Annotated in this window: 52 protein-coding genes, 3 tRNA genes and 1 other annotated feature (2 of these 56 only partly in view); of the genes, 31 read left to right on the top strand and 24 right to left on the bottom strand. The window is 53.1% G+C overall.

Annotated elements, in window-relative coordinates:
• Nucleotides 1-566: the 3' portion of an efflux RND transporter periplasmic adaptor subunit gene (locus tag ABD035_RS04365; RefSeq protein WP_343867979.1), read on the top strand. Its footprint begins 289 nt before the window's first position; only the last 566 of its 855 coding nucleotides appear in the window; the start codon falls outside the window, past its left edge; the stop codon is at nucleotides 564-566.
• Between the two features lie 2 nt (nucleotides 567-568).
• Nucleotides 569-2608, top strand: a complete 2040-nt coding sequence (locus ABD035_RS04360) for an FUSC family protein (protein ID WP_343867977.1) — start codon at nucleotides 569-571, stop codon at nucleotides 2606-2608.
• Here the strand turns inward: ABD035_RS04360 and ABD035_RS04355 are convergent.
• The gene (locus ABD035_RS04355) at nucleotides 2597-2836 is read right to left on the bottom strand and encodes a DUF1289 domain-containing protein (RefSeq protein ID WP_212712455.1); all 240 of its coding nucleotides are present in this window, start codon (nucleotides 2834-2836) and stop codon (nucleotides 2597-2599) included. The genes ABD035_RS04360 and ABD035_RS04355 overlap by 12 nt on opposite strands.
• Before the next feature lie 268 nt (nucleotides 2837-3104).
• On the opposite strand from ABD035_RS04355, the gene nemA reads away from it, so the two are divergent.
• From nemA to rnt, 3 genes are all read left to right on the top strand, one after another.
• Complete coding sequence (gene nemA, locus ABD035_RS04350; RefSeq protein WP_343867974.1) at nucleotides 3105-4211, top strand: alkene reductase; 1107 nt, start codon at nucleotides 3105-3107, stop codon at nucleotides 4209-4211.
• A gap of 95 nt (nucleotides 4212-4306) precedes the next feature.
• On the top strand, nucleotides 4307-4714 hold the full coding sequence (gene gloA, locus ABD035_RS04345) for a lactoylglutathione lyase (RefSeq protein WP_343867972.1): 408 nt from the start codon (nucleotides 4307-4309) through the stop codon (nucleotides 4712-4714).
• 115 nt (nucleotides 4715-4829) lie between these two features.
• Nucleotides 4830-5501, top strand: coding sequence for a ribonuclease T (gene rnt / locus ABD035_RS04340; protein ID WP_343867970.1), 672 nt, complete (start codon nucleotides 4830-4832; stop codon nucleotides 5499-5501).
• A gap of 86 nt (nucleotides 5502-5587) precedes the next feature.
• Here the strand turns inward: rnt and ABD035_RS04335 are convergent, their stop codons facing one another.
• Nucleotides 5588-5923, bottom strand: coding sequence for a Grx4 family monothiol glutaredoxin (locus ABD035_RS04335; protein ID WP_212712451.1), 336 nt, complete (start codon nucleotides 5921-5923; stop codon nucleotides 5588-5590).
• Nucleotides 5924-6280: 357 nt separating this feature from the next.
• Between ABD035_RS04335 and ABD035_RS04330 the strand changes: the two genes are divergently transcribed.
• Complete coding sequence (locus tag ABD035_RS04330) at nucleotides 6281-7078, top strand: C40 family peptidase (RefSeq protein WP_212712450.1); 798 nt, start codon at nucleotides 6281-6283, stop codon at nucleotides 7076-7078.
• Between the two features lie 118 nt (nucleotides 7079-7196).
• On the opposite strand, the gene cydH is transcribed toward ABD035_RS04330, so the two are convergent.
• Nucleotides 7197-7286, bottom strand: coding sequence for a cytochrome bd-I oxidase subunit CydH (gene cydH, locus ABD035_RS04325; RefSeq protein ID WP_212712449.1), 90 nt, complete (start codon nucleotides 7284-7286; stop codon nucleotides 7197-7199).
• 269 nt (nucleotides 7287-7555) lie between these two features.
• Between cydH and purR the strand changes: the two genes are divergently transcribed.
• Nucleotides 7556-8581, top strand: a complete 1026-nt coding sequence (purR, locus tag ABD035_RS04320) for an HTH-type transcriptional repressor PurR (RefSeq protein ID WP_212712448.1) — start codon at nucleotides 7556-7558, stop codon at nucleotides 8579-8581.
• A gap of 9 nt (nucleotides 8582-8590) precedes the next feature.
• Here purR and punR read toward each other — a convergent pair whose 3' ends face one another.
• Entirely contained in the window at nucleotides 8591-9493 is a 903-nt protein-coding gene (punR, locus tag ABD035_RS04315; RefSeq protein WP_343867965.1) for a DNA-binding transcriptional activator PunR, read from the bottom strand.
• A 105-nt stretch (nucleotides 9494-9598) separates the two neighbouring features.
• On the opposite strand from punR, the gene punC reads away from it, so the two are divergent.
• Together punC and cfa are read left to right on the top strand one after the other, a co-directional pair.
• On the top strand, nucleotides 9599-10762 hold the full coding sequence (gene punC / locus ABD035_RS04310; protein WP_425579703.1) for a purine nucleoside transporter PunC: 1164 nt from the start codon (nucleotides 9599-9601) through the stop codon (nucleotides 10760-10762).
• A gap of 311 nt (nucleotides 10763-11073) precedes the next feature.
• Nucleotides 11074-12222: a cyclopropane fatty acyl phospholipid synthase gene (gene cfa / locus ABD035_RS04305; protein WP_343867961.1), complete on the top strand. Its 1149-nt coding sequence runs from the start codon at nucleotides 11074-11076 to the stop codon at nucleotides 12220-12222.
• Between the two features lie 48 nt (nucleotides 12223-12270).
• Here the strand turns inward: cfa and ABD035_RS04300 are convergent, their stop codons facing one another.
• The gene (locus ABD035_RS04300; RefSeq protein WP_343867959.1) at nucleotides 12271-12909 is read right to left on the bottom strand and encodes a riboflavin synthase subunit alpha; all 639 of its coding nucleotides are present in this window, start codon (nucleotides 12907-12909) and stop codon (nucleotides 12271-12273) included.
• A 184-nt stretch (nucleotides 12910-13093) separates the two neighbouring features.
• Here ABD035_RS04300 and ABD035_RS04295 point away from each other — a divergent pair, with 184 nt between their 5' ends.
• The 11 genes from ABD035_RS04295 (at nucleotide 13094) to ABD035_RS04245 (ending at nucleotide 25004) form a co-directional block, all read left to right on the top strand.
• Nucleotides 13094-14467, top strand: coding sequence for an MATE family efflux transporter (locus tag ABD035_RS04295; RefSeq protein ID WP_212712443.1), 1374 nt, complete (start codon nucleotides 13094-13096; stop codon nucleotides 14465-14467).
• Between the two features lie 158 nt (nucleotides 14468-14625).
• Nucleotides 14626-14702 (top strand) — tRNA-Val (locus ABD035_RS04290).
• 2 nt (nucleotides 14703-14704) lie between these two features.
• A tRNA-Val gene (locus ABD035_RS04285) sits at nucleotides 14705-14781 on the top strand.
• A 22-nt stretch (nucleotides 14782-14803) separates the two neighbouring features.
• A tRNA-Val gene (locus ABD035_RS04280) sits at nucleotides 14804-14880 on the top strand.
• Nucleotides 14881-15021: 141 nt separating this feature from the next.
• Nucleotides 15022-15984, top strand: coding sequence for a trehalose operon repressor TreR (treR, locus tag ABD035_RS04275; protein ID WP_212712442.1), 963 nt, complete (start codon nucleotides 15022-15024; stop codon nucleotides 15982-15984).
• Nucleotides 15985-16121: 137 nt separating this feature from the next.
• On the top strand, nucleotides 16122-17567 hold the full coding sequence (gene treB, locus ABD035_RS04270; protein WP_343867956.1) for a PTS trehalose transporter subunit IIBC: 1446 nt from the start codon (nucleotides 16122-16124) through the stop codon (nucleotides 17565-17567).
• A gap of 24 nt (nucleotides 17568-17591) precedes the next feature.
• Nucleotides 17592-19268: an alpha,alpha-phosphotrehalase gene (locus ABD035_RS04265; RefSeq protein WP_343867954.1), complete on the top strand. Its 1677-nt coding sequence runs from the start codon at nucleotides 17592-17594 to the stop codon at nucleotides 19266-19268.
• Between the two features lie 83 nt (nucleotides 19269-19351).
• Nucleotides 19352-20641: a maltoporin gene (locus ABD035_RS04260; protein ID WP_343867952.1), complete on the top strand. Its 1290-nt coding sequence runs from the start codon at nucleotides 19352-19354 to the stop codon at nucleotides 20639-20641.
• A gap of 500 nt (nucleotides 20642-21141) precedes the next feature.
• Nucleotides 21142-22554: a pyruvate kinase PykF gene (pykF, locus tag ABD035_RS04255; RefSeq protein WP_212712438.1), complete on the top strand. Its 1413-nt coding sequence runs from the start codon at nucleotides 21142-21144 to the stop codon at nucleotides 22552-22554.
• Between the two features lie 292 nt (nucleotides 22555-22846).
• Entirely contained in the window at nucleotides 22847-23083 is a 237-nt protein-coding gene (locus ABD035_RS04250; RefSeq protein ID WP_025901922.1) for a major outer membrane lipoprotein, read from the top strand.
• Nucleotides 23084-24602: 1519 nt separating this feature from the next.
• Nucleotides 24603-25004: a hypothetical protein gene (locus ABD035_RS04245; protein WP_212712437.1), complete on the top strand. Its 402-nt coding sequence runs from the start codon at nucleotides 24603-24605 to the stop codon at nucleotides 25002-25004.
• Nucleotides 25005-25046: 42 nt separating this feature from the next.
• Here the strand turns inward: ABD035_RS04245 and ydiJ are convergent, their stop codons facing one another.
• Complete coding sequence (gene ydiJ, locus ABD035_RS04240; RefSeq protein WP_343867949.1) at nucleotides 25047-28103, bottom strand: D-2-hydroxyglutarate dehydrogenase YdiJ; 3057 nt, start codon at nucleotides 28101-28103, stop codon at nucleotides 25047-25049.
• A gap of 188 nt (nucleotides 28104-28291) precedes the next feature.
• Between ydiJ and ydiK the strand changes: the two genes are divergently transcribed.
• Together ydiK and ABD035_RS04230 are read left to right on the top strand one after the other, a co-directional pair.
• Nucleotides 28292-29446, top strand: a complete 1155-nt coding sequence (ydiK, locus tag ABD035_RS04235; RefSeq protein WP_212712435.1) for an AI-2E family transporter YdiK — start codon at nucleotides 28292-28294, stop codon at nucleotides 29444-29446.
• Between the two features lie 331 nt (nucleotides 29447-29777).
• Nucleotides 29778-30821 (top strand): 3-deoxy-7-phosphoheptulonate synthase, encoded by a 1044-nt coding sequence (locus tag ABD035_RS04230; protein ID WP_343867947.1) that lies wholly within the window; start codon nucleotides 29778-29780, stop codon nucleotides 30819-30821.
• A gap of 13 nt (nucleotides 30822-30834) precedes the next feature.
• Here the strand turns inward: ABD035_RS04230 and ABD035_RS04225 are convergent, their stop codons facing one another.
• The 10 genes from ABD035_RS04225 to thrS form a co-directional block, all read right to left on the bottom strand.
• A complete protein-coding gene (locus ABD035_RS04225; protein ID WP_343867945.1) occupies nucleotides 30835-32274 on the bottom strand; it encodes a protein adenylyltransferase SelO in 1440 nt (479 codons plus the stop codon).
• 152 nt (nucleotides 32275-32426) lie between these two features.
• Complete coding sequence (locus tag ABD035_RS04220) at nucleotides 32427-32888, bottom strand: NlpC/P60 family protein (protein WP_212712432.1); 462 nt, start codon at nucleotides 32886-32888, stop codon at nucleotides 32427-32429.
• A 269-nt stretch (nucleotides 32889-33157) separates the two neighbouring features.
• On the bottom strand, nucleotides 33158-33457 hold the full coding sequence (gene ihfA / locus ABD035_RS04215) for an integration host factor subunit alpha (protein ID WP_025901915.1): 300 nt from the start codon (nucleotides 33455-33457) through the stop codon (nucleotides 33158-33160).
• A 4-nt stretch (nucleotides 33458-33461) separates the two neighbouring features.
• Complete coding sequence (pheT, locus tag ABD035_RS04210; protein WP_343867942.1) at nucleotides 33462-35849, bottom strand: phenylalanine--tRNA ligase subunit beta; 2388 nt, start codon at nucleotides 35847-35849, stop codon at nucleotides 33462-33464.
• 14 nt (nucleotides 35850-35863) lie between these two features.
• Nucleotides 35864-36847 (bottom strand): phenylalanine--tRNA ligase subunit alpha, encoded by a 984-nt coding sequence (gene pheS / locus ABD035_RS04205; protein WP_212712430.1) that lies wholly within the window; start codon nucleotides 36845-36847, stop codon nucleotides 35864-35866.
• A 71-nt stretch (nucleotides 36848-36918) separates the two neighbouring features.
• Nucleotides 36919-37043, bottom strand: a sequence feature (Phe leader region).
• Entirely contained in the window at nucleotides 36994-37038 is a 45-nt protein-coding gene (pheM, locus tag ABD035_RS04200; RefSeq protein ID WP_001386830.1) for a pheST operon leader peptide PheM, read from the bottom strand. Its footprint overlaps the feature before it by 45 nt.
• Nucleotides 37044-37156: 113 nt before the next feature.
• Nucleotides 37157-37513, bottom strand: coding sequence for a 50S ribosomal protein L20 (gene rplT / locus ABD035_RS04195; protein ID WP_025901912.1), 357 nt, complete (start codon nucleotides 37511-37513; stop codon nucleotides 37157-37159).
• 42 nt (nucleotides 37514-37555) lie between these two features.
• Entirely contained in the window at nucleotides 37556-37753 is a 198-nt protein-coding gene (gene rpmI, locus ABD035_RS04190; RefSeq protein WP_004157374.1) for a 50S ribosomal protein L35, read from the bottom strand.
• Nucleotides 37754-37854: 101 nt separating this feature from the next.
• On the bottom strand, nucleotides 37855-38394 hold the full coding sequence (gene infC / locus ABD035_RS04185; RefSeq protein ID WP_212712638.1) for a translation initiation factor IF-3: 540 nt from the start codon (nucleotides 38392-38394) through the stop codon (nucleotides 37855-37857).
• Between the two features lie 3 nt (nucleotides 38395-38397).
• Nucleotides 38398-40326 (bottom strand): threonine--tRNA ligase, encoded by a 1929-nt coding sequence (gene thrS / locus ABD035_RS04180; RefSeq protein ID WP_212712429.1) that lies wholly within the window; start codon nucleotides 40324-40326, stop codon nucleotides 38398-38400.
• 611 nt (nucleotides 40327-40937) lie between these two features.
• Here thrS and ABD035_RS04175 point away from each other — a divergent pair.
• Nucleotides 40938-41165, top strand: coding sequence for a hypothetical protein (locus ABD035_RS04175; protein WP_343867939.1), 228 nt, complete (start codon nucleotides 40938-40940; stop codon nucleotides 41163-41165).
• Nucleotides 41166-42531: 1366 nt separating this feature from the next.
• Here ABD035_RS04175 and ABD035_RS04170 read toward each other — a convergent pair.
• From ABD035_RS04170 to ABD035_RS04160, 3 genes are all read right to left on the bottom strand, one after another.
• On the bottom strand, nucleotides 42532-43869 hold the full coding sequence (locus ABD035_RS04170) for an MFS transporter (protein ID WP_343867937.1): 1338 nt from the start codon (nucleotides 43867-43869) through the stop codon (nucleotides 42532-42534).
• A gap of 101 nt (nucleotides 43870-43970) precedes the next feature.
• The gene (locus tag ABD035_RS04165) at nucleotides 43971-44921 is read right to left on the bottom strand and encodes a 2-hydroxyacid dehydrogenase (protein WP_343867935.1); all 951 of its coding nucleotides are present in this window, start codon (nucleotides 44919-44921) and stop codon (nucleotides 43971-43973) included.
• Nucleotides 44922-45129: 208 nt separating this feature from the next.
• The gene (locus ABD035_RS04160; protein WP_343867933.1) at nucleotides 45130-46122 is read right to left on the bottom strand and encodes a LacI family DNA-binding transcriptional regulator; all 993 of its coding nucleotides are present in this window, start codon (nucleotides 46120-46122) and stop codon (nucleotides 45130-45132) included.
• Between the two features lie 416 nt (nucleotides 46123-46538).
• Between ABD035_RS04160 and ABD035_RS04155 the strand changes: the two genes are divergently transcribed.
• Both ABD035_RS04155 and ABD035_RS04150 read left to right on the top strand, forming a co-directional pair.
• Complete coding sequence (locus ABD035_RS04155) at nucleotides 46539-47042, top strand: gluconokinase (protein ID WP_212712424.1); 504 nt, start codon at nucleotides 46539-46541, stop codon at nucleotides 47040-47042.
• Nucleotides 47043-47071: 29 nt separating this feature from the next.
• Nucleotides 47072-47539 (top strand): NanQ anomerase/TabA/YiaL family protein, encoded by a 468-nt coding sequence (locus tag ABD035_RS04150; protein WP_343867929.1) that lies wholly within the window; start codon nucleotides 47072-47074, stop codon nucleotides 47537-47539.
• Nucleotides 47540-47869: 330 nt separating this feature from the next.
• Here ABD035_RS04150 and ABD035_RS04145 read toward each other — a convergent pair whose 3' ends face one another.
• Complete coding sequence (locus tag ABD035_RS04145) at nucleotides 47870-48631, bottom strand: DUF481 domain-containing protein (RefSeq protein ID WP_212712422.1); 762 nt, start codon at nucleotides 48629-48631, stop codon at nucleotides 47870-47872.
• A 406-nt stretch (nucleotides 48632-49037) separates the two neighbouring features.
• Here ABD035_RS04145 and ABD035_RS04140 point away from each other — a divergent pair, with 406 nt between their 5' ends.
• The gene (locus tag ABD035_RS04140) at nucleotides 49038-49907 is read left to right on the top strand and encodes a fructosamine kinase family protein (RefSeq protein ID WP_343867927.1); all 870 of its coding nucleotides are present in this window, start codon (nucleotides 49038-49040) and stop codon (nucleotides 49905-49907) included.
• Nucleotides 49908-49917: 10 nt separating this feature from the next.
• On the opposite strand, the gene ABD035_RS04135 is transcribed toward ABD035_RS04140, so the two are convergent.
• Entirely contained in the window at nucleotides 49918-50454 is a 537-nt protein-coding gene (locus ABD035_RS04135) for a YniB family protein (protein WP_212712420.1), read from the bottom strand.
• A gap of 169 nt (nucleotides 50455-50623) precedes the next feature.
• Between ABD035_RS04135 and hxpB the strand changes: the two genes are divergently transcribed.
• The 3 genes from hxpB (at nucleotide 50624) to ABD035_RS04120 (ending at nucleotide 53039) form a co-directional block, all read left to right on the top strand.
• On the top strand, nucleotides 50624-51307 hold the full coding sequence (gene hxpB / locus ABD035_RS04130) for a hexitol phosphatase HxpB (RefSeq protein ID WP_212712419.1): 684 nt from the start codon (nucleotides 50624-50626) through the stop codon (nucleotides 51305-51307).
• 579 nt (nucleotides 51308-51886) lie between these two features.
• Complete coding sequence (locus ABD035_RS04125) at nucleotides 51887-52471, top strand: metal-dependent hydrolase (protein ID WP_212712418.1); 585 nt, start codon at nucleotides 51887-51889, stop codon at nucleotides 52469-52471.
• A 169-nt stretch (nucleotides 52472-52640) separates the two neighbouring features.
• A complete protein-coding gene (locus tag ABD035_RS04120) occupies nucleotides 52641-53039 on the top strand; it encodes a DUF6515 family protein (RefSeq protein WP_343867923.1) in 399 nt (132 codons plus the stop codon).
• Between the two features lie 480 nt (nucleotides 53040-53519).
• On the opposite strand, the gene osmE is transcribed toward ABD035_RS04120, so the two are convergent.
• Nucleotides 53520-53861 carry an osmotically-inducible lipoprotein OsmE gene (osmE, locus tag ABD035_RS04115; RefSeq protein ID WP_343867921.1) on the bottom strand — a complete coding sequence of 114 codons (342 nt, stop codon included), beginning with the start codon at nucleotides 53859-53861 and terminating at the stop codon, nucleotides 53520-53522.
• A gap of 245 nt (nucleotides 53862-54106) precedes the next feature.
• Here osmE and ABD035_RS04110 point away from each other — a divergent pair, with 245 nt between their 5' ends.
• Nucleotides 54107-55303 (top strand): multidrug effflux MFS transporter, encoded by a 1197-nt coding sequence (locus ABD035_RS04110; protein ID WP_343867919.1) that lies wholly within the window; start codon nucleotides 54107-54109, stop codon nucleotides 55301-55303.
• A gap of 67 nt (nucleotides 55304-55370) precedes the next feature.
• Nucleotides 55371-56198: an ammonia-dependent NAD(+) synthetase gene (gene nadE / locus ABD035_RS04105; protein ID WP_343867917.1), complete on the top strand. Its 828-nt coding sequence runs from the start codon at nucleotides 55371-55373 to the stop codon at nucleotides 56196-56198.
• Nucleotides 56199-56445: 247 nt separating this feature from the next.
• Here the strand turns inward: nadE and spy are convergent, their stop codons facing one another.
• Together spy and astE are read right to left on the bottom strand one after the other, a co-directional pair.
• The gene (spy, locus tag ABD035_RS04100) at nucleotides 56446-56919 is read right to left on the bottom strand and encodes an ATP-independent periplasmic protein-refolding chaperone Spy (RefSeq protein WP_343867915.1); all 474 of its coding nucleotides are present in this window, start codon (nucleotides 56917-56919) and stop codon (nucleotides 56446-56448) included.
• Nucleotides 56920-57163: 244 nt separating this feature from the next.
• Nucleotides 57164-57671: the 3' portion of a succinylglutamate desuccinylase gene (gene astE / locus ABD035_RS04095; RefSeq protein ID WP_343867913.1), read on the bottom strand. It continues 476 nt past the right edge of the window; 508 of the gene's 984 nt are visible here — the last part of the coding sequence; its start codon lies off the right edge, out of view; the stop codon is at nucleotides 57164-57166.

Genomic DNA, 57671 nt, shown 5'->3' with positions numbered 1-57671 from the left:
ACCTGACGAAAGCGCGACATGAAGCAGAACGCAGGGCCAGCCTGCCGCGGAACATTATTTCCGCCGAGGACCTGGACATTGCCCGGCAGACCGCCGATGCCATGCAGGCCACCGTCAAAGCGGCCGCCGCCTCGCTGGATAAAGCGCGCTGGGATCTGCAACAAACCCGAATCTATGCACCGGCAGATGGCTGGGTCACCAACCTGACCTTACGTAGCGGTAACTATGCCAGTGAAGGCACTCCCCTGTTTGCCATGCTGGATAGCCATTCCTGGTACGTGATGGGGTATTTTGAAGAAACCAAACTCCGGCATATCCGTGCCGGCGCCCCGGCAAAAATCATTCTTTACAGTACCGGGACGACCCTTAAAGGCAGCGTACTGAGTATCGGACGTGCCATTTATGATCAGAACGTAGTGGATGACGGTCTGGTGGCGAATATCAAACCCACCGTTCCCTGGGTCCGGCTGGCACAGCGTGTGCCGGTCAGAATTAAGCTGGATGCTTTGCCGCAGGATCTTCTGCTGGTTGCCGGCACCACCTGTACGATTGTGATCAGTGACTGAAGATGAATCTTAACTGGCTGTCATGGCAGCGGCTGCCGTGGATTTGTGCCACCGGCCCGCAGTGGCGTTACGCCCTGCGTAACAGCCTGGCGATGTGTCTGGCGCTTATCTTTGCTTATACCCTGGATCTGGATCAACCCTACTGGGCGATGACCTCCGCCGCGGTGGTCAGCTTCCCGACCGTCGGCGGTGCAATCAGTAAAAGTCTGGGCCGGATCTGTGGCAGCCTGATCGGTGCCACCGTCGCATTAATGATTGCCGGCCACACCCTGAATGACCCCTGGCTTTTCACCTTTACTATCGCGGCGTGGCTGGCGTTCTGTACCTGGATTTCCAGCCATTATCAGAACAATGTGGCCTATGCGTTCTGCCTGTCCGGCTATACCGCGGCCATTATTGCCTTCAGCACGGTCAATGTCACCGAGGTGAACCAGGTCTGGGACATTGCTCAGGCCAGGGTATGTGAGGTGATCACCGGGATACTCTGTGCCGGTCTGATGATGATGATCCTGCCCAGTACGTCCGATGGCGATAATCTGATGCTGTCGCTGCGCAAAATGCATCAGGACATCTACCTGCATGCGGTGACGCTGCTCTCCCGCAATAGTACAACCCTGGCCCATACTGCGCATGAACAGGTTATTTCACAAATTCTGACCATGAATTTGTTACGGGTACAGGCATTCTGGAGCCATTATCGCTTCCGGCGGCAAAATAATGTACTGAACTATATTCTTCATCAGCAATTACGGATGACCAGTGTGCTGTCGGGGTTACGGCGCATGCTGCTCAACTGGCCGGAGGCGCCCGAAACGCTCTACCGGGGCATACAGGATATTTTAACGGAACTGTCCAGGCCCGGCGGTGATAAATATGCGATAGCCATGATCCTGCGGCGGATGGTCGCCGAAAATCCGGCCGATTTCCGTCAGCGTGCCGTCTGCGAACGGCTGCGCTATTTTTGCTGGTTATATCTGGACATTAACCGCTGGATCCGCCTGATAGAAGTCGCCGACGCCGATACACGCTTTCAGCCCCCGGCGGTCCCTTCTCTGGCACGCGAAAATGACAGTACCGAAGCCGCACTGAGTGCCTTGCGTACCTTTGTGGCAATCATTGCGGGGGGAACCTTCTGGATCAACAGTCACTGGGAGTCCGGTTCAGAGGCGCTGACATTAACGGCCATCGCCTGTGTTCTTTATTCCTCCTCCCCGTCTCCGGGAGGTACCATCTTCGGTTTGCTGAAAACGCTGCTGTTTCTCTGCTGCCTTAGCCTGGTAATGAAATTCGGTCTGATGATCCAGTTGACCGCACTCTGGCAATTTTTGCTGTTTCTTTTCCCGATGCTTATCACCGCTCAGTTACTGAAACTTCAGCAACCGGCCAATGCCGCCTTCTGGGGTCAATCCATCGTTTTTCTGGGGTCGTTTATATCGGTCACCAACCCGCCGGAATGGGACTATGCCGATTTTCTGAATGCCAATGTCGCCAAGGTCTGTGGCGTATTGCTTGCCTGGCTGGCCTTTCAGATCCTGCAGCCCAGCTCCGATGACCGTAAAAGCCGCCGCCATATCCGCGCGCTCAGGCTGGCCTTCCTGGATCAGTTACGCCGCCACCCGACCCTGAAAGAACATGATTTTGAATCCCGGGTTTACCACCTGGTGAGTCAGTTGAAGAGCAGCAAAAATCAGCAGGCGAAACTCTGGTTGTTACGCTGGGGCGTGGTACTACTGAATTGCTCGCACATCGTCTGGTATCTGCGCAGCTGGACGCCGCAGAATCCGGCATTAATGGCCCTGCGGGATAACTCTTTTCAGTCGTTACAACAGGTCATGAGTCTGCGCGGTGTCAGGCATAACGCGCTGGAGACTACCCTGGACGAACTGCAGCACACCCTGCTGGCGCTACAGACGCAGGATAACGAAGAAGCCCGTGAACTGGCCGGTATCCTCTGGCGATTACAGTGTTCACTGGCCCAGCTTCAGCAGGGCGTACCGGAGCCACCATTGTCCGGACCGCCTGCGCAGGGGTCAGAACAGTGATGGTTGCTCCGGGTCTTCCTCTGCCGGGACTGACGGTGCTTTATGCCAGCGCAGACGGCGTTGCTGGCACAAACGGATGACCGTGCGTTTCTGCGTATCGGTGAATGACATCCACCCGAAACGCTCTTCTCTGCTGCGCAGGCAGCCCACACAATAGCCGCGGTTGTCCGCCTGACAGAGGCCGCGGCACGGACTCGGCACAGGGAAAAATTCCAGTTGTTCAGCCATCGGGGTTCTCCCTGACAGGTAACGGGCCTGCAGCCCCATTGTCTGCGGATACCCTAAAGATAAAACAGGGGTGGTTTTTTTGCACTACGCTGATAGCAAGCTTATCAGTGAGTATAGCGGAGGGTTGTCTGTTTGTGCGTTCCTCCGTGAGCGCCCTTGTCAGTCTGCTGAGCGCTATTTACTCTTGCTGAGGTGACTGAAAAATAAACTTTATCTCTTGCCTGCTATGACAGGAAGACGATACCCCACGATCCTCCGGAGATACCTTATGACTGACAGCGTTCTTTTCAAGCCGCTTACCCTTGGCAGCATGACTGTCCCTAACCGGATCTTTATGGCGCCATTAACGCGCTTACGCAGTATCGAACCCGGTGACATTCCGACCCCACTGATGAAGGAATATTATCAGCAACGGGCGACGGCCGGCCTGATCATTACAGAAGCCACTCAGATCTCTTTCCAGTCTAAAGGCTATGCCGGTGCCCCCGGGCTGCATACGCCGGAGCAGATCTCCGCCTGGAGTGAGATCACCCGGGCCGTTCACCAGGCCGGCGGTCATATTGCCGTCCAGCTCTGGCACACCGGGCGTATCTCGCATGCCTCCCTTCAGCCGGGCGGTCAGGCGCCGCTGGCGCCTTCGGCGCTGCCGTCTCATACCCGGACCACACTGAAAGATGCCGCCGGTAACGTTTATCGTGAAGAGACAACCCTGCCCCGGGAGATGACCCAGGCGGAAATCCGGCAGGTGATTGACGATTTCCGCCAGGCGGTCGTGAACTCTGAAACGGTCGGCTTTGACCTGGTAGAAATTCATGGTGCGCATGGTTATCTGCTGCATGAGTTTTTATCACCGGAGTCCAATATCCGTACCGATAAGTACGGTGGCAGCGTCGAAAACCGTGCCCGCTTATTACTGGAAGTGGTCGATGCGGCAATCGCGGTTCGCGGTGCGGAACATATTGCTGTCCGCCTCTCCCCGGTCGGGACTTTCCAGGGGCTGACCAACGGGCCGGATGAAGAAGAAGATGCCCTGACGGTTATCAGAGAACTGGCGGCCAGAAAGATTGCGTACCTGCACTTCTCTGAACCGGACTGGACCGGTGGCGACTCGTACCGTGACGAATTCCGCAAAAAAGTCCGTGAGATCTTCCCGGGCGTTATCATCGGTGCCGGGGGGTATACGAAAGAGAAAGCCGAAGACTTAATCGGCCGTGGCCTGATCGATGCCGTGGCCTTTGGCCGGAATTATATCGCTAACCCGGACTTAGTGCTGCGTCTGGAAACCGACGCGCCGCTGAACCCGCAGCGTCCGGAAAGCTTTTACGGCGGCGGTGCGGAAGGATACACCGATTACCCGTTCCTCGGGCAGAACTGAGATTACCGCCACCCGTTTCCCTGTTACACTGATTACAATGACTGACCGGCCAGCATGATGTCCTGCTGGCCCTTTTTAATTGCTAAGAGGATGATATGCGTTTACTTCATACCATGCTGCGTGTCGGCGATCTGCAACGTTCGCTCGATTTTTATACCCGTATTTTAGGCATGAAACTGCTGCGTCAGAGCGAGAATACGGAATATAAATATTCCCTGGCCTTCGTGGGCTACACCGACGAAAGCGATGGGGCCGTCATCGAACTGACCTATAACTGGGGGGTTGAAAGCTATGACCACGGCAACGCCTATGGTCATATCGCGCTGGGGGTGGATGATGTTGCCGCAACCTGCGAAAGCATTCGTCAGAGCGGTGGCAATGTCACGCGGGAAGCCGGCCCGGTGAAAGGCGGATCCACCGTGATCGCCTTTGTCGAAGACCCGGATGGCTACAAAATTGAGCTGATTGAGAATAAACATGCCGGTCAGGGGCTGGGACACTGATCACCGGCCCGCCTTCTGACGGCGGGCCTTGCTGGCAAAGCCTGTATGCCACTGCTGCATCACAGGCGTTTTTTTGCGATACTAGCCTCTGCAATTTTCGTCCGATGAGATCCTGATGTCCGAAACTTCTTCCCCTAATGCTTTGAACCAACGTTTCCGTGGTTTCTTTCCCGTCGTCATTGATGTGGAAACCGCGGGTTTTAACGCCGATACTGACGCCTTACTGGAAATTGCTGCGATCAGCTTAAAGATGGATGACGATGGCTGGCTGCAACCCGACCAGACACTGCACTTTAATGTTACGCCGTTCGAAGGCGCTATCCTGCATCCTGAGGCGCTGGCCTTTACCGGTATTAATCCGGCGGACCCGGAAAGAAATGCTGTCAGTGAACATGACGCGTTACATGCTATTTTCAAAATGGTTCGCAAAGGTATGAAAGACAGCGACTGTGCCCGGGCCGTGATCGTTGCGCATAATGCCAATTTTGACCACAGCTTTGTGATGGCCGCAGCACAACGCAGTCACCTGAAACGTAACCCTTTCCACCCTTTTGCGACCTTTGATACTGCAGCGCTCAGCGGACTGGTGCTTGGCCAGACCGTACTGGCGAAAGCCTGTAAGGCGGCAGGCATGGAATTTGACAGCCACCAGGCGCATTCAGCCCTGTACGATACACAGCAAACGGCCACCCTGTTCTGTGAACTGGTGAACCGCTGGAAGCGTTTAGGTGGCTGGCCACTGCCTGTCGCCACCGACGGGAATGAGACCGGCGCTGAACCGGTATAAGCGTTATCTTATGCCCTGTCCGGCTATGCCAGGACAAAAAAATGCCCGCAGTCATTGCGGGCATCTGAAACGGGGGAAACGTCAGTTTATTCCGCGGCAGGATATTTTTCTGCCGTTTCTTTGATCAGCTGCTGTAATTCACCACGCTGATACATTTCCATAATAATATCGCAGCCACCGACCAGCTCGCCGTCTACCCATAATTGCGGAAACGTCGGCCAGTTGGCATATTTCGGCAGTTCTGCACGAATGTCCGGGTTCTGCAGTATATCCACGTAAGCAAAACGCTGACCACACGCAGAAAGTGCCTGTACCGCCTGGGCCGAAAAACCACAGCTTGGCAGCTTAGGGGAACCTTTCATGTACAGAAGGATCGGGTTTTCTGAAATCTGAGTCTGAATTTTTTCTAACGTGCTCATCATACTTCCTTTGCAACAAAACGACATGTCTGCCCATTGTAAGCGATAACGGCGGATTAATAAAAACGACATTTTATGACGATAACGTTTACATAGTGACTTAAGCACAAGCCGTTAAATGGCCCTTCTGTGACAGCGGTCACGTCTCAGAGGGGGGATTTACGGTAAAACAGATGCGTTAATTGCCTGTTTGCGCTCAATTTTCCGGCAAAAAACTTCTCGTAACAGATTCCGGAAAAAAGACCTTAACATTTGATAAATACCTGGATTAGAATGCATTTGGGGCTGGCTGAAAGGTCAGATGTTATTTTTTAAATATGTTCTCTCTTTCCGGGACATTTAACCTGTAACCTGACAACTATGCGTTTACTTATCACGCTTTTTATTCTTGCTGTTGCACAGCTGTTTTTTAACGTCGCCGAAGCTGCGCCACGTTCTGCTATTAATGTCTCTCATCATAAAGCGACACGGAAAAATGTTACCGAAGATATGCGAAGAAAGCGCAGACCGGTGAAAGCCACCAGCTCACGGCATAAAACGCGTCAGCCCCTTAGCCACCGTGTAAAAGCCTTAGCCAGCCATCGCAAACTCAGAGAACATCCTGCCCGTGAAGAGCAACACCGCACCGCAGAACATCACCGTATTGAAAAGAAAGTTTACGGACGTCATCGCCCCGTTGCCCGTAAATCGAACGCCCGCCCGTCAGAGAAACTGACCGCTATTCGTATGAGCAGTACGCACCGCATGCGTTATCAGAAAGCCCGTCAAACCGCCATGGTTAAACTGATGGACCAGCTAGGTAAACCCTATCAGTGGGGAGGCTCTTCGCCCCATACCGGTTTCGATTGCAGCGGACTGGTCTATTACGCCTATAAAGATTTGGTGAATTACCGGATCCCGCGTACCGCTAACGAAATGTTCCACCTGCGCGATGCCGCGCCGATCAAACGTAATCAGTTAGAAAAAGGCGACCTGGTGTTCTTCCATATTCATGGCCGTGAAAAGGCCGACCATGTCGGTGTCTACCTGGGTAACGGTAAATTTATTCAGTCCCCGCGTACCGGCAAAGACATACAGATCAGTGCCCTGAGCAACGAATACTGGCAGAGCCACTACATTGGTGCCCGCCGCGTGATGACCCCGACGACGGTACGCTAATTCAGCACCGGTTACCGGTCCTTCCGACAGAGGAAGCATAAAAAAGCCTGAACACTGTTCAGGCTTTTTTATTTACCGTCGCGGGACAGAAATACCCTCCCGGGGCCGGATGCATCCGTTAATGCATAATTGCAGTAAAACTGAATGCACAAATCATCAGTAATGCGACAACCGTGGTGGTCAGTGCCAGTTTAAGATCAGTATCCATTCGCTCCCCCTTATAAGCACAACAATTGTGTGGACATTATTATAATTACCATACTGTTGCGCAAAAATCTCGTTTTATTGGCGTGACCTTGCTAGAATTGCCGCCCTTCGTTGCGCAACGATGATGCGTGCTGAAATTTCGAGCGCGATTATCGTCCCGTCACAGGTCAATCGTCCCCCCTACATTACGAACGATTGCCTGAGTTCGGGCAAACGCAAACGATTAACTCGGCCAGCACAGAATAATGATAAACCCGGAGTAAGTATTGAATGGCAACTATTAAAGATGTGGCGAAACGCGCAGGGGTTTCCACCACTACCGTTTCACATGTCATTAATCAGACCCGCTTTGTTGCGGAAGACACCTGCAAGGCTGTCCGGGAGGCAATTAATGAATTGCATTATTCCCCGAGTGCCGTCGCCAGAAGTCTTAAAGTGAATAACACCCGGACCATAGGACTGCTGTCGACGTCCCTGGAAGCCCCCTATTTTGCAGAGATCATCGAAGTTATCGAGAAAAAATGTTTCGAGAACGGTTATACCCTGATCCTCGGAAATGCCGATAATGATCTGAAAAAACAGCGTGCTTACCTGTCGATGATGGCCCAGAAACGGGTGGATGGTCTGCTGGTGATGTGTGCGGAGTATCCGCAGGACTTACTGGATATGCTGGAACAGAGCCGCAATATTCCGATGGTGGTCATGGACTGGGGCGTTTCCCGCGGGGATTTTACCGATACCATTCTGGACAACGCTTTCCAGGGCGGATATATGGCCGGACGCTATCTGATCGAACGGGGTCACCGTGATATCGGCTGTATCCCGGGGCAGATGGAACGCAACACCGGAGGCGGACGCCTGTCTGGCTTCCTGAAAGCATTACAGGAAGCCGGTATCACCCTGCGTGACGAATGGCTGGTACAGGGCGATTTTGAACCGGAGTCCGGCTATCAGGCCATGCAGCAGCTGCTTGCGCAACCCCAACTGCCGACCGCGGTGTTCTGCGGCGGCGATATTATGGCGATGGGTGCCATCTGTGCTGCCGATGAACAGGGATTACGCGTCCCGCAGGATATATCGATCATCGGCTATGATAACGTGCGCAATTCACGTTACTTCACCCCGGCGCTGACCACTATCCATCAGCCGAAAAGTGAACTGGGTGAAAAGGCACTGGATATGTTGCTGGACCGCATCGTCAATAAACGCGAGGAGCCTCAGACCATTGAGGTCAATCCACGGCTGATTGAGCGCCGTTCGGTGACGGATGGGCCTTTTGTCGATTATCGTCGCTAAGCGCCACGTTTATTCCCTCAGCCACTCCTGATTCAGTGTGTCAGTATCCCCGAGGTAGTCGAGGATCCAGCGTAAGGCCGGTGAGCTACGTTCCCCGGCCCAACTGACGCAACAGGGGCTTTCCGGAAACGGGGCGGGTAACTGTAATTCTCTGGCCTCGCCGTGGGATAACAGCGGCCTGGCCAGATGGCCCGGCACCATGGCGACACACAACCCAGCCCTGACGCAGTCGAGACCGGTTTGCCAGTCCGGCACCGGCATACGTCGCTGATTATCCAGTGACCAGGTGATACGTCGGGGTAAGGCCCTGGACGTATCTTCCAGCATCAGTGAGGGCCAGGCGCGCAATTTCTCTTCTCCCGGCGGCCCCCCTGTCGCCAGAGGGTGATCGGCACTGACAATACAACGCCAGTTCAGGTGCCCCATATCCCGGAAGTCAAACCGCCCGGTCACCGGCACGGCACGGGTTGCACCAATAGCCATATCCACCCTGCCATCGGCCAGCGCATCCCATACACCATTAAACACTTCTTCACTGATGTGCAATTCAATATCCGGAAAATGGCGATAAAAGTCAGTCACCAGTTGCTGCATACGTTGCGGTTTAACAATCCTGTCCACGGCGATACTGACCTGTCCACGCCAGCCGTTCGCCAGTTGCTGACACTGACGACGGGTAGATTGCATTTTTTTGATAACCCCCCGGCTTTCACGGATAAAATGTTCCCCGGCCGGGGTGAGGATCACATCCCGGTGATGGCGCTCAAATAAGGGAACCGCCAGCCATTCCTCAAGCTGCCTCACCGTGTAGCTAATGGCCGACGGCACGCGATGCAGCTCTCTTGCCGCCGCACTGAAGCTACCATTCCTTGATACCGCATCCACCACTTCAAGTGCATATTCAGACCACATAATGACCTTTCAAAATTTTTAAACGTTAATCGCAAATATTACCGATTCACAACAGGCAATGCACCCTTTTACACTTTGCCCGAAATTTTTATTAGAGGAGATGTCATGAGGCATCCGGTGTTATTTTTAATTTATCTGGCATTACTCAGTATGCTGGGCTTTCTGGCCACAGACATGTATTTACCGGCCTTTGGTGCAATGAAACAGGACCTGGGTACCAGTGCCGGGGTGATCAGCGCCAGCCTGAGCCTGTTTCTGGCCGGTTTCGCCTGCGGCCAGTTACTGTGGGGGCCCCTGTCTGATGTGATCGGCCGTAAACCGGTACTGTTGTGCGGACTGGGAATTTTTGCCGCCAGTTGTCTGGCCATGCTATGGGTGACCTCGCCGGTGATGTTACTCGCCCTGCGTTTTATCCAGGCTATCGGCGTCTGTGCCGCGGCTGTCAGCTGGCAATCACTGGTACTGGACCACTATCCGGCCTCACGCAGTCAGAAGATTTTTGCCACCATCATGCCTCTGGTCGCGCTTTCACCGGCACTCGCCCCGTTACTCGGCGCCTGGCTGCTCGCACATTTCCACTGGCGTTCGGTTTTTCTGGTACTGACGATGGTAACCGTTGCAATGATGGCTTCAACGCTGTTTTTGCCGGCAGCCTCACGCGAACCTGACCGTGCTGCGGCAAAAAAGCCAGTGAAAGTCCGCTTTACCGATCTGCTGGCCGATCGCGCCTACCGTGGCAATGTACTGATCTATTCGGCCTGCTCCGCCAGTTTTTTTGCATGGCTGACCGGTTCTCCCTTTATTTTATCGGCACTGGGCCTGACACCGGCCGACATCGGGCTGAGTTATATTCCGCAAACAGTGACATTTCTCATCGGCGGATTCGGCTGCCGGTTACTGATGAACCATTTCAATGCCGCACGCCTGCTTCCCTGGTTGCTGGCGCTGTATGCCGTGAGCATTATTGCGACGATGGCGGCCGCTTATTCCGGACAGGCATCATTACTGACATTACTGTTACCCTTCTGCGGCATGGCGATGGCGAACGGCGCTATTTATCCTGTCGTGGTGTCAGCGGCTCTGCAGCAGTTCCCGTCCGCCAGTGGCAAGGCTGCGGCACTGCAAAACACCTTACAACTGGGCCTTTGTTTTGTGTTCAGCCTGATTGTCTCCGGACATCCTGAGCAACCGCTCATGACCACGGTGACCGCGATGGGGGTGACCGTCATACTGGCCCTGGCCGGTTACTTGCAGCAAAAACGCACCTGATCCCCCGCTCTTCCCCTCCGTGACGGTCTGCTAAGGATAAAATTTATTTCATCCTTAGCAGACTAATCCTGATCATTGAACATTCTGTTCGCACGGCATATAATCACCCAGGTGACAAAATATTAAAATAAGTCACTACATTTATAATAAAATTTAATGTGCTCTCACGGCATATGCGCATTTTTCGATATTTACACTATCCTCTGCTTTGTCTTTAATTATAAATACACGTTTTTGTGAGTTTACTCACGGACCGGTGAAAGTTGGCTATTCTTTCTTCAGGTTCAAACAGAACAGGTGATAATAAGCGTATGAGTTCATCATGTGTAGCAGAAGTGGGCCTCAAGGAAAATCATTGGTATCGTATCGCCACTGAGATGCTGGCGATGGCGGATATCACCATTAACGGCGACCGGCCCTGGGATATCCGGGTAAAAAACCCTGATTTTTTTAAGCGGGTTTTACAGGAAGGTTCTCTCGGGTTGGGCGAAAGCTATATGGATGGATGGTGGGAATGTGAAAGGCTCGACCAGTTCTTCTACCGGGTATTAAAAAACAAACTCGATAAACAATTACCCCACCATTTTAAAGACACCCTGCGCATCGCTACCGCCCGCCTTAAAAATCTGCAGTCTAAAAAACGTGCCTGGATTGTCGGAAAAGAGCACTACGACCTGGGGAATGACTTATTCAGTCTGATGCTCGACCCGTATATGCAGTATTCCTGTGGTTACTGGAAAGAGGCAACCACCCTGGAAGCCGCGCAGGAAGCGAAACTGGATATGATCTGCCGCAAACTGGAACTGAAACCCGGCATGACCCTGCTGGATATCGGTTGTGGCTGGGGCGGGTTGTCTGAGTTTGCCGCCCGCCATTACGGCGTCAGCGTCCACGGAGTGACGATTTCGGCAGAACAGCAGAAAATGGCCCGGGAGCGCTGTAAAGATCTGGACGTGACTATCCTGCTTCAGGATTATCGTGACCTGAACCTTTCTTTTGATCGCATTGTTTCGGTCGGCATGTTTGAACACGTTGGCCCGAAAAATTATGCCACCTATTTCGACGTTGTCGCCCGTAACCTGAAACCGGATGGTATATTCTTATTGCATACCATCGGTTCAAACCATACTGACCTGAACGTTGACCCGTGGATTGATAAGTATATCTTCCCGAACGGTTGCCTGCCTTCGGTGATGCATATTGCACAGACCAGCGAACCGCATTTCGTGATGGAAGACTGGCATAACTTCGGCGTGGATTATGACACCACCCTGATGGCCTGGTACGAACGTTTTCTGGAAAGCTGGCCACAGCTGGAAGGCAATTATGACGAACGTTTCAAACGGATGTTCACCTATTATCTGAATGCCTGTGCCGGTGCTTTCCGCTCACGTGATATTCAGCTATGGCAGGTCGTATTCAGCCGCGGGATCGATGGGGGGTTACGCGTCGCACGTTAATCTGTGTTAGCGTCAAAGAAAAATGCAGCCTGGCAGGCTGCATTTTTTTTAGGTTAATGGCAGAACGTTGTCCGTCAATTCTCTGGCCGCCAGAACCCGCTCGACGGTGTCCACAATGGCCTGAGTATTCGGATCTATTTCAATGTTGACGCGGCTGCCGATCTTCTTCACCCCCAGCAGGGTGCGCTGCAGAGTTTCCGGGATCAGGTGTACACAGAACTTATTACCGACGACATCCCCGAGGGTCAGGCTGCAGCCATCGATACCGATAAACCCTTTGTGTAATACATATTTACTGAGGGAGGCGTCCTGCAGTTTAAACCAGACTTCTTTGTTGTTTTCTGAACTGATAATTTTAACGATCTCCGCGGTCGTCATGATATGACCGGACATCAGATGGCCGCCAATCTCATCAGAAAACTTTGCGGCCCGCTCAATATTGACCAGGCTGCCAACGGTGACGTCATTAAGGTTAGTGACGCGCAGGGTCTCTTTAATCAGATCAAAACTGACCCGCTCTCCGTCAATCGCCGTCACGGTGAGACAGCATCCGTTATGCGCCACCGAAGCCCCCGTTTCCAGACCGTCTAACCATTCCGGCGGAAACCTGAGTGTATGGGTGCGGAACAGAGGTTTCTCTTCGACAGCAACGACTTCAGCCATCCCCTGAACAATACCGGTAAACATATGAGATCTCCCTTAGAATTTTCTTCAGAGTATCACAGAGGTTTGCTGCTGTTTATGGGTAAATGCGGCGTTAGCGTTATCCACGTCCCCCGTTTCTCCGGTTGCTAAGTTTTCATACACCGTTACACTAAGCGTCGAAAAGGATGTTCTCTTCCACTGCTTCAATTCTTTAACAGGTGTATTCGTGCAGAAGTATTTTACAGAAGCGCGCCAGTTGCTGGGGCTCGCGATCCCCGTGATCCTGGCTCAGGTCGCACAAACCGCGATGGGATTTGTCGATACCATCATGGCAGGCTCGGTCAGTGCCACCGATATGGCGGCCGTCGCCATCGGGACGTCCATCTGGCTGCCGGTGATCCTCTTTGGCCAGGGGTTACTGCTGGCACTGACGCCGACGGTTGCTCATCTCAACGGGTCCGGACGACGCAACAAAATTATCTTTCAGGTACATCAGGCTATCTGGCTGGCCGTATTTTTGTCGATTCTGACTATCATTATTCTGTGGAATGCCGGTCTGCTGCTTCGTCACCTGTCGGATATAGACCCGCAACTGGCCGACAAAGCGGCCCGCTATCTGCATGCACTGATGTGGGGTGCACCGGGGTATCTGTTATTTCAGGTATTACGTAATCAGTGTGAAGGACTATCCCGAACCAAACCCGGGATGGTGCTCGGTTTTATCGGGCTGCTGTTTAACATTCCGCTGAACTATATCTTTATCTATGGTCACTTCGGCATGCCGGCACTGGGAGGTGTGGGATGCGGAGTCGCGACGGCCTCGGTCTACTGGGTGATGTTCCTGGTGATGCGCTATTGGGTAAAACGTATGCCTGCCCTGAAGGATGTGAATCATCTCGAGGTTCGCTCTGCCCCGGACCGCAAAATCCTGATGCGTCTGTTCTGGTTAGGGTTACCTGTCGCGCTGGCACTGTTCTTTGAGGTGACATTGTTTGCGGTAGTGGCTTTACTGGTCTCGCCGCTGGGGATCGTCGATGTGGCCGGTCACCAGATAGCCCTGAACTTCAGCTCACTGATGTTTGTACTGCCGATGTCCATGGGGGTCGCGGCGACGATCCGTGTCGGTTACCGGCTGGGCCAGGGTGATGCCGCAGAAGCAAAGGTTGCCGCCTGGACGGCTCAGGGGGTGGGGATCTGTCTGGCCTGTGTCACCGCCTTTTTCACTATTATTTTCCGCCATGACATTGCGCTTTTATATAACGATGACCCACCGGTCGTGTTATTAGCCGCACATCTGATGTTGCTGGCCGGCATCTATCAGTTTTCCGACAGCGTCCAGGTGATCGGCAGCGGTATTCTGCGCGGCTATAAAGACACCCGCGCCATCTTTTTTATTACCCTGGTGGCCTACTGGGTGCTCGGCTTGCCTGGCGGGTATCTGCTTGCACTGACCGATGTGGTGGTCCCGCGCATGGGACCGGCCGGTTTCTGGTGTGGCTTTATTATCGGGCTGACGGCAGCAGCCATCATGATGATCTGGCGGATAACGCGGATCCAGCGTTTACCGGCGTCGGTCATTTTGCATCGCTCGGCTAAATAATCGCTTCCGGGGCTGTATTTTCAGGCCCCGGGTGATTAAAAACAGTCCGTATAGCACAGTTGCTGCACAGTCAGCATGAAAAATCAGTTTTTCCGCTTGCCAGCAACCCCGAGTGCCGCTAATATTCGTCCCCGCTGTCAGGCAGATTGATAGCAAAAGCGTTCTTAGCTCAGTTGGTTAGAGCACCACCTTGACATGGTGGGGGTCGGTGGTTCGAGTCCACTAGAACGCACCAGTGCGTCCGTAGCTCAGTTGGTTAGAGCACCACCTTGACATGGTGGGGGTCGGTGGTTCGAGTCCACTCGGACGCACCATTTCATTTCTGCATTCAGTTGTGCGTCCGTAGCTCAGTTGGTTAGAGCACCACCTTGACATGGTGGGGGTCGGTGGTTCGAGTCCACTCGGACGCACCATACTTTTTCTCCTCTGTTTCTGATTTACATCACTGTAATTCACCGTTATTCCCCCCCGATTGTTCTGCGTTTCAGTTACTATACGTTCTCCTGCATCATGCTCTCTCAGTGTTTACACCGACAGCTTATGGAAACCTCTTTATGCCGAAACGACTGACTATAAAAGATATCGCCCGTCTCAGTGGTACCGGAAAATCCACGGTTTCCAGGGTGTTAAACCAGCAGGGTGACGTCCATCCCGAGACACGTAAGCGTATCGAAGCGGTCATTGAACAATACCAGTTTATTCCGTCACGTCCGGCCCGTTCGATGCGGGTGAAAGAAAGCCGGGTGATTGGCATCATTGTGGCAAGGCTTGATTCCGCCGCAGAAAATCAGGCCGTCAGTGCGATGCTGCCTCTGCTCTATCAACATGGCTATGATGTGCTTATTCTGGAAAGCCGCTTTAGTACCGATAAAGTCGTTGAACATTTAAAGGTACTGACACAGCGTGAAGTGGATGGAGCCATCCTGTTCAGTTTTACCGGGCTGACGGCGGCGATGATCGCCGGTTGGGAAAGCCATATCGTTCTGATGGTCCATCCCTGCGAGGGGTTTTCATCCGTCTGTTATGACGATGCCGGGGCAGTTCAGATGCTCGCCGATCATCTTTTTCAGCAGGGGCACCGCCGGATAAGTTACCTGGGGGTGAATGAAAGCGATAAAACGACCGGTGAAGACCGCTACCGGGCCTATCTCGCGGCCTGCGAACGACTCTCCCTCCCCCCGCTCGCCTCTCTTGGCACACTGGAATACCACAGTGGCTATACCCTGGCCGGTGAGGTGTGCCGCGATGGAACGAGCGCGGTGATCTGTGCCACGGACTCGCTGGCGCTGGGGATTTATAAATATCTCGGTGAACATCCTGAACACAAGATTACCGTCGCCGCTATCGGTAATACGCCGCTGTTAGGGTTCCTTTTTCCGGCGGTGATCACGCTGGAATTTGGCTATGCCAATGCCGGCGAACTGGCGGCCAGACAACTGCTCGCCCACCTCACCCACACTGCCCCTGCCCGCACTTACCTGTTGACTGGTCAGCTGAATACAGATATTGCCGGTTAATTACACATATTTTGTGATCATGACTCCATTTCCGGGAACGTTCCCAACACAGCCACTGACAAATTGATTATGCTCTGCTCCGGGATAAGTTATACCCCCTCACGTGTGACTTTCAGGGACAACCCCAAGGACTTCCCATGAAAAATACAGATAAGCAGGTCATTGATAATCTTATTAAATATTTAGGTGGTCGCGGGAATATTCTTAGCGTGACGCACTGTATTACCCGCCTGAGACTGGTGTTAGGTGATACCCGGTTGGCCAGTGTGACCGACCTGGAAAATCTGCCGATGGTCAAAGGCTGTTTTACCAATGCCGGGCAGTTCCAGGTGGTCATTGGCCCGGAAGTCGGCGATTACTATCAGGCGTTGATCACCACCCTCGGGCGACAGGGAGACGACCGGGAAAGTCAGCGGGAAGCCGCACGTAATAATATGTCTTTTGGCGAAAAAGCCCTTTCTCATATCGCCGATATCTTTTTTCCGCTGTTACCCGCGCTGATAAGCGGCGGACTGATCCTCGGCTTTCGTAATGTCATCGGAGATATTCCTTTTGCTGACGACAGAACGCTGGCCCAGACCTCTGTCGTCTGGCAGACCCTTTATGACCTGCTGTGGCTACCCGGTGAGGCCATTTTTATGTTCTTACCGGTCGCCGTCTGCTGGTCTACGGTGGTCAAAATGGGCGGGACGCCGGTGCTTGGTATCGTGCTCGGGATCACCCTGGTTTCACCGCAACTGATGAACGCTTATCAGCTGGGGCAGCAACTGCCGGAAGTCTGGGATTTTGGCTGGTTTTCCGTGCAAAAGATCGGTTATCAGGCACAGGTCATCCCGTCGGTCCTCGCCGGTATGGCACTGGCATTGATAGAGCGTCAGTTACGTAGAATCGTCCCGGCAGCGTTAAATATGGTGATCATTCCGGTCGTTTCTCTGCTGGTCGCGATCCCTCTGGCCCACGGCCTTATCGGCCCATTCGGCCGTATGCTGGGCGATGGCGTTGCCTGGGCTGTGAGTCTGGTGATGACCGGCAGTTTTGCACCGGTGGGCTCAGCCATTTTCGGCTTCCTGTATGCCCCGCTGGTGATCACCGGGATCCATCAGACCACCCTGGCCATTGATATGCAGATGATCCAGAAACTGGGCGGTACCCCGGTATGGCCACTGATTGCGCTATCCAATATCGCGCAGGCCTCTGCGGTACTGGCCATCATACTGATCCGCCGGACGCCGAAAGAACGGGGTATCGCCATCCCAGCCGCGGTGGCCGCCTATCTCGGTGTCACTGAACCGGCGATGTACGGGGTCAATATCAAATACCGCTATCCGATGCTCTGCGCCATGATTGGCTCTGCGCTGGCCAGTCTGCTGTGTGGCCTGAATCATGTGCTGGCCAACGGGATTGGGGTGGGCGGACTGCCGGGCATTCTCTCTGTGAAGCCTGAGTTCTGGCCGGTCTATTCCGTAGCCATTCTGATAGCCATCGTCGTGCCGCTGGTCCTGACCCTGATCCTGGCACGTTATTTTACCCGTAAAGCTCTCGCTGCCCGCCCCGCTGCTGTCGCGACATCTGTCACTGAATAATATTGATCAACGAAGGTTGCCGGAATGGAACAAACATGGACGCAGGACAAGGTTGTTTATCAGATTTACCCGAAGAGTTTTCAGGACACCACCGGTAACGGTACCGGTGACTTGCAGGGCATCATTTCCCATCTCGATTACCTGCATTTTCTGGGGGTTGATATCCTGTGGCTGACCCCGGTCTACCCTTCCCCGCAGGTAGACAATGGCTATGACGTGGCTGATTATTGTGCTATTGACCCGCGCTACGGCACGATGGCCGATTTTGATCAACTGGTCGCGGAAGCGCATCAGCGTAACCTGAAGGTGATGATGGATATGGTGTTTAACCATACCTCCACGCAACATCCGTGGTTTGTTCAGGCCTGTGACCCGCAAAGCCCTTATCATCCTTACTATATCTGGCGGGATTCCCCGCCGGATGTTCCCCCCACAAACTGGCAGTCGAAATTCGGCGGCCCGGCCTGGCAATGGCAACCGGAATGTGGTCAGCACTATCTGCATTTATTCAGTAAGGAGCAGGCCGACCTTAACTGGGAATATCCGCCGGTCCGGGAAGCCCTGAAAGATGTCTGCCGCTTCTGGGCGGCCAGAGGAGTAGATGCCCTGCGGCTGGATGTGGTGAACCTGATCTCAAAACCGGAACAGTTTGGGGACGACCCGGGCGGCGACGGGCGGCGTTTTTATACCGATGGTCCGCGGGCCCATGAGTTTTTACAGGAAATGAACCGGGAGGTTTTCCGGCCATTAAATCTGATCACCGTCGGTGAGATGTCCTCCACCAGCCTGCAACACTGCCAGCAATATGCCTCCTGTGATAATACTGAGCTTTCGATGGTATTTAATTTCCACCATCTCAAAATCGATTACGCTAACGGTGATAAATGGACGCGGATGGCACCCGATTTTATTGCCCTTAAGCGAATTTTCGCCCACTGGCAATCGGGGATGCATCAGCGTGCTAACGGTGCCCTTTTCTGGTGTAACCATGATCAGCCCCGCGTGGTCTCAAGATTAGGCGATGAGGGCACCTGCCGTGAAGTCTCGGCGAAAATGCTGGCGATGGTGCTGTATGGTATGCAGGGCACGCCCTACCTGTACCAGGGCGAAGAGATAGGGATGACCAATGCCGGTTTCACCGACCTGCGACAGTACCGTGATGTGGAAAGCCTGAATATCGCCGGGATACTCCGTCGTCAGGGCCACAGTCAGGAAGAGATCCTCGCCATCCTTGGTGCGAAGTCGCGGGATAACAGTCGTACACCGATGCAGTGGGACGATACTCCGCAGGCCGGCTTTACGACAGGCACCCCCTGGCTGGACTGTAATGTTAATTACCGGCAGATCAATGTGGCGGCCGCACTAAGAGACCCGAACTCCGTGTTGTACTGCTATCGTTCATTGATCCGGTTGCGTAAGCAACTGCCCCTTCTGCAGTACGGTGACTATCATGACCTCGCCCCGGACCGTCCGGATATCTGGTGCTATTGCCGCTGCTGGCAGGGATACCTGCTGCTGGTGGTGGCCAACCTCACTAATAAGCCGTGCGACTGGCAGCCGCCCGTATTTGACCAGCAAGGGACTTATTCGCTGATCATCAGTAATGCACCGGAGACTCCCCGAACGCCCCGGCCCGGGCCGTTAAGTCCCTATCAGGCTGCCTGGTGGCTGTTCACCCCGGGCCCGTCTGCCGGACACTGAAAGGATAACCCACCCCCGCGGGCTGGCCGGGGTCCGGCCCGCGTTACTACGGCATGATGCTGTACATTAACAGGAGATCCATTATGACTACTCAAGGAAGAGTCGCAGCAACACTGACGTTGCTGGCTGTCGTCTCTGTACCCTCCGCCTACGCTCTTGATTTCCATGGATATGCCCGCTCCGGTATTGGCTGGAGTACCCGCGGCGGTGAACAGCAATGTTCTGCTGTGACCGGCGGCGGAAGCAAATACCGCCTGGGCAACGAATGTGAAACCTACGCCGAACTGAAACTGGGCCAGCAGGTCTGGCAGCAAGGCACCTCCGGCTTTTATTTTGATACTAACCTGGCGTATGCCGTTTCTCAGCAGGCTGATTTTGAAGCCGTGTCTCCGGCGTTACGGGAAGTCAATATTCAGGGGGATAACCTTATCGGCGCCTTGCCGGGGGCAAAACTCTGGGCCGGGAAGCGATTTTATCAGCGCCATGATGTGCATATGATCGATTTCTATTACTGGGATATTTCCGGCCCCGGTGCCGGACTCGAAAATATCGACACCGGCTGGGGTAAAATCTCTCTCGCCGCCACCCGTAACAGTGAAGCGGGCGGTGCGCAAGGTTATATAGATAATGAACATAAGGTTAAAGACGCCATCACAGATACATTCGACCTTCGTCTGGCCGGGATCCCCTTCGGGAAAGCGGGGACCCTGGAGCTGGGGGTGGATTACGGCCGGGCCACTGCCAGTGACGGGTATCATTTATCCCCGGACGCCAGTAAACAAGGCTGGATGACGACCGCTGAGCATACTCTGGAAACCGGCGGAGGCTACAATAAGCTGGTGCTGCAATATGCGACCGATGCCATGACGTCACTAAGAAATGGTCGTGGAGAAGGTGCTTCCGCGGAGAATAATGGCCGGATGGTCAGGATAATCGACCATGGGGCCTATGACCTGCAGGGCAACTGGCGGATGATGTACGTCGCCATGTTGCAGGATACCCGGCGGGATAATGGTAATGGCTCACGCTGGTTCACCGCCGGTATCCGCCCGATGTATCAGTGGACTCCGGTAATGAGCACCCTGTTTGAAGCCGGCTATGACCAGGTCAAATCCCAGCGTACCGGAGAGCAAAACCGTCAGATAAAACTCACCCTGGCTCAGCAGTGGCAGGCCGGAAGCAGCATCTGGTCCCGTCCGGCGCTGCGTTTCTATGCCACCTATGCCAGCTGGCGTGAAAAATGGGGATATGCGCCGGAAAACATGCCGGGAAGGGTCAGCGGGCTGGCTTACAACGATACAGGCGCCCTTAAATTCAGCCGCGGCAGTAATGATGAAGTGAGCGTCGGAGCACAGATGGAAATCTGGTGGTAATACCTTTACGGTAAGGACGCGTTCAGCGGAAAAGCCCCGGTTTTCACCGCTGAACGCCCGATAACGCCGCAGTCGGCGTTGTAATGACCGGTGTCTGTCAGGAAAATACCCGGGGTCAGGTCAGAAGTTGTGCAAACCCGATTATCTGTTGCGCAATATCATTATATTGCCGGTACGTCATGGGCGGGAACCGAATTATGTTTGGTTTCCGTTCACTTAGTGACTATACTGATCCTGTTGTCCACTTGAATGGTTTCCGCGAATAACGTGATAAGAATCCTGACTTACAGAGTTTGCGCAACATCCCAATCCGGCCCTGATATGCGTCGTCAGGTTAGCGACGTCAACGATGGCGTCTGCCCTTCTTATCTCCGTTATCGCCCCGGTAACGCATTATTATCTGAGTTACAAAATTATCTGAATCACAAATTCCCGTCATCGGCAGAGATATCCGGTGGCCCGTGTTTCCTAAATTCATTACAACTTGTAGATAACCCGTCATGAAAAAAACCAAAATCGTCTGTACTATCGGTCCTAAAACTGAATCCGAAGAGATGCTGAAAAGCCTGCTTGATGCGGGTATGAATGTGATGCGTCTTAATTTTTCTCATGGTGATTATGCCGAACATGGCCAGCGTATCGCGAATCTGCGCGCAGTGGTGGGTAAGACCCGGCACAATGCCGCTATTCTGCTGGATACTAAAGGCCCTGAAATCCGCACTATGAAGCTTGAAGGCGGAAACGATGTTTCACTGCAGGCGGGACAGACGTTTACCTTCACAACCGACCAGTCGGTCATCGGTAACAATCAGCAGGTCGCCGTGACTTATGCCGGCTTTGCCGCTGACCTGGCTATCGGTAACACCGTACTGGTCGATGATGGCCTTCTCGGTATGGAAGTGGTTGAAGTGACGGAAAACACCGTCGTCTGTAAAGTGCTGAACAACGGCGACCTCGGTGAGAACAAGGGGGTTAATCTGCCAGGCGTTTCTATTCAACTGCCGGCACTGGCCGAAAAAGACAAACGCGACCTGATTTTTGGTTGTGAGCAGGGTGTCGATTTTGTCGCGGCCTCCTTTATCCGTAAACGTTCCGATGTGCTGGAAATCCGCGAGCATCTGAAACAACACGGTGGCGAAAATATTCAGATCATCTCCAAAATCGAAAACCAGGAAGGCCTGAATAACTTCGATGAGATCCTGGAAGCTTCAGACGGGATCATGGTTGCCCGTGGTGACCTCGGTGTTGAAATTCCGGTCGAGGAAGTTATCTTCGCTCAGAAGATGATGATCAAAAAATGTAACAAAGCCCGCAAACTGGTGATCACCGCGACTCAGATGCTGGACTCAATGATCAAGAACCCGCGCCCTACCCGTGCAGAAGCCGGTGATGTGGCCAACGCCATCATCGACGGCACCGATGCGGTGATGCTGTCCGGTGAGAGTGCGAAAGGAAAATATCCTCTGGAAGCCGTTACCATTATGGCCACCATCTGTGAACGTACGGATCGCGTGATGGGAAGCCGTATTGATGAGCTGAAAGAGAGCCATAAGTTACGCATTACCGAAGCGGTGTGCCGTGGCGCGGTAGATACCGCAGAAAAACTGCAATCATCGCTGATCATCGTCGCGACCCAGGGCGGTAAATCTGCGAAATCTATCCGTAAGTACTTCCCGGGTGCGACCATTCTGGCGTTAACCAACAACGAAACCACTGCCCGTCAGTTGCTGGCGACTAAAGGTGTGGAAACGCATCTGGTGGAGAAAATTAACTCGACGGATGACTTCTACCGCATCGGAAAAGAGATTGCATTAAGCGCCGGTTATGCCCAAACCGGGGATGTGGTGGTGATGGTTTCCGGGGCTTTAGTCCCGAGCGGAACCACAAACACTGCGTCAGTCCACGTTATTTAATCAATAACTTCATCAAGGCACCTTCTCCGGTGCCTTTTTTTATTCCTTTTTATTTTAAATAAGAACTTAAAAAAATAAAAAACGACTAAAAAACCTAATTTAAATTAAGGTAAATCCGATTAAATTCCTGTATTTCTGTTAAAAATTTTACCAAGGAATATTAATCGCTGTTTCTTTGAGCGAATAGGTGAATTTAAGCATCTTCTCATAAAAAATATATTCTCAACACAAAAAACTTTGTGTAATACTTACCTGGCTACATGGAGATTAACTCAATCTAGAGGGTAAAATAATGAATCGTACTAAACTGGTACTGGGCGCGGTAATTCTGGGTTCAACTCTGCTGGCTGGTTGTTCTAGCAACGCTAAAATCGACCAACTGTCAAGCGATGTTCAGACTCTGAACACCAAAGTTGACCAGCTGAGCAACGACGTGAACGCAGTGCGTTCTGACGTTCAGGCTGCTAAAGACGACGCAGCTCGCGCTAACCAGCGTCTGGATAACCAGGCTCACGCATACCGTAAGTAAGCGTTCTGGTAATGAAAATGGTGCCCCCGGGGCACCATTTTTTTTGTCATTTCGTCAGCCGCAAGTCTGCGCCGGGCTTTCCGTGGCTCATGCCAGGCAACTCCATGCTTCATACCTCTGTCGATCTGACAATTAAGAGCGGCTCTTTCTCCCACTTCTCTGCCCCCCGCTGCTCCCCGGCCCAGCCTGAGATTTACCGTATCATTTTTGACTAAGCTCTCGCGGTTGCAACGGTCAGAGGCTGTGACAAATCGTGTTTACTCAACCTCTCGCGCCCCGTTCAACCAATGATCACTCCCGTATCGCTGTTCCGGTAAATACCGGTAACCCTTATGCCTGCCGGTTCTCTCCGCGGAGGCCTGTGCCCGTTACCGCTTATCTGAGTTATCAACGGCTCTGCATAATCATCCCCTTTGCTACCACCGTTCTGTGCTGCTAATACCGGTAACCTCTATCCACACCGGTTCTCTCCGCGAAGCCCTGTGACTGTCACGGTTTATCTGAGTTATCACCGGCTCTGCATAACCATTCCCTTTGCTATCACCGTTCTGTCCTGATAATACCGGTAACCTCTATCCACGCCGGTTCTCTCCGCGAAGCCCTGTGACTATCACGGTTTATCTGAGTTAATACCGGCTCTGCATAACCATCCCCTTTGCTATCACCGTTCTGTCCTGCTAATACCGTAACCCTTATGCCCGCCGGTTCTCTCCGGGGAGGCCTGTGCCGGTTACCGCTTATGGAGTTATCACCGGCTCTGCATAACCATCCCCTTTGCTATCACCGTTCTGTCCTGATAATACCGGTAACCTCTATCCACGCCGGTTCTCTCCGCGAAGCCCTGTGACTATCACGGTTTATCTGAGTTAATACCGGCTCTGCATAACCATCCCCTTTGCTATCACCGTTCTGTCCTGCTAATACCGTAACCCTTATGCCCGCAGGCTCTCTCCGGGAAGGCCTGTGCCCGTTACCGCTTATGGAGTTATCACCGGCTCTGCAAACCATCCCCTTTGCTATCACCGTTCTGTGCTGCTAATACCGGTAACCTCTATTCACGCCGGTTCTTTCCGCGAAGCCCTGTGACTGTCACGGTTTATGTGAGTTAACACCGGCTCTGCATAATCATCCCCTTTGCGACCACCGTTCTGTCGCGGTAATACCGGTAACCTCTATCCATGCCGGTTCTCTCCGGGGAAGCCTGTACCGGTTACGGTTTATCTGAGTTATCAACGGCTCTGCGGTAAGGGTTTTCGCCGGTCTTTCGGTCCGGCGGTGGCGGGTTGCTCCGAAAGCCGTGCCCCGGAAGGAGTAACGTACTTCCCCCTGGCTCTGCTCCGCCGCTACCCCCGGTAACCGCCATCGCCGGAAAGAGAGAATGATGGGATACCGCTCACCGGCCTCTTTTACCCATCGTTTTTCGTTAATGAACAGTTTTTGTTAAAAAACCACTTTCCCTCTTGCCTTCCCACCGCTATAGGTATGATAATGATTATCATTACTAATAAAGGAGCCCGGTATGATCTCATTTTCAGGCTGGCTGGAACTGCACCTTGAGGAATATCACCAGGCACTGAATACCATGTGCACAGAGTTCCACCTCAGTAAATCTGCACTGAAGCATTCAGACAGTTCGCCGACAAGGCTGCGGGAATTTAATGATCTCTGCCTGAGTATGGCCGACAGGTGCCATCAGCAGGGAGATGATGAAAGGTATGTTGCTCTGTTACTGGAACTGCACCAGCAGCTGATCAGCGAAATGGCTGATGAACAACGTGAGACAATGTTTCGTTTACAGGCGCTGCAACTGGCACGTGAGTCTCTCGGCCGGTTGAGTCATGTCCTGATGCAGGAAGGTGAATGGGAACAGTTTTGTGGTCTTCAGGAGCAGTTTTTCTGTTATGCAGAGCTTTTACCCTGACCGGGAGCAGAGGAACCCTATGTTCCTCTGCCCGTGACCGGTTTAACTGACGATATCCAGCAATGCCTGTAAAGGATGACGCACCGCCTGCCCCTCGACACGCTTTACCTGGCTGCGGCAGGAATAGCCGGTGGCCAGACAGCGCTGAGGCGCCCGTTTTTGCAAATGCGGTTGCCAGGACAGCGCGTAGATCCCCAGTGAGTTATCCAGATTTTTGGTTTCATGGCCATAAGTCCCGGCCATACCACAACACCCGGCATTAACTGTCTGCAGTTCAGCCCCGAAACGACTGAATATGGTTTTCCAGCGTGCCGGAGACTGTGGCAGCGCGGTACTTTCCGTACAGTGCGGGAACAGATACCAGGCCTCTCCGTGGGTTTGTTGCTCTGCCCTGTCGGACGTCACCTGGTCGAGCCATTCGTGGGCAAGCAGTACGTTAAAGTCACCCCGTTTCTCCCCGAGGATCTGACGGTACTCGTCGCGGTAACAGAGCACCAGTGCGGGGTCTGTACCGATCATCGGGATCCCCAGACGGGCTATATCATTCAGGATATCCGCGCTTTTCTGTGCCGTTCTGGCAAACCTTTGCAGGAAGCCTTTAACATGCTGAGCTTTACCGTTTGGCGTAAAGGGCAGCAGAACCGGCTTATAGCCCAGTTTACCGATAAGCCGGATGAGGTCAGTGATCAGGCTGGCTTCATAATAACTGGTGAAAGGATCCTGCACGACCAGGACATATTCCCTGCGTTCGGCTTCTGTCATGCCGCGTAAGTCATTTACCGTCGTGGTCAGCGCCCGATGCCCGGCCAGCTGATGCCTGAGGCCCGGTGATGACAGAGCCGGCAGGTCAGCCATGCCGATATGCTTTTTGCTTAACGCCTGAATACGGGGATGCGTCAGAAAAAAGTTAAAAAACTGCGGTGCTTTCGCCATCAGCGGCGTGTAGCTTTCTACCGAGGCAACCAGATGATCGCTGAGCGGACGCAGATAACGGCTGTGATAGAGTTGCAGAAAACGCGAACGAAACGACGGGACATCGATTTTAATCGGGCACTGAGTAGAACAGGCTTTACAGGCCAGGCATCCCGACATTGCTTCTTTAACTTCATGAGAAAAATCGTATTCACCTCTGGCCGCCTGGCGGGTATTTTTCAGCTTACTGATAAACCCGCGCAGACTCAGCGAATTCTGTGGCACCGCACGTTCCAGCTGTTGCGGATCCACCCCCTGATCGGCCAGCAAGCGTAACCATTCACGGGTCAGTGTTGCCCGGCCTTTCGGCGAGTGCAGGCGGTTACGGGTGATTTTCATTGACGGGCACATCGGGCTGTTAACATCAAAGTTAAAGCATAGCCCGTTGCCATTACACTCCATGGCGCCGCGCCATTCGTCTCTGATGGTCACCGGGATTTGCCGGTCAAAACTGCCCCGGGTCGGGCTTTCTATCGGCAGCAACTCTGCATCACTGCCGGCCGGGGTACAGATTTTCCCCGGGTTAAGGCGGTTTGCCGGGTCGAAAGCCCCTTTAATACGCCGTAATTCGCGAAACAGCGCCGGGCCGAAGAAGTTTTCAGTGTAAGCTCCCCGATAGCCTTTTCCATGCTCACCCCATAGCAGCCCGCCATAGCTGGCCGTTAACGCCACCACCTGATCGGAGATCTGTTTCATCAGCATTTCCTGCTGAGGATCACACATATCCAGGGCCGGGCGCACATGTAACACCCCCGCATCCACGTGACCGAACATACCGTAATTCAGGCCATGACTATCCAGTAACGCGCGGAAATCGGCGATATAGTCCGCCAGATGCTCCGGTGGGACCGCGGTATCTTCCACAAAGGGGATCGGCTTAGCATGCCCTTTTGCATTTCCCAGCAAGCCTACCGCTTTTTTACGCATCGCATAGATCCGCTCGACTTCATCAAGCTGCGTACATCGCTGATAGCCGATGATACCGGCTTCTCTGGCAGCCATCAGTTCATCCAGCCGGTGGCAGAGGTCACTGACCTGTTTTTCCGCCAGTTCACGGTCATTCCCCGCAAATTCCACCAGATTCAGTCCCAGCATCGTTTCGCCCGGGATATCGGTGATCAGTTCGCTGACCGAATGCCAGACGATATCTTCCCGCGCCAGATTAAGCACCGTTGAGTCGACGGTTTCCACAGACAGCGCTCTGGCCTCGACCAGAAACGGGGCATTCCGCAGGGCAGAATCAAAACTGTCATACTTAATATTGACCAGCTGGCGAACTTTCGGGATGGGCGTAATATTCAGCCTGGCCTCGGCAATAAAGGCCAGGGTCCCTTCAGAACCGCACAGGATACGGGTCAGGTCGAAAGTCTGCAGATCGTCACTGAGCACATGACGCATGTCATAACCGGTCAGAAAGCGATTAAGTTTCGGGAAATTATCGATCACACTCTGCCGGTTATCACGACAGCTGCTAAGCACCTGCTGATAGATATGCCCTTCCGTCGTCTTTTCAGCGGCAATCTGCTCCGCCAGGGAGAGCGGCATCGCCCGGGTGTCAATGATATCCCCGTTAACCAGAACCGCCCGCAGTCCCAGCACGTGATCTGAAGTTTTACCATAGACCAGCGACCCCTGACCGGACGCATCGGTATTAATCATTCCCCCCAGCGTCGCACGGTTACTGGTGGATAATTCAGGCGCAAAGAAAAAACCATAAGGTTTCAGCCACTGGTTAAGCTGATCCTTCACCACACCCGCTTCCACCCTGACCCAGCCTTCCTCACTGTTAATTTCCAGGATCCGGTTCATATAACGGGACATATCGACAATCACACCGTGATTCAGCGACTGGCCATTAGTCCCGGTACCGCCGCCACGGGCCGTAAAGGTCAGACCGGAAAACGCTTCATCGTCTGCGATGCGGCTTATCAGCGCAACGTCAGCCACCGAACGGGGAAAGAGGATGGCATCCGGCAGACACTGATAGATACTGTTATCTACCGACATACTGAGCCGTGAACCATAATCGGTGGCGAGATCACCGGTAAAACCTTGTCTCGTTAATGTTTCAATATACGAAAGCACCTGCGGGCTGAGTCCCGGGGCCTGCTGAATCTTTGGGATCATGTGATAAAAACCAGGATGTCGTGTCATTTTAATTTTCAGGAATATTTTGTTTTACCATATTTTCTGAGATGTCGCTTTTGTTACTGCATGAAAAAGTTTGCTTTTATTTACTGTCGTAATTGCCGGAAATACCGCATCATTATCGGGAACCCTCTCATCGGGTAAATTCAAAGAGGTAAAAAGGTGTTATGAAAGCACGGTCAGAAAACAGGGATCTCCCTCAGAAGCTATTTACACTGATGTTTTTTGTATTAATGACGGTCGCCTGTTTCTGGGTGGTTCAGCCATTTATCCTCGGCTTTGCCTGGGCCGGGATGGTGGTTATCGCGACCTGGGGACTGATGCTGCGTATACAAAAAATTCTCTGGGGCCGCCGTTCACTGGCGGTTCTGGCGATGACACTGATTTTGTTACTGGTGTTTATCATTCCGATTGCCCTGCTGATCAGCAGTGTGCTGGATAACAGCGGGCCGGTAATCGCCTGGTTATCCTCCGGTCATATTCAGATACCGAAACTGGAGTGGCTCAGCAATATTCCGTATATCGGCAGCAAACTGGCGGTCTACTATCAGAAAATGATCGCCGGGGGAGGCAGTGCGGTCATCACCAGCGTCCAGCCCTATATCGGTCGTACCACCAGCTTTTTTGTTGCCCAGGCGGGCCACTTTGGCCGGCTGATGGTGCATCTGACACTGATGTTACTGTTCAGTGTTTTGCTCTACTGGCGGGGAGAACGCGTAGGTCAGGGAATACGCCATTTTGCCTACCGGCTGGCTTCCCGCCGCGGTGATGCGGTGGTATTACTGGCAGGTCAGGCGATTCGTGCCGTGGCGCTGGGCGTGGTCGTTACCGCATTACTGCAGGGTGTCATCGGGGGCATTGGCTTAGCCCTCTGCGGTATCCCTTATGCCACTATCCTGACCGTGGTCATGATCCTCTGTTGCCTGATCCAGCTCGGCCCGCTGCTGGTACTGATCCCGGCGATAATCTGGCTGTACTGGAGCGGAGACACAACCTGGGGGACCGTCTTGCTGGTCTGGAGCTGTGTTGTCGGCACTATGGACAGCTTTGTCCGTCCGATGCTGATCCGGCTGGGGGCCGATTTACCGATGCTGATTATCCTTTCCGGGGTGATCGGCGGTCTGGTGGCTTTCGGAATGATCGGCCTGTTTATTGGTCCGGTGGTGCTGGCGGTTTCATACCGGCTGGTTTCCGTCTGGATGCATGAAGCCCCGGAGCCACATGATGACCCGGATTTGGTGGTCGAGGAATTACTGGAAGATGCCCGTAAAACGGCCGAAGAAGAACGTAATGCCCTTCAGGCCCAGGCACCTGTAAAATAAGCATCCTTTATCTTTCTCCCCTGGCGGCGTCAGGGGAGCTTCCCCCCCGGTACTTTCCCCTGCCGTCCCGAATGGGATGATTCTTACAGATTCAATACAAATTTAACTTTACGATAACCCTAAGTATTGCTGTTGCGGCATCTCATTGCCACCCCTCTATTGCTGTGTGTAGTCTTTGCCCTTCTACGGACGGGCATTTTTTTATTCCGAATTCCGCACGTTTTCCTGCTGTTTTACCTTCTCTCTGGTTGTAATCACATGCTATTCGGCTATTGTTGAGGCCATATCTTGCCGGCATTTTGCCGGTAAGCAGTATGACTTCGAGACTATCATGAATAAAACCGATGAATTAAGAACGTCGCCGGTGGCATGCCTGGTGACGCCGGACCAGCTGGCACGGCAATATCCGGTTTCAGAAGATATCAGCACCAATATTCTGGTCACCCGGCAGCGTATCAGCCAGATACTGCAGCAGAATGACCGCCGTTTACTGGTGGTGATAGGCCCGTGTTCATTGCATGACCCGCAATCGGCCCTCGACTATGCACAGCGCCTGAATGTGCTGCGTCAGCGTTACCAGGGCCCGCTGGAAATTGTGATGCGGACCTATTTCGAAAAACCCCGCACAGTCACCGGCTGGAAAGGCCTGATCAACGACCCCTGGCTGGATGGCAGTTATCATATTAATGAGGGGCTGGCGATCGCCCGTAAATTACTGCTGGATATCAATGCGCTGGGCATGCCGACGGCCACAGAGTTTCTGGATATGGTGACCGGACAGTTTATTGCCGATCTAATCAGCTGGGGCGCCATCGGCGCACGGACCACAGAAAGTCAGATCCATCGGGAGATGGCTTCGGCGCTTTCCTGTCCTGTCGGCTTTAAGAACGGCACCGACGGCAATATTCGTATCGCTATTGATGCTATACGTGCCGCACGGGCCGGTCATATGTTTCTCTCCCCCGATAAACAGGGACAGATGACAATTTATCAGACGCAGGGCAACCCGGACGGACACATCATTTTACGGGGTGGCCGCACGCCGAATTATTCCACTGAGCATGTGGCCGAAAGTCGCAGCTTACTGGAAGAGTTCCGGTTACCGGCGCGGCTGGTGATCGACTTCAGTCACGGAAACTGTCTGAAGCAACATCAGCGGCAAATGCGGGTGGCGGAGGATGTGGCCGGACAACTGCGTAATGGCGAAACCGCCATCGCCGGGGTGATGATCGAGAGTTTCCTTGAACCGGGCCGCCAGGACGTTACCCCCGGACAGCCACTGGTTTATGGTCAGTCCATCACCGACCCGTGCCTCAGTTGGGGAGACACAGAAAAAGTGCTGGAAAACCTGGCAGAAGCGGTCTCCACCCGCTGACGCCGGCCGGAGATCAGCTCGAGCAGCTGATCTCCAGGGATTTGCCCCACTCCGGCGGCCGGTTAAACAGCGCCTGCTGTCCGGATGCCAACTGATAAGGGTTTTGCAGGGCGCTATGCAGAGCAGCCAGCTGCTCCGTGCCGCCTTTTTCTGTTTCAGCGATCACCTGTTGTGCCAGATAATTTCTTAATACCAGCGCCGGATTGGCTGCCTGCATCATCTCCCTGCGCCGGGCGTCACTGTACTGCTCATCCAGCAGGCGCTGGCGGTACTGACTGAACCAGTGATCGAAGGCTGCACGATCAATAAATTCATCCCTGAGCGGTGACTGGCTCTGTTGCTGCTCTGTTTCGCTCAGCAGCCGGAAGGTCCGGGTATAGTCACTGCCTTCGGCTGCCATCAGGGCCAGTAACCCGCTCAGCAGGTCATTATCATCCTGCTGCGCCGTAAACAGCCCCAGTTTTCGCCGCATCTGTTGTCCCCAGACACTCATCAGTTCATCTTCATAGCCTGCAAGCGCCTGCTTAAGTTGCGGCATGGATAATAACGGGGATAACGCGTGGGCCAGCCGGTTAAGGTTCCATAGCCCTGCGGTCGGCTGGTTTTCGAAGCTATATCGCCCCTGATAGTCACTATGGTTGCAGATAAAGCCCGGATTGTAGTCGTCCATAAAGCCGTACGGCCCGTAATCCAGGGTCAGGCCCAGCAACGACATATTATCGGTATTCATCACTCCGTGAGAAAAACCGACGCTCTGCCAGAGCGCTATCAGCCGGGCCGTGCGTTTCACCACATCGGTAAACCATAACAGATAACGGTCCGGGGCATCCGTCAGCTCCGGCCAGTGATGGCGGATGGCATAGTCAGCCAGCGCTCTGACCTGATCCGGCTGATTACGGTAAAAGAAGTGTTCAAAGTGACCAAAACGCAGATGGCTTTCGGCAATACGTATCAGCATTGCGCCCTGCTCGGTCTGCTCACGCTGCACCGGTTCTTCACTGACCGCCAGGCTCAGTGCACGGGTGGTCGGGATCCCCAGACCATGCAACGCTTCTGAGGCCAGAAACTCTCTGACCGTCGAACGCACCACCGCCCGTCCGTCGCCCATCCGTGAATAAGGGGTCAGTCCGGCCCCTTTCAGATGCCAGTCATATTTTCTGCCATCCGGCAGTAACTGCTCACCCAGTAACAAGCCCCGGCCATCGCCCAGCTGACCGGCCCAGACGCCAAACTGATGGCCACTGTACACCTGAGCGAGCGGTGCCATCCCGGGCAGCACATCGCCGCCATAAAACACCGGATGCCCCGCACCGGCAAAGAGTGATTCGTCGAGCTGTAACTCGCGGCATAAAGGCCGGTTAGGGTAAAGCAGACGCCCCTGCTTAAGCGGGGTGGGTGTCACCGGGCTGTAAAAACCGGGCAGCTCTTCACACCAGGTATTCGTAAACTGCATAAGGACTCCGCAGGTGGGTACTGTGTCAGACAAGTATCTTATAAGAGGATAAGACGGCAGTGTAACCTGACCGCAGGGAGGATAACAGTCATCGCAGGGGCTGGGGGGCCGGATGTGTCAGGAAACCCCGGAAAATCTCCCCGGGTTAACCACTAAATGCGCCGGGCCTGCCAGAAGACTTTGCGCCAGTAGACATTATTCAGTGAAGAGCGCATCACACCACGGCTGGTCGATGCATGAATAAACTGATTATTTTTGTCATAGATACCGACATGCAGGCCATCGCCCCCCCAGCCGGTTTTAAAAAACACCAGGTCACCTGGCATCAGTTCACTTTTCCGGATGCGGGTACCAATGTCACTCTGCCCACGGGTCGTTCGCGGTAAACGGATATCAAAACGATCCCGGAATGTCAGATAGACGAAACCGGAACAATCGATGCCACGACGGCTCAGGCCACCAAAACGGTATGGCGTCCCCCGCCACTGAGATAACTGCTGGTTCAGCTCTGCTCTGACCACCGCAGGATCCGCAAGGTTCGCATTGGGTGCAGGCGCATGTGAGCTGCATCCTGCCAGTAACACTATCAAAAAGACAATTGCTATCCGTACCATACGCCAGCTCCGTAAACTGCCATCCATCATAACGTTTATTGTTACAGCGCAACTGATATCCGGGTTTGTCTGCATCAGCGAGGAAAACTGCCGGGAAATGAGATCAGGAAACAGAATTGTTGCCATAAGTCACCAGGTTTGGCAACCCGTAACTTCCGTTCCTGTGTGGCTCCGCACTCTGCCGGTTCCGTCCGGTCTGCGATAAGCGGGTCAACGGATAAAAAAAAGGCCGCAGATGCGGCCTTTTTCACGGTGCACGATCAGAATGCTTAGCTTTGCTTCGGAGCAGCATTCTCGACACGGCTTTTCAATTTCTGTCCCGGGCGGAAAGTCACAACACGGCGAGCCGTAATCGGGATATCTTCCCCCGTTTTCGGGTTACGTCCCGGCCGTTGATTCTTATCGCGTAGGTCAAAATTGCCAAACCCTGACAGTTTTACCTGCTCACCATTTTCCAGCGCCCTACGGACTTCTTCAAAAAACAGTTCAACGAGATCCTTCGCGTCACGCTTGCTAAGACCCAGTTTTTCAAACAGATACTCTGACATTTCAGCTTTTGTAAGCGCCATAGGTTCAATCCCTCAAGGTTGCCTGGAATCGCTCTTTTAATGCCGCAACACAGTTAGCTACAGTCGCGGCAATTTCCTCTTCTTCGAGTGTCCGGCTGGTATCCTGCAAAATCAGGCTGATCGCAAGGCTCTTATAACCCTCACTCACACCCTTACCGCGGTACACGTCAAATAAGTTTACGCCAACTATCTGATTTACGCCAACTTTCTTACACTCTGCGATAATATCTGCTGAAGGGACGTTTTCGGCAACCACCACAGCAATGTCACGACGGTTTGCCGGGAAGCGTGAAACCTCTTTAGCAGCAGGCAGCAAGCGGTCTGCAACCTTATCCCATAGCAATTCAAATACCACTGTCCGGCCATTCAGGTCAAGTTTGCGTTCCAGTTCCGGGTGAACAACGCCGATAAAACCAATGTACTGGTCCTGCAAATAAATGCCGGCACTCTGACCCGGATGCAGTGCGGAATGCTCTGTCGCGCGGAATTCAATCGATGCCGCTTTTCCGGTCAGGTCCAGAACCGACTCCAGATCACCTTTCAGGTCGAAATAATCGACAGTCGCACGTTCCTGATCCCAGTGCTCTTCAAAACGCGGTCCGGTGATCACACCCGCCAGCATCAGTTCCTGACGGATCCCCAGCTCAGCACCGGTGTCCGGGACAAAACGTAATCCGCTTTCGAACAGACGAACACGGCTCTGCTGGCGGTTCTGGTTATAGACCACCGCACCCAGCAAACCGGTCAGCAGGGACAGGCGCATCGCTGACATATCGACAGAAATCGGATTAGGCAGCAGCAAGGCTTCTTCGCCCGGGTGAACCAGGTTCTGCAGCTTAGGATCCACAAAGCTGTAGGTAATCGCTTCCTGGTAACCTTTATCCACCAGCATCGCTTTCACGCGTGACAGCGGCAGGTGAGCTTCACGGTGCGGAGGCATCACCAGGTCAGCCCGGACCGGGACATCAGGGATATTGTTATATCCGTAAATACGTGCGACTTCTTCGACCAGGTCTTCTTCGATAGCCATATCGAAACGCCAGGCCGGTGCCGTGGCTGTCCACTGTCCTTCCGCGGTAACCACATGGCAGCCCAGACGTTGCAGGATATCGGTCACCTGCGCATCAGCAATGTGATGGCCGATCAGGCGATCCAGTTTTTCACGACGCAGGATAATGGTCGCCGGTACCGGCAGTGTGTCCTGGTGGCTGCGGTCAATCACAGGACCCGCTTCTCCTCCGCAGATTTCCAGCAACAGCGCCGTTGCACGCTCGATGGCACGGTACTGCAGTGTGGAATCAACACCGCGCTCGTAACGGTGCGAGGCATCGGTATGCAGACCATAACGACGGGCACGACCGGTGATCGCTAATGGGTCAAAATAGGCGCTTTCGAACAGGATGTTGGTGGTGTTTTCATTCACCCCGGAGTCTGCCCCGCCAAAGATCCCGGCCATCGCCAGTGCTTTTTTCTGGTCAGCAATCACCAGTGTTTCTGCGCTCAGCGTGACTTCATTACCGTCCAGCAGCGTCAGCTTTTCACCTTCCACGGCCTGACGAACCACAATGCCGCCCTGCAGACGGTCGAGGTCGAAGGCATGCATTGGCTGCCCCAGTTCCATCAGGACATAGTTAGTGATATCCACTACCGCATCCACCGAACGGATGCCGCAACGGCGTAATTTTTCTTTCATCCACAGCGGACTTTCCACGCTGACGTCAATACCGGTGATCACGCGGCCCAGATAGCGCGGACAGGCATCGGTTGCCTGAACATCAACCGGGAAGGTTTTATCGGTCGAAGGCGTGACCGCTGCAACTTCCGGCTCAGTCAGTGGCAGACCGTTCAGCACCGCAACATCACGGGCAACGCCCATAATGCTCAGGCAGTCAGCACGGTTTGGCGTGACGCTGATTTCAATGGTGTTGTCATCCAGTTTCAGGAACTGACGGAAGTCAGTGCCTGGTACCGCATCTGCCGGTAATTCCATAATACCGTCAGATTCAACATTAATACCCAGTTCCGAATAGGAACAGAGCATCCCTTCTGACGGCTCACCGCGCAGTTTTGCGGCTTTAATTTTAAAATCACCTGGCAGCACGGCGCCCACGGTCGCTACCGCGACTTTCAGCCCCTGACGGCAGTTTGGCGCGCCACAGACGATATCCAGCAGGCGTGAACCACCGACATTAACTTTAGTAACACGCAATTTATCGGCATTCGGGTGTTGCCCGCATTCGACTACTTCACCGACCACTACGCCATGGAATGCTCCGGCAACTGCGGTCACATCGTCCACTTCCAGGCCGGCCATGGTAATTTGTCCGGAAAGTTCTTCACTGTTCAGGGCCGGATTTACCCATTCACGTAACCAGAGTTCACTGAATTTCATTGGATAACCTGCCCTTATTTAAACTGTTTCAGGAAACGAAGATCATTTTCAAAAAATGCACGAAGATCGGTCACGCCATAACGTAACATCGTCAGACGTTCCATCCCCATACCGAAGGCGAAGCCGGAGTAGACTTCCGGGTCAATGCCGACATTACGCAAGACGTTCGGGTGCACCATACCGCAGCCCAGCACTTCCAGCCATTTACCGTTTTTACCCATGACATCCACTTCTGCGGAAGGCTCGGTGAACGGGAAGTAAGACGGACGGAAACGTACCTGCAGATCTTCTTCGAAGAAGTTATTCAGGAAATCATGCAGCGTTCCTTTCAGGTTGGTGAAGCTGATGTCTTTATCGACAATCAGGCCTTCCATCTGATGGAACATCGGCGTGTGTGTCTGGTCGTAGTCGTTACGATATACACGTCCCGGCACGATAACGCGGATAGGCGGTGCGCTGTTTTCCATGGTACGGATCTGGACCCCGGAGGTCTGGGTGCGCAGTAAGCGTTTGGCATCAAACCAGAAGGTATCGTGGTCGGCACGGGCAGGATGGTGTCCCGGAATATTCAGCGCATCGAAGTTATAGTACGCATCTTCAATTTCCGGACCATTAGCCACGCAGAAGCCCAGCTCACCGAAGAAGTTTTCAATCCGGTTGATGGTGCGGGTGACCGGGTGCAGGCCACCGTTTTCGATACGACGCCCTGGCAGCGAAACATCGATGGTTTCTTCGGCCAGTCGTGCGTTCAGTGCAGCAGACTCCAGCGTCTGTTTGCGTTCGTTTAAGTGTTCCTGAACCTGCTGCTTAGCTTCATTGATCACCGCACCGGCCGCCGGACGCTCTTCGGCCGGTAATTCGCGCAATGTCATCATCTGCAGAGTCAGATGGCCTTTTTTACCCAGATATTCGACGCGAACTGCATCCAGGGTGGCGATATCCGTCGCCTCGTCTATAGCAGCCCGGGCGCGGGCAACTAATTCTGCGAGTTGGGACATGTTTTCCTCTTCTTCCGGTTAGTCTGGTATTTGTTTCACTCCGGGGGCTCTCCCGGGGCTCTATCGCCAAAAAGAAAAAAGCCTCCACCAGGGAGGCTTTTAGCGCGATTTTTCGTTTCTTTTCTGCTGCGCAAAAGCCCCTGAGATCAGGTGCTAAAGTAAAAAAAGAAACGGAAAATAGCAGCATTCATACTTGCGTTACCTTAATGGCTGAGAAAAACAGATTACTATAATAACAGATTAAAGTCAGGGAGTTAGCTTTTCTTTGCCGGAAATAAAAAAGGGAGCAAGCTCCCTTTTCTAACTGACTTATGCCAGTACTGATTTCGCTTTTTCGACCAGAGCAGTAAATGCTACTTTATCGAAAACGGCGATGTCAGCCAGGATCTTACGGTCGATTTCAATAGAGGCTTTTTTCAGGCCATTAATGAAACGGCTGTAAGACATGCCATTCTGACGGGCTGCTGCGTTGATACGAGCAATCCACAGCTGACGGAACTGACGCTTACGTTGACGACGGTCGCGGTAGGCGTACTGGCCAGCTTTGATGACAGCCTGGAAGGCAACGCGGTAAACACGTGAACGTGCACCGTAGTAGCCTTTAGCTTGTTTTAAGATTTTTTTGTGACGAGCGCGGGCAATTACACCACGTTTTACACGAGCCATATTAGCTCTCCTGTTTTATATTCTGTGAAAAAAAAAGTTAACTTATGCGTACGGCAGGCAGGCAATAACCAGACCCAGATCGCCTTTAGAAACCATGCCTTTAGGGCGCAGGTGACGTTTACGCTTAGTAGACTTTTTAGTCAGAATATGACGCAGGTTAGCGTGTTTACGCTTGAAGCCGCCAGAAGCGGTCTTCTTGAAGCGTTTGGCCGCTCCACGTACAGTTTTAATCTTTGGCATTTTAAAAAATATCCACTTCGCATTGTTAATAAAATGAACCAGCAGGCGAATAAAACCGCTCAGCCGTAAACGACAGAGCGGCAGTATTACTTGAAGGCCTGCTACTTCTTCTTAGGTGCGAGCACCATGATCATCTGTCGTCCTTCAATCCTTGATGGAAAGGATTCAACAACGGCCAGTTCAGACAGATCTTCTTTCACGCGGTTAAGCACTTCCATACCAATCTGCTGGTGCGCCATCTCACGACCACGGAAACGCAGCGTGATTTTGGCTTTATCGCCCTCTTCCAGAAAACGAATCAGGTTGCGTAGTTTGACCTGATAGTCGCCTTCATCTGTACCAGGACGGAATTTAATTTCCTTAACCTGGACAATTTTTTGCTTTTTCTTCTGTTCCTTAGAAGATTTGCTTTTTTCATAGAGGAATTTGCCGTAATCCATAATTCGGCAAACCGGCGGCTCGGCGTTAGGGCTGATTTCAACTAAATCCACGCCTGCTTCTTCAGATTTTTCTAAAGCTTCGCGCAGGCTAACAATGCCTAGCTGCTCACCGTCAACACCCGTCAGACGTACCTCTGTTGCACGGATTTCACCATTGATACGGTTCGGACGTGTTGGTTGTACTCTTTTTCCGCCTTTAATACCTTACTCCTCCAATTGATTAAGATTTCTGCTGCGAATTTCCTGCTGCAGATTATCTATAAATACGTCGACATCAATAGATCCTAAATCTTTACCACGGCGGGTACGCACGGCAACTTTACCGGCCTCCACTTCTTTTTCACCGCAGACAAGCATATAAGGGACACGACGTAATGTGTGTTCACGAATTTTAAAGCCAATCTTCTCGTTTCTCAAGTCTGCTTTTACACGAATACCCGCTTTTTGTAATTTCCGGGTCAATTCGTTGACATAATCCGCCTGATTATCGGTGATATTCATCACGACAACCTGTAACGGTGCCAGCCAGCTTGGGAAGAAACCTGCATATTCTTCGGTCAGAATACCGATAAAGCGCTCCATTGAGCCAAGAATAGCACGGTGGATCATTACCGGGGTCTGGCGTTCGTTGTTTTCGCCGACATAGGTAGCGTCCAGTCGTCCCGGTAATGAGAAATCGAGCTGTACTGTACCACACTGCCACGCACGATCCAGACAATCATACAAAGTAAATTCAATTTTAGGGCCATAAAATGCCCCTTCACCCGGCTGGTACTCGAATTCGATGTCGTTTTCTTTCAGTGCTTCAGCCAGATTCTGCTCCGCACGGTCCCACAACTCGTCGCTGCCGATACGTTTTTCCGGACGTGTAGACAGCTTAACGACGATTTTTTCAAAGCCGAAGGTGCCGTACATATCGTAGATCATCCGGATACAGCTGTTCACTTCATCCAGAATCTGATCTTCGGTACAGAAAATATGTGCATCATCCTGGGTAAACCCGCGGACACGCATCAGACCGTGTAACGCACCTGATGGCTCGTTACGGTGGCAGCTACCAAATTCCGCCATACGTAATGGCAGGTCACGGTAGGATTTTAGTCCCTGATTGAAGATTTGCACGTGGCCCGGACAGTTCATGGGCTTAATGCAGTATTCACGGTTCTCTGAAGAGGTGGTGAACATCGCCTCTTTGTAGTTTTCCCAGTGACCTGTTTTTTCCCATAACACCCGGTCCATCATGAACGGACCTTTCACTTCCTGGTACTGGTACTCTTTCAGCTTGGTACGGACAAAGACTTCCAGCTCGCGGAAAATAGTCCAGCCGTCATTATGCCAGAACACCATCCCCGGGGCTTCTTCCTGCATATGATACAGGTCAAGCTGTTTACCGATTTTGCGGTGGTCACGCTTTGCGGCTTCTTCCAGACGTTTCAGGTAGGCTGCCAGCTGTTTTTTATCCGCCCAGGCCGTACCGTAGATACGCTGCAGCATTTTGTTATTGCTGTCGCCGCGCCAGTAAGCACCGGAAATCTTCTGTAATTTGAAATGATGACAGAAACGCATATTCGGTACGTGCGGACCGCGGCACATATCGATATATTCTTCATGATGGTACAGGCCGGGACGGTCATCATGGCTGATGTTCTCATCCAGGATTGCCATCTTGTAGCTTTCACCACGTGACTCGAAGGTATCCCGCGCTTCCTGCCAGCTAACGTTCTTTTTAATGACGTTATAATTGGTTTCAGCCAGCTCATGCATACGCTTTTCGAGCCGCTCGATGTCTTCCTGGGTCAGGGTATGATCCATATCCACATCATAGTAGAAACCATTATCAATCACCGGACCGATAGCCATTTTGGTATCCGGCCACAGTTGCTTGATAGCATGCCCCAACAGGTGAGCACAGGAGTGGCGAAGAATTTCAAGACCGGCTTCATCTTTTGCGGTAATGATTGAAACATCAGAATCTTCGGTAATAGGATCAACCGCATCCACCAGCTCACCGTTGACACGACCCGCGATACAGGCTTTCGCCAGCCCCGGGCCGATATCCTGAGCAATATCCATCACACTGACCGCATGGTCAAAAGAACGCTGACTTCCATCAGGAAGAGTAATAACAGGCATTTCATATCCTTAATTGCAGTGGTAACCCACACGAAAGGCTACATGCAAATATTGATTTTTATTTGAATTCAGTATCTTAAGTTACACGTCACCCGGAAAATATCCGGCAAGGTACACACATTGGTACACATCGGGAAACCTTTGCCCTCTTCCGGCTGAAGCTACCTGCCCAATGTTACATGTTAATGGGGGGGACGGAAAGAATAGGATGAACATCAAGGAGATTTTATCAGTAGCTTCCTCAACACCGGGGCAAAATCACCGCAGCACCGCGTCCGCCTCCCACCGAATAACGGCGTTGGAGCAACGCAGATCGATGGCGGCGCAACAGGAATGCACTGATGAGGTGACTGGCCGTCCCGGTTCACGGGCAGGAATCAGATACAGCTTCGGCCCGCCCGGGAGCGCTGTGCCGTTACCGATCACTGTCCGTTGACGGCGCAGCCGCACTCAGGGCCTCTTCGTCAGCCCACCGCAAGACTGTCAGCCGCCGGTCAATCGTTACAAAGTTACTGTTCTGAAACAATTTCATGCTGAAATTAATAAATTAGTCCATCGCGGTTTTACTGAGGAATGCTATGCTGATCGGGCAATAACAGGAGAGTATTCACATGAAGAAAAGTATTTCCGCACTGGCACTGGCCGGTACGTTACTGCTGTCGCAGACAGCGATGGCAGCAGGTTGCATCAAAGGCGCCGTTGCCGGGGGTGTTGCTGGTCATATGGCTCATCACCACGCGGTTGCCGGTGCAGTCGCCGGTTGTTTTGTTGGCCATCACATGGCTAAAAAATCTGCCCAACGCGCAGCCGCTGAAAAACAGCAGCAAGCCCATCAGTAATGATGTATCTGCAGCCTCCGGGATCGCCGGGGGCTGTTTTTATCCCCCTGTCCGGGTATTATCCCGACCCTCTCCGGCATTATCACGCTTAGCACCGGCTTTACAGAAGTAACTTTCCATTTACCTCTGAATGTTGCCCCGTCTCTGAGGGTAATCCCCGAGACTGAGTTCTGCCTGTCGCACAGGACAGAAAGAATATTCACCCGCTTTTCCGCTTTAAGAGTTATCCCGCAAAAGCTCTGTCAGAATCCCCGCCCCTCTCCGGCATCATCATGCTTAGCACCGGCTTTACCGACGTAACGTCAGGAACATACGTTCCTTTTTCGTCTGCTGATAATACGTGGCTACGTTCGCACCGTCCGGTGAGCTAACGCCCCGATGAGTGACGCCGTCACTTAAAATTTAACGGCCATGGATACGCCCGTCACGACATGGCTCCAGCCTTCAGCGCAAAAAAGGCTTCTTTCGGTGGTGAGGGCTAAATAAAAGGCCTGTCACACCGCTGACTGATGTCAGCCACAGCAACAACAGTAATACAGACTGAACCCGTCGAATTTTCGGTGCAGAGTGACCGGAACCTTCACGTCACGCCCGGTCGGCCTCCGGGCTTTTCACCGCCCTAAGTCCCCGGGTCAGAAAGACCTGCTGCAGATATCGCACGGTGATACCCAGCGTTTAACCTCCGCAGGCGCAGAGAATGGACGGTTAACAACAATATAGCTGCGGAAAGCGGACCGGAGCCTGTAACCGGCAGATATCGCAGGGTGATACCCGCCGTTTAACATCCGCAGGCGCAGAGAATGGACGGTTAACAACAATACTGTTGCGGATAGCGGACCGGGCCTGTAACCGGCAGATATCGCAGGGTGATACCCGCCGTTTAACATCCGCAGGCACAGAGAATGGACGGTTAACAACAATACTGTTGCGGATAGCGGACCGGGGCCTGGAACCGGCAGATATCGCGTGATGATACCTGCCGTGCATTATTCCCAAGTTCAGCGGATGAGCGGCTAACAAGCGATTGCTGCGGATAGCAGGCCTGAGCCGGAAAGCGGCAGATATCGTACAGTCATATCCACCGTCAGTATTCGCAGGTACAGGGGACGGCTAACAAGCTACTAAAGCCGATTCCGCGTACCGCTGCCGGAAAGCGGCAGATATCACAGGGTGATAAATACCGGTCAGTATCTGCAGGGGGAGATTCAGCGTTGAACTGACTTTCTATTACCGCGGAGACCCTGCGGGATAAAGGATGACCGCCCTCTTCTCCTGCTACCCCCGGGACGGAGACTGTCAGCACAGAAGGCTCCCGCCGGGCGCACGGCAATTTCTGCAACGCCCCCGGCAACGACATGATAACGATTCAGACCCTTTTCAGTGAGGCGGAACGCAACGGCGCTTTTCCTGATTTTTCCGCCGGCCGGTTATCCGGCTTTTTTCCTGAAGACAGATCACACTCTTTCGGCAACAGGAAGGTAATGGCTCCGGCCAGTAACAGCGAGACTGCCAGTGCGCACACCGCCACGTTCTGTCCATACAGGTAAATCATTATCCCTACCAGATAAGGTCCGCAGAACCCGCCCAGATTACCGAGCCCGTTGATTACCCCACGTGCACTCCCGGCCACTTCCGGAGACGAAATCCGTCCGGGAATCGACCAGAAAGGACTGGTCGCCGCTTTCAGGAAGAAACCGCAAATAACCAGCGCAATATAGGCCGCGACCACGTGGTCCCTCAGGATCACGGACGCCACCAGCGCTGCAGCAAAGCTGAAAAGTGACACCCGAACCCACAGCCGACGTTTACCTGTCCGATCGCTGAGCATAGAAATCACATAAATTCCCGCCAGCGTCGCTAAGAACGGCAGCACCGCCAGCAACCCGACACTGGCCATATTTCCTCCGGTCAGGTTCTTCAGAATACTGGGTAGCCACAGGGTGTAACCATAATCCCCGGTCTGGTAAAAGAAGTTTAATGCCACCAGTTGCATCAGCCCTTTATTACGTAATACCGCTTTTAACGGGGCTTTGGTGACCGGGGCCAGTTCTTCACGCGCTTTACGTTCACGTCCCAGCACGGTCAGCAGATATTCCCGTTCTTTTTCCGGCAGCCAGCGGGCTTCCTCCGGACGGTCGCTGATCACCAGCCACCAGATGGCCAGTACCACCACCGACAGCAGGCCTTCGATGAAAAACAACCAGCGCCAGTCGAGCGCGGCAATAATCGCCCCCGAGACCGGCGCGGTCAGCATGCCTCCCAGCGGAGCAAACATCATGACAAATGCGTTGGCGCGGCCCAGTTCTTTTTCAGGAAACCAGTTACTGACCATGGTGAGAACAACCGGCAACATCCCCCCTTCGGCAACACCGAGAAAAAAACGCAGCGCCAGTAACTGATATTCATGGGTGACAAATCCGGTCGCCACCGAGACGACGGCCCAGGCCGCCAGCGACCAGGCAATAAAGCGTTTACCGCTGCCGTAAACGGCAATACGGCCGCCGGGTATTTGCAGAAACAGATAACCGATAAAAAATATTCCGCTGGCGACACCGGCCATCTGGCTGGTGATCCCTAAATCTTTTTCCATTCCGCCAGGCAAGGCGAAACTAATATTGACCCGATCCATAAATGACATAATACAGGCGATGAGGATCGGTGCGATAACCCGCACCCAGCGGGTTCCTGGTATTTTATCGTTCATAATAATGTCCTGGTTACATCAGCGACCTCCGGAGACTGGCGGGTAGCGGCTGATCATCAATGAAAAAGGCATGTTCCCTCGTACTACCGGTACTCTTTTTTTTATTGAATTAATCCCGGGATCTCCCGGCCTGAGAAGTAAGCTGCCAGATTGTCCGCCACCGACTGGCTCATGGCCTGGCGGGTTTCCACCGTGGCACTGGCCACATGGGGTTGCAGCAATACATTATCGAGAGCGAAGAAAGCCTCCGGCACGTGTGGTTCGTGGCCGAACACATCCAGTGCCGCCCCGCCAATCACTTTTTCCTGTAATGCCCGCAACAATGCAGGTTCATCTGTCAGGCTGCCGCGCGCGACATTGATAAGCCAGGCATGTGGCGGCATCGCCTCCAGCACGGCAGCATTAATGATGCCGGTATTTTCGGGATTCCCCGACGCGGCAATCACCAGGAAGTCGCTCTGACTGGCCAGGCTGTGCAGGTCCTCACACCACTGGTAACCGGGGGCGTCCTTACGCTGACGGCTGTGATAAAGAATGGTCATATCAAACCCTTTCGCCCGCCGGGCAATGGCCTGACCAATGTTGCCCATTCCCAGGATACCGAGACGTTTTTTGCTGACTTTGGTCGCCAATGGCGGCGCGGTCTTTTCCCACTGACCGGACCGCACGAACTGATCTCCCTGACGCAGGCGGCGGCTGGCAGCCAGCAGCAATCCCATCGCCAGGTCAGCAACGTCATCGGTCAGCACTCCGGCCGTGATCCCGACACGGATGCCGCGTTCGCGGGTATAATTGAGGTCGATTGCATCGGTTCCGACGCCGAACACGGCGATCATGCCGGCACGGGGTAACTGTTCAAGGATCTCACGGCTGACGCCAACGTCCCCCCGGGTAACGACAGCCTGAACGTCCTCCCCGTGCCGGCGAAGAAAGTCGGCGGTATCGGTTTGCTCGTAAAGACGGAATACCCGGTAGCTGGCGTCCAGAGAAGTCTGTAAGACGTCCATCACCGGCGCGATGAGCAGAACAAAGGGTTGAGTATCTGTATGCATAGCAACGGTCCTGTCTGATAAGCCTGTAGCGTGTCTTATGTATCAAACGGGTTTTTGCTGCTGAATGTTGCGATCTCCGTCACGCCAGATAATGTTAAAAATTTGTGTTACTTCTGGCGTGATCTGGCAGGCATTTTACGGTTATTTAACAGGGGGAGATCAGGGGTCAACAGGTTCAGGAGGGAAAAGAAAGGTGTCAGGCCGCCGGTCAGATGGTTTCTCCCATCGACAACCGGTAATGTAAATCTACCCGTTCTATCGTGGGTAATCCCTGAATTTTTTTAATCAGAATCTCTGTGGCAACCTTGCCCATTTCAAAACGTAGCGTCAGCACACTGGCGAGTTTCGGGGTTGTCACCTGGCCGATCTCCAGACCGTGGAAGCCGGCAATGGCCAGTTGCTCCGGCACACGGATGTCGCTGGCGATGCATTCGCGTAGCACACCCACCGCCAGATCATCATTGGTGCACAGAATGCCGTCCATCTCAGGATACATCTGGCGTGCAAGGGTCATCATGCCTGCGCCGATAGACACAGAAGAGACCTTACCCGGAGTAATACGTCCGGGCGGCAGGCCGGCCTCCGCCATCGCCTGACAGTAACCGGCATAACGTTGTTCATCCCTGAGGTCAGCCATCGACCCGAAATAAATAATCCGGGTTTTTCCGCTGGCCAGCAGCATACGTGTCATGTCCAGACCGGCGCGCTGGTTATCAAAGCCGACATTAATCCGTCCGCTGTTTTCTGTCAGCCCCATCACTTCTGCCACAGGGATTTTTGCCGACCGTAAATACTTTTCTGCGCGCACGCTGTGCACGCTCTCCGTCAGTAACAGAGCTTTAACATTAAAAGCCAGTACGGTTGCTATCTGTTCTTCTTCTTTCTGGCTGTTGTAATCGTAATTGACCACCAGGGTCTGGTAACCCCTGGCGGCAGCCGCGGTTTCGACCCCTGCCAGCACGTCTGCAAAAATCTGGTTATGAAATGACGGAACCAGCACCCCGATCCGCCCGATGGCATTACTGTTAATCGCCGCATTGTCCGGGTCAGGCTGATAGCCCACTTCCTCAATAACGCTGGCGATACGCTCTGCGGTTTCCGGTTTGACTTTTTCGGGGGTACGCAAATACCGGCTGACGGTCATCTTTGTTACACCCGCGAGGGTCGCAATATCATTCAATGTGATGCGCTGCAATTTCATTGTTTCTGCCAGTCAGTACCGGAATCGGTAATCCATTATGCCAGCCCGACACCGAAATGAACATCTTCGCTTCGGGTCGTCGATGGCAGGGTGTCGGGCTGATTTTATGCCATCGATCACAGCGCCAGTAACGTTGTTTTGTAACATCATTTTTAGTGATCAGCGTCACAGTTTAACCGCCACGAAAAACGTGAGATAGAACCTGTGACCGGCAGCACCGATGTCAGTGGCCTGCCGGACAATACCGCCTCCCGGGCCGGGCCACCGGATAATGTACCTGCCCTGAAGACAGTCACGTCAGAGGCTCTGCCCCGGCAGACGTAAACCCGACGATTGCGGTCATCGTGCCGCCAAAGGCGACTGCGGGCCGTCTCTGAGTAATAAACCGCAACCCGTGAATAACCTGAGGAGTGATTATGGCAGGCCAGTGCATTATCGTGATGGGCGTATCCGGGACCGGAAAATCTACGGTAGGCCAGGCGCTTTCGCACGCCCTGAACGCCAAATTTATTGACGGGGATGATCTGCACCCCCGACGGAACATCGACAAAATGGCGGCCGGTCAGGCGCTGGATGATGCCGACAGGCAACCCTGGCTGTGCCGGCTGGCCGATGTGATCTACAGCCTGGAACAGAAAAACGAAACCGGTGTGCTGGTCTGTTCCGCGCTTAAAAAGTCTTACCGGGATCAGTTACGCGCTGGCAGCCCGCATGTGCGTTTTTTATGGTTACAGGGGGATTTCGAGCAGGTAATGAGCCGTATGCGTCAACGCAGAGGTCATTTTATGCCTGAGACTCTGCTGCGTAGCCAGTTTTCTAACCTGGAAATACCGGGTCACGATGAGCCGGACGTCATGGCGGTGAGTATCGTGCCGCCGGTGGACAATATTGTCAGCCAGTATATGACCTGTTTGCGGTAATACACCGCCCCACAACCGGGATGAATATTATGATTATTGATGCCTTAGCCACCGCGGCTGAAAATACCTTCTATCCTGCCGCCATTCGTCAAATGCTGGCAACGATCATCGAAAGTGACCCCTATAGCCTGCCGGCAGGCCACTATCAGGTGCAGGGCAAACAGATGTTTTTCAATGTTGCTGAGGGGGAAACCCGGCCGCTGGAAAGCCAGAAACCGGAATTTCATCGCCAGTATCTGGATATTCATATTGTGCTGGAAGGTAATGAAGTCATTGGCGCCGGTGTCCGCGGCCTGCCGCTCGACCTCAGTGAACCCTTTAATGATGCACACGACCTCGGGTTCTGTGCTGCCATACCGGGGGAGACACTGATCCATCTGCAACCCGGTGAGCTGGCCATTATATTCCCGCAGGAACTTCACCGCCCGATGAGCACCTGTACTACCCCAGCCCCTCTGCGCAAGATTGTGGCAAAAATTGACTGCGCACTGCTCTGAGCCTCCCGTTCCGGGCACGCACACATAAGCGGGTCCGGTCAACACGGCCCGCGTCTTTCCATTTCGGGCAGGACGCAGACGGGTGGCAACAACGGTGGAACACCCACGGCTCCCCTATCGCAGCTGAGCCTTTTTGTCGGTCATCTCGCCTTTTTCAACCTGCTCAACAACAGGGTTTTGAAGGATAGAGGATAATCGCGTTGGGTGCGTTTGCTCTCTGCGATACTCATGCACTGCGGAATAAGATCAGGAACCTGTCAACACTATTCAGGACGGGTCAAAGGACAAAAAAAAGCCCGCTTAGCGGGCCTTTTTGTCTCTTCTGTTGGCTTACATGGAGTAAGACAGCAGTACAGAGGTTTTACTGTCGGTACGATCCGGCGCAGATGACGGCGGATTGTTATTCCAGGTCAGGTCGTAGGCCAGTTTCAGAGAGAAGTGAGAGTTGATCGCTACCTGTAAACCGGTTTCGGAGTTCAGAGTCGTATCATTCCCCAGTGTACTCAGTACGGACACACCCTGAATAAACTTCGTGGTATCCGTCAGCTGCCACTGGTAACTCAGTGCACCGTAAGCCAGTGCTTTCGTCTGGTGACCACCATCATGATAATCATCATAACGAACACCCGGACCCAATTCAGCACGCAGTGAATGCACCGGCCCGTTAAGGATCTGACGACCGTAACCGGCAGTCATCGTATCGCGGCTGTCGTAACCATTGAAACGGTCACTTAACCAGCTTGCCTGACCGAACAGATAGTCGCTGCTGTTCAGGTTATAACGTGAACGGCCACCCACGGTATAGGTTTCAGAAGAACGTTCATCGTTGGATGAGGTGTTCGACGCATTGCCCCACAGGCTGTATGCCATTGATTCCTGGTACCAGGTCATGTTGGTCTGGGCTGTCAGAGAAGAACTGGTGGTGTTACCACTCTGCGCCAGATAACCTGCAGAAGCTGAACCTTCAAAAGGCTTTTTTGCGGTAGAAGGATCATCCATCGAGGTAAATACTGAGTTATCAGCATATGCCTGCTGGGCGAACACACCGGCGGTAAGCAGCAGTGCTGCTGAAATTTTATTGAACGCTTTCATTGAAAAGACCTGTACTGACGACGTTGTTAATAGCTAAGTCTGAAAACTTTTAAATAGCGTTGAATGCCATTTACCCGAGTTTTGTAAAAAAGCATGTATTCGCTTTCCTTGTCAAAAAAAAGTGACAGGCCTTAGCGTGATTCAGATTGATCTGAACAGTAGCGGGTAATGATAGACGTGAATAAAAAAATAGAAAGCAAAATCACATAAAATGCCGGACGGAATGTATCAAAAGATGACGTTACTAACGTCCAGGTTAATGGCAGTAAATAAACTTAACGCTATCGTGGATAGTCTAAGTTTGCGGCCAGACAGAAAAAAGATCCCGGGTTGAGATCCCGCGGCTGGAAACTTCGACGAAATGCGGGTTACAATCTGACCACGCAGCGAAATTGAGGACAACACTATGTGGTCAGCCATTCATCGACTGTTAGAAGAGCAGCAAAGCGATTTTGCTGGGATATCTCATTATCATCAATGCCACGGGGGTGAGGTTAATCAGTCCTGGCAGATGGTGAGCGGCGATAAACACTATTTTATCAAATCCAATCATCGTGGGATGTTGCCCCGCTTTATCGAGGAAGCGGACCAACTGGCTTTGCTGGCCAGGACCGGATGTGTCAGAGTGCCGGCAGTGTATGGCAGCGGAACCTCGCGGCATCATAGCTTTCTGATCCTTGAATATCTTCCCCCGGCACCGTTGAGTAAAGCTTCTGCTGCGTTACTGGGTGAGCAGCTTGCCAGACTCCATCAATGGAGTGAACAACCTAAGTTTGGTCTTGATTTTGATAATTCAGTGACACTGTCACCACAACCCAATAACTGGCAGAACCGCTGGTCCTCCTTCTTTCCGGAACAACGTATCGGCTGGCAGTTACAAATAGCCGCTGAGAAAAAGTTAACCTTTGGCGATACCGAACAGATTATTGCCAGTGTCGCCCGGTGTCTGGAAAATCACCACCCCGCACCGTCCTTATTGCATGGGGATCTCTGGCCCGGGCATTGTGCTGAAGCACATAATTCGCCCTGGCTGTTCAATCCGGCATGTTACTGGGGGGACAGAGAATGTGATCTGGCACTGTGGCAACCGGACAATGTATTAACCACCCCGCTGATTCAGGCTTATGAGAAAATCAGTCCCTTACCGGCAGGCTATGCAGACCGCCAGCCGGCATACCGGCTGTACTATTTGCTGAATCGTGCCTGTGCATTCGGGGAACACTGGGTGGAAGAAGCGCAACAGGTCATTGATACCCTGTTGCGCGATTATCGTTGAGAGCGGGAATTCAGAAAAAGCCGGTGAGTCGCAGAGCAAAATAGCCGATAACAATCACAATCACCGGCAGAATGTACAATTGGAAGTACTGCCTGAAAATGGAGTGATTGTTCGTCTGTAACTTTTCGGTCAGCTGCTCACGGGTCAGCCCCCCGCTGTCTTTAGCGCGTTCCAGAATGAGCTGGTCATCGATGCTCTCTTTCATAAAGCGCGACTGTCGCCACATACGATCGCCCGAGGCCTGTAACGCCAGACCGACAAAGATCACAATATAAATAATCCAGAACAGGACATCAGCCTGAGTACCGAAGTCCGGTACCGGTGAGTTCTGCCATAAAAAGTTCAGGAACGGCGTGTTAAACTTAACCATGTTGATCATGACATGAATGAAATCAGTCAATACAGCATCAATGCCGGGTTGATTATCACTGTGGATGTACAAATAGTTCATGAGTGATACCAGTGTGGATATCACCGCGGGGATAAACAACAGCCAGCCGGCAACTTTTTTGCCGATGGCGATCCTGCCCGTTTGTTGGTAATTCATGCTCTCTCCTGCAGCGTGTTTTGTGATACAAGTCTACCTGCGCCCCGGCTATTTTTCCTGTTTTATACAGCTAAAATCATTATTCAGAAGATATTTCATACAACCGGACGCAGTATTTTCATACTCCGGTTATTTTTTTGCAAAGTTTTAACCATTCACGGAGGGTTTTATGGCCTATCATCGCCCGGTCAAAGCAGCAATATTTGATATGGACGGATTGCTGATCAACTCTGAACCGTTCTGGCATCAGGCTGAACTGGATGTCTTCTCACGCGCAGGCATCGATATCAGCCTGCGTGACGCCTTACCTGAAACCACCGGATTACGTATCGACCAGGTGGTGAGGCTGTGGTTTGATGCAGGTAATATCCGCCATCTGGATGCTGAAGAGATGACACGGCTGATTATCGCCAGGGTGGCAGAGAAAATAGATCAGCAGCGCCCGCTGATGCCGGGTGTACACGAAGCTCTGGAAATGTGTCGGGAGTGTGGGTTTAAAATCGGCCTCGCGTCTGCCTCCCCGCTGAGTTTAATTCAGAGCGTGCTTGAACTATTCTCTCTGCAGCCTTATTTCGACGCGGTCGCTTCCGCAGGCGAACTTCCCTACAGTAAACCCCATCCGCAGGTGTATCTGAATGCCGCCGCCGCGCTGGCGACAGATCCGTTACATTGTGTCGCCCTGGAGGACTCGCTGAACGGTATGATCGCTGCCAAAGCCGCCAGAATGCGCACGCTGGTCGTTCCTGCCACGGAAGAAGCTCATCTTCCGGTCTGGAGTCTGGCTCATGCCCGTCTTGACTCGCTGAATGATTTAACGCCGGATCTGCTGGGCTATCTGCCCGCTTCCCGCTAAGCCCGCGGCGGGGAGCCTCTGCTCCCCGCAGTCAGCCCGGCTGAGGGTATCAATATCGCCCTGCACGGCTATCCGGGGGTGCTTCTGCCTCTCCGGACGAAGTTACCCGCATTCAGACAATTCCCGCTACTCAGGCCACTGACTCAGCCGATGTCTGAGCTAACGGATTTTCTGCCGGTTCCCTTGCAGCAATTTCTTCACGCGGCAGAGAGCCTCTGCTCCTCGCGGTCAGCCCGGCTGAGGGTATCAATATCGCCCTGCACGGCTATCCGGGGGGTGTTTCTGCCTCTCCGGACGAAGTTACCCGCATTCATACGATCTCCGCCACTCAGGCCACTGACTCAACCGATGTCTGAGCTAAGGGATTTTCTGCCGGCTCCCTGACTCAATTTCTTTCCGCTAAGCCAGGGCGCAGAGCGCCTGCGGCTTTTTCCTGCTCTATGCACCGGGAGGACGAGAGTTTTCTTTGCCTGTGTCAATATCATTTATTATTTGTTACAGCGTCACATATACCTTTTCGCTGTATAAATCCCTATACTGTATACATTGACAGTTAATCAGGAAGTTGCAGGATATCTCATGACGGCCGAAGGCCATATTCTTTTCGCTGTTGCCAGCGCCATCATTGCAAAACGCAGCGATCTGACCCCCGTTATTGCCCACGCAGACTGGTGGCATTTACTGCCGGCAACATTACTTACGTGTCTGCTGCCGGACATTGATCACCCTTCCTCCCTGCTCGGCAGACGTTTACGCTGGATTTCTGTCCCGGTATCCCGTGCATTCGGTCACCGGGGATTTACCCATAGCCTGATCGCTATCGTGGCAGGGTTATGGCTGTTACACCTGAAGTTACCGGAGGCTATGTGGCTGCCTGCCGACGTGATGCAGGGAATGGTGCTGGGGTATCTGAGCCACATTGTCGCCGATATGCTGACGCCTGCCGGAGTACCTCTGCTATGGCCCTGCCGCTGGCGGTTTCGCTTTCCGGTGTTGCAACCGCAAAAGAGTAATCTGCTGGAGCGCTGGTTCTGTATCACATTGGTCGCCGGTGCAGTATTACTGCCGGGTCCTCTGACAAAACAGGTCGTCAGCACGACCGGCAGGCAGATTTATTCGACCGCTATCGACTGGCAAAAACAACTGACGCAGTCACTGCATTAACCCCGGTGCGGCGGTAATGGGAAGGTAAAGTAAAAAAGTGCCAGCCCGCACCGGAAGGCCCGTTAAGAAAGCGTTAAATAGTGTAATGGAAGGCAAAATCCGGACAGTAGCGCTTGAGTTTTCGGGCATCCGCACAGATCATCTGATCAGTTATTGTCGGAGATAGAATATGAAAAAAGTTATCCCATCTCTGCTGGCGTTAACCCTGATTATGCCGGGTATCGCGCTGGCTTACCCGCATGGTCCCGGCCCGGGCTTCGGTGGCCCTGGCCCTGGTTTTGGCGGACCCGGATGGCGGGGTGGCCCCGGCCCGGGTGGTGGCGGTTTTCTGCCGGATTTAGCGACCGGAGTCCTGATAGGCGGCCTCACCTACTATCTGCTCAACGGTATTTATTATCAGCGTCAGGGGAATGACTATGTGGTGGTCAACCCGCCGCCACAGAGTACTCCGCAGCAACTGCAGGCGCTGGATTATAATGGTAAGCGTTATTACGTGCAGTCAGGCCATTATTATCAGCGTAATATTGACGGTGAGTATATCGAGGTTCCGCGACCTGACGGTTTGTAACCCAAAAGCATCAGGCCAATAAAAGGCCAGTCATCGGGCTATACTGCCCGTCAGTTGAGACAGGCATGATGGGATAAACTCCCCCTGGCTGTGTGAAAAACCGTAATCATCCCTTAATGATTACGGTTTTTTTTATACTGCTCAGCCAGGCCATTCTTCGTTTCTTTCCATCGTCATTCTGTCTGCATAAGCCGGGGGCAATAACGGTTTAACTGTTACGGTGCCTTCCGGGAAGGCGCTTAGCGCTTCTCAGATTAATTAATGCCCTTTTAATTTCCGGTGGAAATTCCCTTACAGGTAAGGTTTTTATTAATGGCCCGGCATTGAGAGCGCCACCCAGTCATGCAGGAGGCTGCGGATACAAAAAATCCGCAACCCTTGTGAGATTGCGGATTTTTGCAGGGCTGCCCGGAAGTTTAAGTACGACTTCACGGATAGGCTTCACCCCATGATGTCTGCCCGTTTTATCTCTGCAAAAGATCAGTTCGTTTTCGGAGCCTGAGGATCGGTGTCGTATTCGGTGCAGCTCTGGAAGCCGTAATTCATCACATGTCCGGTGTCGTTATAGCTGACAAAATACGTCAGCGGTTTACCTTCGCTTTGGCCAATGATGTAGGTATCACAGGTCCCGCGGGCATGGATCATGGTGATCACGGAAGCCGGTTGACCGCCGATATGGCGAACCTGGTCACGTGTCATTCCTTTTTTAACGTCTTTTACCACAGGTTTGGTGACATAGCTTTCTGCCTGATGATAAGTCGTACACCCGGAAAGAATGGCGATGGCAGCACCTGCTGCGATAAGTCCGGTGAATTTATGCATTATTTACCTCACTGTAATCGTAATACACAATAAAAAATCTGATGAACGGGTCAACTCACGCCTTTTAAGTGTAATAGGTAATAACGATAAAACAAATGGTTAGCATGGACTGAAACGTCTTAAACCGATATTCTCTTGGACAGCCCATCGCGGTAAACCAGCGCGCCTCAGGCCGATGACAGATATAATCTGTTAATTTTCATAATGATATTATTCAACGGAAACACCATAGATTCAGAGGAAAAATGTCCAAAGCCCTCCCGCACCGTTTCTCTTTTGTGCTAATCCTTGGCCTGATGGCAGGACTTGGCCCCTTATGTATTGACCTGTATCTTCCGGCGTTACCGCAGCTTGCCGGCAGCCTGCATATTGCTACCGCCAGTGCGCAGCTTAGCCTGACCGCAGGGTTGCTGGGGCTCGGGTTCGGACAACTGCTGTTTGGCCCGATGAGTGATAAGTACGGGCGAACAGTTCCGCTGGCATTGTCATTAGTGCTACTGCTGCTGGCCTCCGTCGCCTGTTCCATGGCTCAGAGCCTGGACCAGCTGCTGATTGCCCGCCTGTTCCAGGGCCTGGGTGGCGCCGGTGGCGCGGTATTATCCCGGGCCATCGCCCGGGATATGTACAGTGGTCATGAACTGACCCGTTTTTTTGCCATGCTGATGCTGGTCAATGGTCTGGCGCCGATCGCGGCCCCGGTCATTGGCGGTGCACTGATGAATATCATGAGCTGGCGCGGAATTTTCCTGGTGCTGTCCGGGATTGCGGTTTTACTGATCACTCTCAGCCGGTTACATGTTCATGAGACACTGCACCCGGAAAAACGCAGCCAGGGATCACTGCTATCCGCCTGGGGCGCGCTGGGCCAGGTGGTTACCCATCGTCCGTTTATGGGCTTCTGCCTCACCCAGGGATTTATGATGGCAGGTATGTTTGCCTACATCGGTGCATCGCCGTTTGTACTGCAACAGATTTACGGGATGTCACCCCAGACCTTCAGTCACTGCTTTGCACTGAATGGTCTGGGCCTGATCATTGCTTCACAAACCAGTGCCCGTCTCAGTCCCCGACTGGGAGAGTATCGGGTGCTGAAAGGCGGACTGATGCTGGCATTCGTGGCCTCTCTTAGTCTGTTGATTGCCGGCATTCTGCATGCCCCGTTACCGGTGATCCTGTTCACGCTGTTCTTCAGCATTGCCAGCAATGCCGTCATTTCCACCACGGCGTCCTCTCTGGCGATGCAGAGTCAGGGCCGCCGCGCGGGCAGTGCTTCTGCGGTGATCGGCGTAACGATGTTCACCCTGGGGTCACTGAGTATTCCTGTCACAGGGCTGGGCGGGACATCGGTGCTCAGTATGACATCGACGATTTTTGGCTGTTTCATGCTGGCGATCCTGATGTTTACCTTTGTGGCGAAAAAACCTGTTGCCGCGGTAAAATAAACAGACCGCACAGAAGGCATGTTGTGACACGGCGGTCACTGACCGCCCCTGAACCGAGGAGTCCTGTATGACATTACAACAAGAGATTATCCGTGCACTGGGGGTAAAACCGGTGATTGATGTTCAGCAGGAAATACGCACCAGTGTGGATTTCCTCAAGTCCTATCTGAAGACCTATCCGGGGCTGAAAAGTCTGGTGTTAGGCATCAGCGGGGGTCAGGATTCCACCCTGACCGGTAAACTCTGCCAGACGGCTATCTCAGAACTGCGTGCTGAAACCGGTGTTAATGATTACCGGTTTATCGCTGTACGTATGCCCTACGGTGACCAGGCCGATGAACAGGACTGTCAGGATGCCCTGAATTTTATCCAGCCGGACCAGACGCTGACCGTCAACATTAAAGAAGCCGTGCTGGCCAGCGAACGTGCGCTGAAAGAGGCGGGAATTGTGTTATCTGATTTTGTGAAGGGGAATGAAAAGGCCCGCGAACGAATGAAAGCACAATACAGTATCGCCGGAATGACCAGCGGTGTGGTGGTCGGCACCGACCATGCCGCCGAAGCGGTTACCGGCTTTTTCACCAAATACGGTGACGGCGGTACCGATATCAACCCTATTTTCCGCCTGAACAAAGGCCAGGGAAAACAGCTTCTGAAACAGCTCGGCTGCCCTGAGCATCTCTACCTGAAGCATCCGACGGCAGACCTGGAAGACGGTCGTCCGGGCCTGCAGGATGAGGTAGCCCTGGGGGTGACCTACGCTTTAATCGATGCTTATCTGGAAGGTAAAACCATCGCGCCTGAGCCGGCAAAAATCATCGAGGGCTGGTACCTGAAAACTGAACACAAGCGTCAGCCACCAATTACGGTATTCGACGACTTCTGGAAAAAATAATCACCTTACGCATAACATGAAAAACCCCCTTCTCAGAAGGGGGTTTTTTTTATATCTCCGGCCGGGACCTTCTGTCACTTTCCTGTACCCTGCCGGTATCGGCGATAGGGATACCAGGTTCTGCCGGGAGTGACCTGGCAGCCTGAACCCCCGCGTCATCTCAGAATAAAACCGCCCATAATGGCTGACGGGATCACCGATCCGTCAGCCCTCAGGGCGGTCTCAGGGGATTCAGAAGGCAAAGGCGTTAGCCGGCAGTATCCTGTGGCGCCTGTCCTTTAGCATCATGCTTTTCGGTCAGGTGGCGCTCAAAACCGTCGTTATATTGTTTCTTCTGTTCCGGTGTCAGAACGTTGTACAGTTTATTTTCTGTCTGCAACCGCTGGAATGCACGGTCTTTAGCTCCTGCGGCCAGGCTGGCAGCTTCGGTCTCTGCTTTTGCCTGATCAAAACTGTCTGAGGCTACTATCTCATGTGCTGCACGACGTTGTTCCACCGACGGACGTTTCATCTGCTGATGGCTCTGCTTCATGATGTCACGCACCTGTTGTTTCTGTGCATCAGTCAGTTTTATGCCATGAAAGAAGTCCGGTCCATGAGGATGCATCGGACGGTGCTGGGATGCCGTCGGAGGCGTTAAATTATCGGCCTGCGCGTGTACCACACTGGCAGCACCAAAGGCCAGAGATGTTGCCAGGAACAGTGAAGTGAGTTTACGCATAGAGTCATATCCTTAATAGTTTTAGTTGTCTGACGATGTCTGCTGACATTGTCGTCGTCGGAAACCACTTTACGCCTGATAACGTCAATTACTCAGAGACTGCGTAAATCACTGAAAACGAAAATGTGCAAAACTCCGCAATCATGGAGAAAAAAGGAGGAAATAGCAGCAGAGTGATAAGAAAGTGTATGGTAAGTCAGGTCCCGCCCGGCAAATCGTCCTCCGGGCGAAACATTGCGGCAGTTTACAACTCTTCTTCCAGCATCAGCCCGGCCCGCTGACCATACGCGACCCTGGGGTTTGGGAAAAGCACCCGCTCGCCCTCCGGATGCAATACCCGCTCAGACCGGCCCCCTTCCTCGCTCAGTATCGTCCCCGGCGGAAACCATGTAAAATTCGGTGTCGTGTCTGACATATGCAGGTGAAAATCCGCGCCGGTGCGGGTTAACTGCCTGACCACCCGGAAATGGCGTGGCGGGGTATCCGGGGTGGCTGGCGTTTCTGTGTCACCCCCGATCCTGGCCCGTAATGCCTGCCGGGCGCAGTTAAAATCCGCCAGAGCATTACAGCCAAACGGTAGCGCCTTTCCCAGCTCCAGAGTACAGCTTTCCGCTGCCAGCGTGTGGCAGGTGAAATGGCTGAAGGTGCCGCCCGGTGCCTGATGAAAAACCAGCGCTTCCAGACCTGCCCGCCCCAGCCAGTCAGTAAACGATGCATTACGTGGCCGGGGACTCGCCGGTAACAGCCCGAAC

Origin of the sequence: Tatumella terrea (genome assembly GCF_039523755.1) — a bacterium.
In the GTDB taxonomy this organism is placed as follows: domain Bacteria; phylum Pseudomonadota; class Gammaproteobacteria; order Enterobacterales; family Enterobacteriaceae; genus Tatumella; species Tatumella terrea.
This window is presented reverse-complemented; position numbering and strand designations above follow the sequence as displayed.

Coding starts and splice junctions, on each gene's coding strand:
- ABD035_RS04335 (WP_212712451.1), bottom strand. CDS start 5,923: ATGATGAGCACGTTAGAAAAAATTCAGACTCAGATTTCAGAAAACCCG.
- rnt (WP_343867970.1), top strand. CDS start 4,830: ATGTCCGAAACTTCTTCCCCTAATGCTTTGAACCAACGTTTCCGTGGT.
- punC (WP_425579703.1), top strand. CDS start 9,599: ATGAGGCATCCGGTGTTATTTTTAATTTATCTGGCATTACTCAGTATG.
- ABD035_RS04245 (WP_212712437.1), top strand. CDS start 24,603: ATGATCTCATTTTCAGGCTGGCTGGAACTGCACCTTGAGGAATATCAC.
- pykF (WP_212712438.1), top strand. CDS start 21,142: ATGAAAAAAACCAAAATCGTCTGTACTATCGGTCCTAAAACTGAATCC.
- ydiJ (WP_343867949.1), bottom strand. CDS start 28,103: ATGATCCCAAAGATTCAGCAGGCCCCGGGACTCAGCCCGCAGGTGCTT.
- ABD035_RS04265 (WP_343867954.1), top strand. CDS start 17,592: ATGGAACAAACATGGACGCAGGACAAGGTTGTTTATCAGATTTACCCG.
- ABD035_RS04355 (WP_212712455.1), bottom strand. CDS start 2,836: ATGGCTGAACAACTGGAATTTTTCCCTGTGCCGAGTCCGTGCCGCGGC.
- nadE (WP_343867917.1), top strand. CDS start 55,371: ATGACATTACAACAAGAGATTATCCGTGCACTGGGGGTAAAACCGGTG.
- rpmI (WP_004157374.1), bottom strand. CDS start 37,753: ATGCCAAAGATTAAAACTGTACGTGGAGCGGCCAAACGCTTCAAGAAG.
- ABD035_RS04360 (WP_343867977.1), top strand. CDS start 569: ATGAATCTTAACTGGCTGTCATGGCAGCGGCTGCCGTGGATTTGTGCC.
- ABD035_RS04225 (WP_343867945.1), bottom strand. CDS start 32,274: ATGCAGTTTACGAATACCTGGTGTGAAGAGCTGCCCGGTTTTTACAGC.
- ABD035_RS04125 (WP_212712418.1), top strand. CDS start 51,887: ATGACGGCCGAAGGCCATATTCTTTTCGCTGTTGCCAGCGCCATCATT.
- ABD035_RS04145 (WP_212712422.1), bottom strand. CDS start 48,631: ATGAAAGCGTTCAATAAAATTTCAGCAGCACTGCTGCTTACCGCCGGT.
- hxpB (WP_212712419.1), top strand. CDS start 50,624: ATGGCCTATCATCGCCCGGTCAAAGCAGCAATATTTGATATGGACGGA.
- spy (WP_343867915.1), bottom strand. CDS start 56,919: ATGCGTAAACTCACTTCACTGTTCCTGGCAACATCTCTGGCCTTTGGT.
- ABD035_RS04250 (WP_025901922.1), top strand. CDS start 22,847: ATGAATCGTACTAAACTGGTACTGGGCGCGGTAATTCTGGGTTCAACT.
- ydiK (WP_212712435.1), top strand. CDS start 28,292: ATGAAAGCACGGTCAGAAAACAGGGATCTCCCTCAGAAGCTATTTACA.
- treB (WP_343867956.1), top strand. CDS start 16,122: ATGAAAAATACAGATAAGCAGGTCATTGATAATCTTATTAAATATTTA.
- treR (WP_212712442.1), top strand. CDS start 15,022: ATGCCGAAACGACTGACTATAAAAGATATCGCCCGTCTCAGTGGTACC.
- ABD035_RS04170 (WP_343867937.1), bottom strand. CDS start 43,869: ATGAACGATAAAATACCAGGAACCCGCTGGGTGCGGGTTATCGCACCG.
- gloA (WP_343867972.1), top strand. CDS start 4,307: ATGCGTTTACTTCATACCATGCTGCGTGTCGGCGATCTGCAACGTTCG.
- ABD035_RS04220 (WP_212712432.1), bottom strand. CDS start 32,888: ATGGTACGGATAGCAATTGTCTTTTTGATAGTGTTACTGGCAGGATGC.
- ABD035_RS04300 (WP_343867959.1), bottom strand. CDS start 12,909: ATGTTTACCGGTATTGTTCAGGGGATGGCTGAAGTCGTTGCTGTCGAA.
- cydH (WP_212712449.1), bottom strand. CDS start 7,286: ATGGATACTGATCTTAAACTGGCACTGACCACCACGGTTGTCGCATTA.
- osmE (WP_343867921.1), bottom strand. CDS start 53,861: ATGCATAAATTCACCGGACTTATCGCAGCAGGTGCTGCCATCGCCATT.
- cfa (WP_343867961.1), top strand. CDS start 11,074: ATGAGTTCATCATGTGTAGCAGAAGTGGGCCTCAAGGAAAATCATTGG.
- ABD035_RS04165 (WP_343867935.1), bottom strand. CDS start 44,921: ATGCATACAGATACTCAACCCTTTGTTCTGCTCATCGCGCCGGTGATG.
- rplT (WP_025901912.1), bottom strand. CDS start 37,513: ATGGCTCGTGTAAAACGTGGTGTAATTGCCCGCGCTCGTCACAAAAAA.
- ABD035_RS04155 (WP_212712424.1), top strand. CDS start 46,539: ATGGCAGGCCAGTGCATTATCGTGATGGGCGTATCCGGGACCGGAAAA.
- ABD035_RS04150 (WP_343867929.1), top strand. CDS start 47,072: ATGATTATTGATGCCTTAGCCACCGCGGCTGAAAATACCTTCTATCCT.
- nemA (WP_343867974.1), top strand. CDS start 3,105: ATGACTGACAGCGTTCTTTTCAAGCCGCTTACCCTTGGCAGCATGACT.
- ABD035_RS04160 (WP_343867933.1), bottom strand. CDS start 46,122: ATGAAATTGCAGCGCATCACATTGAATGATATTGCGACCCTCGCGGGT.
- ABD035_RS04260 (WP_343867952.1), top strand. CDS start 19,352: ATGACTACTCAAGGAAGAGTCGCAGCAACACTGACGTTGCTGGCTGTC.
- ABD035_RS04330 (WP_212712450.1), top strand. CDS start 6,281: ATGCGTTTACTTATCACGCTTTTTATTCTTGCTGTTGCACAGCTGTTT.
- ihfA (WP_025901915.1), bottom strand. CDS start 33,457: ATGGCGCTTACAAAAGCTGAAATGTCAGAGTATCTGTTTGAAAAACTG.
- ABD035_RS04110 (WP_343867919.1), top strand. CDS start 54,107: ATGTCCAAAGCCCTCCCGCACCGTTTCTCTTTTGTGCTAATCCTTGGC.
- pheT (WP_343867942.1), bottom strand. CDS start 35,849: ATGAAATTCAGTGAACTCTGGTTACGTGAATGGGTAAATCCGGCCCTG.
- ABD035_RS04140 (WP_343867927.1), top strand. CDS start 49,038: ATGTGGTCAGCCATTCATCGACTGTTAGAAGAGCAGCAAAGCGATTTT.
- pheS (WP_212712430.1), bottom strand. CDS start 36,847: ATGTCCCAACTCGCAGAATTAGTTGCCCGCGCCCGGGCTGCTATAGAC.
- ABD035_RS04120 (WP_343867923.1), top strand. CDS start 52,641: ATGAAAAAAGTTATCCCATCTCTGCTGGCGTTAACCCTGATTATGCCG.
- punR (WP_343867965.1), bottom strand. CDS start 9,493: ATGTGGTCTGAATATGCACTTGAAGTGGTGGATGCGGTATCAAGGAAT.
- purR (WP_212712448.1), top strand. CDS start 7,556: ATGGCAACTATTAAAGATGTGGCGAAACGCGCAGGGGTTTCCACCACT.
- ABD035_RS04135 (WP_212712420.1), bottom strand. CDS start 50,454: ATGAATTACCAACAAACGGGCAGGATCGCCATCGGCAAAAAAGTTGCC.
- thrS (WP_212712429.1), bottom strand. CDS start 40,326: ATGCCTGTTATTACTCTTCCTGATGGAAGTCAGCGTTCTTTTGACCAT.
- ABD035_RS04175 (WP_343867939.1), top strand. CDS start 40,938: ATGAAGAAAAGTATTTCCGCACTGGCACTGGCCGGTACGTTACTGCTG.
- ABD035_RS04230 (WP_343867947.1), top strand. CDS start 29,778: ATGAATAAAACCGATGAATTAAGAACGTCGCCGGTGGCATGCCTGGTG.